This window comes from Burkholderia sp. BE12, from assembly GCF_002959955.1.
Classification (GTDB): Bacteria; Pseudomonadota; Gammaproteobacteria; order Burkholderiales; family Burkholderiaceae; genus Burkholderia.
In genome coordinates, this window is the sequence record NZ_PREY01000025.1 from 1 (window position 1) to 57,671 (window position 57,671).

Annotated in this window: 48 protein-coding genes and 1 pseudogene (1 of these 49 running past the window's edge); 14 read left to right on the plus strand and 35 right to left on the minus strand. The window is 66.9% G+C overall.

From position 1 onward, the window contains the following. Nucleotides 1-168: 168 nt before the first annotated feature. Entirely contained in the window at nt 169-1,053 is an 885-nt protein-coding gene (gene purU / locus C4B30_RS24800) for a formyltetrahydrofolate deformylase (protein ID WP_089502204.1), read from the plus strand. A 33-nt stretch (nt 1,054-1,086) separates the two neighbouring features. Here purU and C4B30_RS24805 read toward each other — a convergent pair whose 3' ends face one another. The 6 genes from C4B30_RS24805 to C4B30_RS24830 all read right to left on the minus strand — a co-directional run bounded on the left by C4B30_RS24805 (nt 1,087) and on the right by C4B30_RS24830 (nt 7,399). Next, nucleotides 1,087-1,800, minus strand: a complete 714-nt coding sequence (locus C4B30_RS24805) for an EamA family transporter (RefSeq protein ID WP_179235132.1) — start codon at nt 1,798-1,800, stop codon at nt 1,087-1,089. 3 nt (nt 1,801-1,803) lie between these two features. Then, complete coding sequence (locus C4B30_RS24810) at nt 1,804-2,697, minus strand: sugar phosphate isomerase/epimerase family protein (protein WP_089502418.1); 894 nt, start codon at nt 2,695-2,697, stop codon at nt 1,804-1,806. Next, on the minus strand, nt 2,694-3,752 hold the full coding sequence (locus tag C4B30_RS24815) for an ABC transporter permease (RefSeq protein WP_105133124.1): 1,059 nt from the start codon (nt 3,750-3,752) through the stop codon (nt 2,694-2,696). Before C4B30_RS24815 ends, C4B30_RS24810 begins: the two co-directional genes overlap by 4 nt. A gap of 2 nt (nt 3,753-3,754) precedes the next feature. Beyond that, nucleotides 3,755-4,762, minus strand: coding sequence for an ABC transporter permease (locus C4B30_RS24820; protein WP_027781309.1), 1,008 nt, complete (start codon nt 4,760-4,762; stop codon nt 3,755-3,757). Next, the gene (locus C4B30_RS24825) at nt 4,755-6,314 is read right to left on the minus strand and encodes a sugar ABC transporter ATP-binding protein (protein WP_089502205.1); all 1,560 of its coding nucleotides are present in this window, start codon (nt 6,312-6,314) and stop codon (nt 4,755-4,757) included. The genes C4B30_RS24820 and C4B30_RS24825 overlap by 8 nt, the downstream gene beginning before the upstream one ends. 92 nt (nt 6,315-6,406) lie before the next feature. Beyond that, a complete protein-coding gene (locus tag C4B30_RS24830; RefSeq protein WP_089502206.1) occupies nt 6,407-7,399 on the minus strand; it encodes a substrate-binding domain-containing protein in 993 nt (330 codons plus the stop codon). Between the two features lie 212 nt (nt 7,400-7,611). On the opposite strand from C4B30_RS24830, the gene C4B30_RS24835 reads away from it, so the two are divergent. Beyond that, a complete protein-coding gene (locus C4B30_RS24835) occupies nt 7,612-8,685 on the plus strand; it encodes a substrate-binding domain-containing protein (RefSeq protein WP_089502207.1) in 1,074 nt (357 codons plus the stop codon). 131 nt (nt 8,686-8,816) lie between these two features. Here the strand turns inward: C4B30_RS24835 and C4B30_RS24840 are convergent, their stop codons facing one another. The 11 genes from C4B30_RS24840 to C4B30_RS24890 form a co-directional block, all read right to left on the minus strand. Continuing rightward, on the minus strand, nt 8,817-10,472 hold the full coding sequence (locus C4B30_RS24840; protein WP_089502208.1) for an APC family permease: 1,656 nt from the start codon (nt 10,470-10,472) through the stop codon (nt 8,817-8,819). Nucleotides 10,473-10,700: 228 nt separating this feature from the next. Then, nucleotides 10,701-11,564 carry a glycine betaine ABC transporter substrate-binding protein gene (locus C4B30_RS24845; protein WP_089502209.1) on the minus strand — a complete coding sequence of 288 codons (864 nt, stop codon included), beginning with the start codon at nt 11,562-11,564 and terminating at the stop codon, nt 10,701-10,703. A gap of 135 nt (nt 11,565-11,699) precedes the next feature. Next, entirely contained in the window at nt 11,700-12,848 is a 1,149-nt protein-coding gene (locus C4B30_RS24850) for a hybrid-cluster NAD(P)-dependent oxidoreductase (protein WP_027781315.1), read from the minus strand. A 112-nt stretch (nt 12,849-12,960) separates the two neighbouring features. Next, entirely contained in the window at nt 12,961-14,202 is a 1,242-nt protein-coding gene (locus C4B30_RS24855) for an aromatic ring-hydroxylating oxygenase subunit alpha (RefSeq protein ID WP_089502210.1), read from the minus strand. Nucleotides 14,203-14,255: 53 nt separating this feature from the next. Next, nucleotides 14,256-15,041, minus strand: a complete 786-nt coding sequence (locus C4B30_RS24860) for a drug:proton antiporter (RefSeq protein WP_089502211.1) — start codon at nt 15,039-15,041, stop codon at nt 14,256-14,258. Continuing rightward, nucleotides 15,038-16,207: an electron transfer flavoprotein subunit alpha/FixB family protein gene (locus tag C4B30_RS24865; RefSeq protein WP_089502212.1), complete on the minus strand. Its 1,170-nt coding sequence runs from the start codon at nt 16,205-16,207 to the stop codon at nt 15,038-15,040. Before C4B30_RS24865 ends, C4B30_RS24860 begins: the two co-directional genes overlap by 4 nt. A 4-nt stretch (nt 16,208-16,211) precedes the next feature. Further along, nucleotides 16,212-18,137 (minus strand): (Fe-S)-binding protein, encoded by a 1,926-nt coding sequence (locus C4B30_RS24870; RefSeq protein WP_027781319.1) that lies wholly within the window; start codon nt 18,135-18,137, stop codon nt 16,212-16,214. 3 nt (nt 18,138-18,140) lie between these two features. After that, nucleotides 18,141-20,204 (minus strand): NADH:flavin oxidoreductase, encoded by a 2,064-nt coding sequence (locus C4B30_RS24875; RefSeq protein WP_027781320.1) that lies wholly within the window; start codon nt 20,202-20,204, stop codon nt 18,141-18,143. A 68-nt stretch (nt 20,205-20,272) separates the two neighbouring features. Beyond that, nucleotides 20,273-20,806, minus strand: a complete 534-nt coding sequence (locus C4B30_RS24880) for a DUF5943 domain-containing protein (protein WP_089502213.1) — start codon at nt 20,804-20,806, stop codon at nt 20,273-20,275. A 138-nt stretch (nt 20,807-20,944) separates the two neighbouring features. Beyond that, entirely contained in the window at nt 20,945-21,916 is a 972-nt protein-coding gene (locus C4B30_RS24885) for a dipeptidase (RefSeq protein ID WP_027781322.1), read from the minus strand. A 37-nt stretch (nt 21,917-21,953) separates the two neighbouring features. Beyond that, nucleotides 21,954-23,228, minus strand: a complete 1,275-nt coding sequence (locus tag C4B30_RS24890) for a serine hydroxymethyltransferase (protein WP_089502214.1) — start codon at nt 23,226-23,228, stop codon at nt 21,954-21,956. 355 nt (nt 23,229-23,583) lie between these two features. On the opposite strand from C4B30_RS24890, the gene C4B30_RS24900 reads away from it, so the two are divergent. Beyond that, entirely contained in the window at nt 23,584-24,699 is a 1,116-nt protein-coding gene (locus C4B30_RS24900; protein ID WP_089502216.1) for a GlxA family transcriptional regulator, read from the plus strand. A 58-nt stretch (nt 24,700-24,757) separates the two neighbouring features. On the opposite strand, the gene C4B30_RS24905 is transcribed toward C4B30_RS24900, so the two are convergent. Continuing rightward, nucleotides 24,758-26,170: a galactose-binding domain-containing protein gene (locus C4B30_RS24905; protein ID WP_089502217.1), complete on the minus strand. Its 1,413-nt coding sequence runs from the start codon at nt 26,168-26,170 to the stop codon at nt 24,758-24,760. Nucleotides 26,171-26,438: 268 nt separating this feature from the next. Here C4B30_RS24905 and C4B30_RS24910 point away from each other — a divergent pair, with 268 nt between their 5' ends. After that, on the plus strand, nt 26,439-27,860 hold the full coding sequence (locus C4B30_RS24910; protein WP_089502218.1) for an aminotransferase-like domain-containing protein: 1,422 nt from the start codon (nt 26,439-26,441) through the stop codon (nt 27,858-27,860). 140 nt (nt 27,861-28,000) lie between these two features. Here C4B30_RS24910 and C4B30_RS24915 read toward each other — a convergent pair. Continuing rightward, a pseudogene (locus tag C4B30_RS24915) lies at nt 28,001-28,598 on the minus strand (RNA-guided endonuclease InsQ/TnpB family protein); the annotation flags it as partial. A gap of 132 nt (nt 28,599-28,730) precedes the next feature. Here C4B30_RS24915 and C4B30_RS24920 point away from each other — a divergent pair. Further along, nucleotides 28,731-29,489 carry a hypothetical protein gene (locus C4B30_RS24920; RefSeq protein WP_089502219.1) on the plus strand — a complete coding sequence of 253 codons (759 nt, stop codon included), beginning with the start codon at nt 28,731-28,733 and terminating at the stop codon, nt 29,487-29,489. A gap of 164 nt (nt 29,490-29,653) precedes the next feature. Continuing rightward, a complete protein-coding gene (locus C4B30_RS24925) occupies nt 29,654-30,541 on the plus strand; it encodes a DMT family transporter (RefSeq protein WP_027781329.1) in 888 nt (295 codons plus the stop codon). Here the strand turns inward: C4B30_RS24925 and C4B30_RS24930 are convergent. From C4B30_RS24930 to C4B30_RS24975, 9 genes are all read right to left on the minus strand, one after another. Continuing rightward, nucleotides 30,530-31,444 carry a LysR substrate-binding domain-containing protein gene (locus tag C4B30_RS24930; protein ID WP_089502220.1) on the minus strand — a complete coding sequence of 305 codons (915 nt, stop codon included), beginning with the start codon at nt 31,442-31,444 and terminating at the stop codon, nt 30,530-30,532. The two genes, C4B30_RS24925 and C4B30_RS24930, sit on opposite strands and share 12 nt — an antisense overlap. Before the next feature lie 183 nt (nt 31,445-31,627). After that, entirely contained in the window at nt 31,628-32,824 is a 1,197-nt protein-coding gene (gene fdhA, locus C4B30_RS24935) for a formaldehyde dehydrogenase, glutathione-independent (RefSeq protein ID WP_027781331.1), read from the minus strand. Nucleotides 32,825-33,074: 250 nt separating this feature from the next. Next, nucleotides 33,075-34,265 (minus strand): HlyD family secretion protein, encoded by a 1,191-nt coding sequence (locus C4B30_RS24945; protein WP_089502222.1) that lies wholly within the window; start codon nt 34,263-34,265, stop codon nt 33,075-33,077. Continuing rightward, nucleotides 34,265-36,103, minus strand: coding sequence for an efflux transporter outer membrane subunit (locus tag C4B30_RS24950; RefSeq protein WP_089502419.1), 1,839 nt, complete (start codon nt 36,101-36,103; stop codon nt 34,265-34,267). Before C4B30_RS24950 ends, C4B30_RS24945 begins: the two co-directional genes overlap by 1 nt. 11 nt (nt 36,104-36,114) lie before the next feature. Beyond that, nucleotides 36,115-37,053, minus strand: a complete 939-nt coding sequence (locus tag C4B30_RS24955; RefSeq protein ID WP_089502223.1) for a glycosyltransferase family 2 protein — start codon at nt 37,051-37,053, stop codon at nt 36,115-36,117. A gap of 10 nt (nt 37,054-37,063) precedes the next feature. Further along, the gene (locus C4B30_RS24960; protein ID WP_089502224.1) at nt 37,064-38,659 is read right to left on the minus strand and encodes a DHA2 family efflux MFS transporter permease subunit; all 1,596 of its coding nucleotides are present in this window, start codon (nt 38,657-38,659) and stop codon (nt 37,064-37,066) included. Next, complete coding sequence (locus tag C4B30_RS24965; RefSeq protein ID WP_089502225.1) at nt 38,656-39,939, minus strand: glycosyltransferase; 1,284 nt, start codon at nt 39,937-39,939, stop codon at nt 38,656-38,658. The genes C4B30_RS24960 and C4B30_RS24965 overlap by 4 nt, the downstream gene beginning before the upstream one ends. Nucleotides 39,940-39,956: 17 nt before the next feature. Beyond that, nucleotides 39,957-40,526: a methyltransferase family protein gene (locus C4B30_RS24970; RefSeq protein WP_027781337.1), complete on the minus strand. Its 570-nt coding sequence runs from the start codon at nt 40,524-40,526 to the stop codon at nt 39,957-39,959. A gap of 67 nt (nt 40,527-40,593) precedes the next feature. Further along, nucleotides 40,594-41,496, minus strand: coding sequence for an alpha/beta fold hydrolase (locus C4B30_RS24975; protein ID WP_089502226.1), 903 nt, complete (start codon nt 41,494-41,496; stop codon nt 40,594-40,596). Between the two features lie 721 nt (nt 41,497-42,217). Between C4B30_RS24975 and betI the strand changes: the two genes are divergently transcribed. From betI to betA, 3 genes are read left to right on the plus strand one after another with little or no spacing between them, the layout of a single operon-like run. Continuing rightward, complete coding sequence (gene betI, locus C4B30_RS24985; protein WP_089502228.1) at nt 42,218-42,802, plus strand: transcriptional regulator BetI; 585 nt, start codon at nt 42,218-42,220, stop codon at nt 42,800-42,802. Between the two features lie 32 nt (nt 42,803-42,834). Next, a complete protein-coding gene (gene betB, locus C4B30_RS24990; RefSeq protein WP_089500524.1) occupies nt 42,835-44,304 on the plus strand; it encodes a betaine-aldehyde dehydrogenase in 1,470 nt (489 codons plus the stop codon). Nucleotides 44,305-44,318: 14 nt separating this feature from the next. Then, complete coding sequence (gene betA, locus C4B30_RS24995) at nt 44,319-46,019, plus strand: choline dehydrogenase (protein WP_089500525.1); 1,701 nt, start codon at nt 44,319-44,321, stop codon at nt 46,017-46,019. A 74-nt stretch (nt 46,020-46,093) separates the two neighbouring features. On the opposite strand, the gene C4B30_RS25000 is transcribed toward betA, so the two are convergent. From C4B30_RS25000 to C4B30_RS25025, 6 genes are all read right to left on the minus strand, one after another. Further along, nucleotides 46,094-47,215, minus strand: a complete 1,122-nt coding sequence (locus C4B30_RS25000; RefSeq protein ID WP_089500526.1) for a hypothetical protein — start codon at nt 47,213-47,215, stop codon at nt 46,094-46,096. 234 nt (nt 47,216-47,449) lie between these two features. After that, on the minus strand, nt 47,450-47,953 hold the full coding sequence (locus C4B30_RS25005) for a hypothetical protein (RefSeq protein ID WP_027781343.1): 504 nt from the start codon (nt 47,951-47,953) through the stop codon (nt 47,450-47,452). Nucleotides 47,954-48,073: 120 nt separating this feature from the next. Then, on the minus strand, nt 48,074-48,898 hold the full coding sequence (locus C4B30_RS25010; protein ID WP_027781344.1) for an OmpW/AlkL family protein: 825 nt from the start codon (nt 48,896-48,898) through the stop codon (nt 48,074-48,076). A 73-nt stretch (nt 48,899-48,971) separates the two neighbouring features. Beyond that, nucleotides 48,972-50,225, minus strand: a complete 1,254-nt coding sequence (locus C4B30_RS25015; RefSeq protein WP_089500527.1) for a DUF2957 domain-containing protein — start codon at nt 50,223-50,225, stop codon at nt 48,972-48,974. A 71-nt stretch (nt 50,226-50,296) separates the two neighbouring features. After that, nucleotides 50,297-51,913: a DUF2957 domain-containing protein gene (locus tag C4B30_RS25020; RefSeq protein WP_089500528.1), complete on the minus strand. Its 1,617-nt coding sequence runs from the start codon at nt 51,911-51,913 to the stop codon at nt 50,297-50,299. A 643-nt stretch (nt 51,914-52,556) separates the two neighbouring features. Beyond that, nucleotides 52,557-52,853 (minus strand): cupin domain-containing protein, encoded by a 297-nt coding sequence (locus tag C4B30_RS25025; RefSeq protein ID WP_089500529.1) that lies wholly within the window; start codon nt 52,851-52,853, stop codon nt 52,557-52,559. A gap of 424 nt (nt 52,854-53,277) precedes the next feature. Between C4B30_RS25025 and C4B30_RS25035 the strand changes: the two genes are divergently transcribed. The 4 genes from C4B30_RS25035 to C4B30_RS36100 all read left to right on the plus strand — a co-directional run bounded on the left by C4B30_RS25035 (nt 53,278) and on the right by C4B30_RS36100 (nt 56,859). Further along, on the plus strand, nt 53,278-54,222 hold the full coding sequence (locus C4B30_RS25035; RefSeq protein WP_027781348.1) for an ABC transporter ATP-binding protein: 945 nt from the start codon (nt 53,278-53,280) through the stop codon (nt 54,220-54,222). A gap of 3 nt (nt 54,223-54,225) precedes the next feature. Further along, nucleotides 54,226-54,987, plus strand: coding sequence for an ABC transporter permease (locus C4B30_RS25040; RefSeq protein ID WP_027781349.1), 762 nt, complete (start codon nt 54,226-54,228; stop codon nt 54,985-54,987). A gap of 161 nt (nt 54,988-55,148) precedes the next feature. Beyond that, nucleotides 55,149-56,573, plus strand: coding sequence for an MFS transporter (locus C4B30_RS25045; protein WP_089500530.1), 1,425 nt, complete (start codon nt 55,149-55,151; stop codon nt 56,571-56,573). Between the two features lie 151 nt (nt 56,574-56,724). Beyond that, the gene (locus C4B30_RS36100) at nt 56,725-56,859 is read left to right on the plus strand and encodes a hypothetical protein (protein WP_256980665.1); all 135 of its coding nucleotides are present in this window, start codon (nt 56,725-56,727) and stop codon (nt 56,857-56,859) included. Between the two features lie 51 nt (nt 56,860-56,910). On the opposite strand, the gene C4B30_RS25055 is transcribed toward C4B30_RS36100, so the two are convergent. Further along, entirely contained in the window at nt 56,911-57,141 is a 231-nt protein-coding gene (locus tag C4B30_RS25055; RefSeq protein WP_011547073.1) for a hypothetical protein, read from the minus strand. A gap of 155 nt (nt 57,142-57,296) precedes the next feature. On the opposite strand from C4B30_RS25055, the gene C4B30_RS25060 reads away from it, so the two are divergent. Further along, nucleotides 57,297-57,671: the 5' portion of an ATP-binding protein gene (locus tag C4B30_RS25060; protein ID WP_089500531.1), read on the plus strand. Its footprint extends 1,392 nt past the window's final position; the window shows 375 of its 1,767 coding nt (coding positions 1-375); its start codon is at nt 57,297-57,299; the stop codon falls past the right edge of the window.

Below are 57,671 nucleotides of genomic sequence, written 5' to 3' on the forward strand. Positions count from 1 at the left end.
GCCCCAGCCCCGCCCCGGTCCGCTGGCGCGCCGATACCAGCCACACGGCGCGTTGGTTCTATCCGCGCCGAAATCGGCCTGATTTACTTGAGCTTCCCGCCACCCGCGCGGCGCGGCGCTGTCATGCGCCGCCGCGCGGCCGTGCGCCCCTGCCATCCGAGGAGTCTCATGACCGCCGAGCACCGCCCCGATCAATTCGTCCTGACACTGTCGTGCCCGAGCGCGGCCGGTCAGGTCGCCGCCGTCGTCGGCTTTCTCGATCGCCATCGCTGCTACGTCGATGCGCTGAACGTGTTCGACGACGATCTCAGCAACCGCTTCTTCGTGCGCTGCGTCTTTCATCCGACGAATGAAACGCTGCAGATCGACGCGCTGCGTCAGGAATTCGCGCCGATCGCGGCCGGACTCGGCGGCCACGCTGGCGACATCCAATGGGCGATCCACGACGTCAACGCGCGGCCGAAGGTGCTGATCATGGTGTCGAAGCTCGAACACTGCCTCGCGGATCTGCTGTTCCGCTGGCGGATGGGCGAGCTGAAGATGGACATCGTCGGCATCGTGTCGAACCACCCCGACTTCGAGCCGCTCGCCGCGCAGCACGGGCTGCCGTTCCGGCACTTCCCGATCACGGCCGACACCAAGGCGCAGCAGGAAGCGCAATGGCTCGACTTCTTCGAATCGAGCGGCGCCGAACTCGTGATCCTCGCACGCTACATGCAGGTGCTGTCGCAGGAGACGAGCGCGAAGCTCGCGAACCGCGCGATCAACATCCATCACTCGTTCCTGCCCGGCTTCAAGGGCGCGAAGCCGTATCACCAGGCACATGCGCGCGGCGTGAAGCTGATCGGCGCGACCGCGCACTTCGTGACCGACGATCTCGACGAAGGCCCGATCATCGAGCAGGTCGTCGAGCGCGTCGATCATGCGCTGCGGCCCGAGCAATTGCTCGCGGTGGGACGTGATGTCGAAAGCCTCACGCTCGCGCGTGCGGTGAAGGCGTTCATCGAGCGGCGGGTGTTCTTGAACGGGGATCGGACGGTGGTGTTTCCGTAAGCGCGTTGCGTCCGCGAACACCGTCGTCCTCCATCACGCGGACGCCGACGGCACGCGCGCAAGCGTCGCACCGATGCGTCGTGCCCGACGCCGCAAGTACAGATTGTTGAGGATCAGCGCCACGCCCGTCAGCGCGGCGCCAGCTATCTGCGCGCGATTGGGCACCACGCCCGTGATCGCGGACACGACGAACGCGGTGATCGGCACGATGTCCATGAACAGCACGCCGTTCATCGGCCCCAGGTTGCGGTTGCCGGTCATCCACAACAGGATCGCGCCGAAGCCGGCCACCGGCCCCATGTAAGCGAGATGCGGCAGCACCGCGTGCACGGCGGCCCATGACGGCGCCGCGACCCGCTGCGTCGCGACCAGTACCACGTTCACCGTGACGATCGCGGTCAGCCCCAGCCACGTCGTGAACGTCGTGTATTTCAGTGCCGACCAGCCGGTGAAACGCGCTGCACCGAACGTATAGACGACCCAGCACAACGCGCCGACGACGATCAACGCGTTGGCCGCGTAGTGCTGCGGTTGGTGCAGCGCGGCAATCACGTCGCCGCGCGTGATGACGAGCGCCACGCCGGTAAAGGACAGCACGACGAACAGCACCGACACCGGTGCGGGTGCGACGCGCCGCACCAGGGCGCGCCATCGCGCGGTCAACCGCTGGACGAGCATCGCGCCCGGCGCACCGGCGATCGCGACCACGCGCCGCGCGGTCGATCCGTTGCGCGCCCATGGCCGCATCGCTCACGCCAGCCGGCTCCGTTCAGCCTGCTTCAGCGCCTCGCGCGCAGACTTGAGCTGCACGCGCGTAAAGGCGAGCGCGTGCGCCGCGAGGTCGTGACTGTCTTCCCACAGGTTGCGCCAGATCGCCAGAATGCCTTCGAGCGGCTGACCGACGACGCGCGACGAGAAACTCTCGAACGTGATCGGCCCCGTATAACCGCTGAACACCAGCGCACGAAACACCGCTGTGAAATCGACGTTGCCCGATCCCAGATACCCTCGATGCGAATCGCCGATGTGCACGTAACCGAGCTGCTCGCCGGTGTCGCGAATCGCCGACATCACGTCCGACTCCTCGATATGCATGTGATACGTGTCGAGATGCACCTTCACGTTCGGCCGGCCGATGCGCCGGCACAGCTCGACACCCTGAGACGCGGTGTTGAGCACATTCGACTCGTAGCGGTTCACGACTTCAAGCCCGAGCGTGATGCCGCTTTGCGCGGCCGTGTCCGCCACCTGCGCGAGGATGTCGGCGGACATCGCGACACCGGCGGCCGTCGTCGGCGTGAAATTCTTCTGAAACGCCGAGTACAGGATCCCGCATACGTGGGTCGCGCCGCAGTCGCGTGCGACACGCAGCGCGGCCTCGAGTTTTTGCTTGCCGCGCGCGGCCTTCCGCGCATCGCCGCTTGAAATGTCGGATTCCGCATCGAGCCCGAGCGAGAACGTGATGCCAAGGCCATACCGTTCGAGTTCGCGCCGCGTGAACGCTGCGTCGATCGAATCCGGATCGAGTGCGGGCACCTCGATGAAATCGAAGCCCGTCTCGGCCGTATTCGCGATCGCGCGCGCGCATGCGTCGCGGCTCCAGCCGGCCTCCCAGACCAGCGCATGTACGCCAAGCTTGTTCATTTCGTCTCCTTCCGTTGAGAGGGTTCGAGGCCGCCGAGCGCCGGCGTCGCGATTCGATTGCGATTGCGCGGCCGCGACGCATGCCGGGCCCATGCCCAGCGCACCAGCATCACCGCGAGCAGGAACGCACCCCACAGCGCGGTCGCCAGGTGCTGGCTCGCACCCAGCAGGTTGAGGCCCGATGCGATCACCTGCAGGATCACGAGCGCGATCACGACCGGCGCGACGCGACCGAAGCCGCCGAACGGATCGACGCGCCCGAGAAAGCAGGCGAGCACCGAGATCAGCAGGAACGCCTCGCCGTGGCCGACACGCACCGAGTTGAAGCGCGACAGCATCACGACGCCGGCCACGCCGCACATCAGCCCCGACAGCATGTAGATGCGCGTGATCGCCCGCGTGGTCGAGATGCCCGAGTAGCGCGTCGCTTCCGCATTCGAGCCGATCATCCGCGTGACGAAGCCGAGCCGCGAATACGTCATCACGACGTGCCACAGCAGCGCACAGCCCGTGAAGATCCACAGCGGCGCCGGCACGCCGAGCCACAGCCCGTTGCCCATCGCGCGGACCGCCGGCGGAAACCCGGAAATGTCGCCGCCCCGCGTGAGGAATTCGCCGAGACCGCGCAGGAAGATCATCGCCGACAGCGACACGAGGATCGGGCTCGCGCCCGTATGTGCGATCACCGCGCCGATCAGCCAGCCGGCCGCCGCGCCCGTCGCGAGCGCCGCCGCGATGCCGAGCGCGACCGCCGCGAAGCCGGCCTCCGGGCCGCCGTGCGACTGGATCACCCACGCCATCGCGAGCCCCGCGATGTTCGCGGTAAACGTGACGGCGAGATTGAAGCCGCCGGACACGAGCGGCATCAGCATCGCCAGCGTGAACAGGCCGAGCTCGGGCAGCTGGAATGCGATCGACGCGAACGTGCCGCCCGTCAGGAAGCGATCGGACGCGACGCTCATCGCCGCGACGACACACGCGAGAAAACCCAGCAGGCCGGCCACGTCGGCCGGAACGGACAGCGACGGAAAGCGCCGGGATTCGGCGTGCTTCATGATCATGTCCTCGCGCGTGGCGACAGGAAGCGCGAGCCGACCAGCCGCGCGACGCCGTCGCTCGACACGGTGATCGCGACCAGGATGACCGCACCGACGATCATCTTGAAAGCGTACGGCGACACGCCGAGCAGATTGAGCCCGTTCGCGGTGATCGACACGAGCAGGATGCCGAGGATCGCGCCGAGCACCGTGCCACGCCCGCCGCCGAGCCGCGCGCCGCCGAGCACGACGGCCGCGAGCACGTCCAGTTCGCGGCCGTACAGCGCGTTCGGCACGACTTCCTGCACGTAATGCGCCTGCATCAGGCCCGCGATGCCCGCCATCATCCCGAGCCAGCCGTATGCGACGTAATGCATCGTCGCGAGATCGATGCCGACGCGCCGCGCGGCTTCCGGGTTGTCGCCGGTCGCATAGAGCTGGCGGCCGAGCGTCGTGCGCCGCAGCAGGAACCACGTCGCGACGACGGCCGCGGCCATCACCGCGACCGGCAGCGCAAGCGATGCGACGCCGCCTGGCGTATCGGCCTGCAAGAGCGTGACGCGGTTCGTCCACCAGTCGGGCAAGTCGTAGATCGATACGCCGCCCGTCACGAACATCAGCCCGCCGAAGAAGATGTTGAAGGTCGCGATCGTCGCGACGATCGACACGACGCGAAACCGGTAGATGATCGTCGCGTTCACCGCACCGAGCAGGATGCCGAAGCCGGCCGATACCGCGAAGCCGAGCACCCAGTTTCCGCCGCCGAGCCGCATCAGCGTGAGCGCCGCGAGGTACTGCACCACCGACGCGCCGACCGCGAACGAAATGTCGATGCCGCCTGCGATCAGCACGATCAGCAGCCCCACCGCGAAGATGATGTTGACCGCACTCTGGTTGAGCAGGTCGAACAGGTTGGACAGCGTCAGGAAGGTCGGCGTCGCGATGCCGAGGCCGATCGCCATCGCGACGATCACCGCGAGCAGCCACGCTTCGGTCGAGCCGATGCCGAATGTGCGGAGGTTACGCATGGACGTCTCGCTCGATGTGATCGATCGGCGTGCCACCCGGCACGTACTCGGCGACGATACGGCCGTCGCGCATGTGCAGGATGCGGTCCGCGTTGAAGTACACCTCGGGAATCTCGTCGGAAATCAGTACGATGGCCATGCCTTGCGCCGCGAGCCGGTGAATGATCGCGAAGATGCCGGCGCGTGCACCCACGTCGACACCGACCGTCGGCGAATCGAGGATCAGCAGCTTCGGCTTCGTCGCGAGCCATTTCGCGAGCACGATGCGCTGCTGGTTGCCGCCCGACAGCGTCGACACCGCGTCGTCGGGGCTGCCGATCTTCACCGCGAGCCGCGCGACCCAGTCGCGGATCAACGCATCGCGCCGCCGCGGCGAAATCAGTCGGGCCGCACCGAGCAGATCGTCGAGCACCGCGATCGCCGTGTTGTCGCCGATCGATTGCGGCTGCACGAGGCCCAGTTGCAGGCGGTCTTCCGACACGTACGCGATGCCCGCGCGAATCGCGTCCCGATTGGAGCGCAGCGACAGCGGCAGACCATCGAGCGCGATCGTGCCGGCGTCCGGTCGCGTCATCCCGAACAGCGACAGCGCAAGCTCGGTGCGCCCCGCGCCGAGACGCCCCGTCAGGCCGAGGATCTCGCCGCGCCGCACCTGGAACGACACGGCCGCGTACTCGCCGCGCCGCGACAGGCCGTCGACGCGCAGCATCGTGGTCGCGGCCGACAGGTCGGTCGTGCGCACCGCGTAATCGAAGGTGCGCCCCGTCATCAGCTCGGTGAGCCGCGTCTGCGTCATTCCGCTCGTCGGAAACGTGCCGACATGACGACCGTCGCGCAGCACCGTCACGCGCGCGCACACGTCGAGCACTTCCGCGAGCCGATGGCTGACGAACACCACCGCGATGCCGTCGGCCGACAGGCGGCGCACGATCGCGAGCAGTGCCTGCGTCTCGGCATGGCTGAGGGACGCGGTCGGCTCGTCCATGAACACGAGACGTGCCCGGGCGACGAGCGCACGCGCGATCGCGACGACCTGCCGCTGCGCGATCGTGAGCGTACGCACCGGCCTGCCGAGATCGAGCTCGACGCCGAGCCGCGCGAGAATTTGCCGAGCGGCGACCTTCATCCGCCCGTAGTCGACCAGCCGTGGACGCGCGCCGAGGTTCTGCTCGAACGCGATGTTCTCGGCGACCGTCATCTCGGGGAACAGCGCGAGGTCCTGCCAGATCACCTGGATGCCGAGCGCGCGCGCCCGCGCCGGATCGAGATCGCCGGCCGGCTTGCCGTCGAAGCGCATCACCGCGCCGGACTCCGGGCGATGGACGCCGCTCACGATCTTGATCAACGTGCTTTTGCCGCAGCCGTTCTCGCCGGCCAGGCACAGTACTTCGCCCGGCATCACGTCGAACCGCACCTGTTGCAGCGCGTGCACGCCACCGAACGTCTTCGATACATTGTCGAGTTCGAGCAACGGCGCATCGGCCGCGAACGCGGCCGGCGGCGGGCTCGCCCGGCCGGACGCCGCGGATTCACGGGAATGGGCAGACATCATCGCTACGCTCCGGTGCGACCTGCTATGAAACGACGGGAAAGGCGAACGACTTCATCGCACGGCGCGGTGCACCGCGCCCGCGTGCATGCCGCTCACAGCCCCTGCTTCGCGAGATCGTCGACGGTTTTCGCGTTCAGCTCGACGAGCTGGTTCACGATCAGGTTGTGGCCTTCCGGATGCACGACGCCGAGCCCCGGAATCGTCATGCCGTCCTTGATCGGCTGCCCCTTCGCGAGCATCGTGCCGAGCGTGACGAACACCTCGCCGGCCTGCTCGGGGTTCCACATGTAGCCGCCGTTCAGCACGCCGTCGTGCACGAGCCGGCGGCCCTGCCCCGGCGAGAACGGCCCGAGCACCACGACCTTGCCCTTCGCCTGCTTCTCGGCGACCGCGCGCGCGGCGCCGATCGGCCCCTGGCTGCCGAACGCCAGGATCGCCTTCAGGTTCGGATGCGCGCGCATCAGATCGAGCGCGGTCTTGCGCGACGCGTCCACGTCTTCGGCCACGCCGTAGCGATCGCCGACGAGCTTCATGTCCGGAAAGTTGGCCTTCAGATACGCGATCGCGGCATCGGCCCACGCGTTATGCAGCGGCACCGTCAGCGAGCCGACGAACACCGCGTATTCGCCCTTGCCGCCCACCGCCGCGGCGAGGTTCTTCGCGTACGCCTCGCCGAAACCCTTCGCGGACGCCAGTTCGAAATTCCAGTCGGTGTTCTTCTGCTTCGGCGATTCGTGCGTGATCACCTTGATACCGGCGGCCCGCGCGCGCTGCAGCACCGGCTCGAGCACCTCGGCATCGTTCGGCACCACGCCGATCACATCGACCTTCTGCGCGATCAGGTCCTCGATCGCACGCACTTGCAGTGCCGGGTCCGCGCTGGTCGGCCCAACCATGAACGCCTTCACGCCGAGTTGCTCGGCGCGCTTCCTGATGCCCGCGTCCATCGCGTTGAACCATGGAATGCCGCCGATCTTCACGACGACCCCGATTACGGGCTTGTCCGGCGATGCCGACGCGATGCCCGTCGCGAGCGCGAACGCAGCCACGCCCGCGCATACCTTGCGCAAGAAATTCACCGACATGTCTCCTCCATCCGAAGGCGACCGTCGCCGGGCTTCCGGGCCCCGGCATGGCGGTCAGTTGCTAAATCCATTCAGCAAACCGGTTCGTGTATGCTGAATCCATTTAGCGGCGACGGAAAGCATGGGAAAACCCTGATAGGGCATCGCGCCCCGAAACGCATACCGTCGGCATCATCGGCACAAGAACGCACACGAGGGGAGCGACGACGCAGATGGCCCGCACGACTACCGGACGCAAGTCCACGATCTACGACATCGCGAAAGCAACCGGCTCGTCCACGTCCACGGTCAGCATGGTGCTGAACGGCAACTGGGCCCGCTACCGGATCAGCGAGGAAACGGCCACGCGCATTCTCGACAGCGCCAAGGCGCTCGGCTACAACGTGAACCTGAGCGCGCGCGGCCTGCGCCTGTCGCGCTCGGGGCTGGCGGGCATGGTCATTCCGCACTACCGCAATCGCTTCTTCGCGGGGCTCGCCGAAACCTTCGAGGACGAGGCGCGCCGGCGCGGCCTGTGCCCGATCGTCGTCGGCACGCAGCGCGACCCGGACGTCGAGCTGAACGTCGCGCAGACGCTGCTCGCGCAGCGTGTCGAACTGCTGTTCATTGCCGGCGTGCGCGACCCGGCACCGCTCAATGCGCTGTGCGACGCGGCCGGCATCCCGTCGATCAACGTCGACCTGCCGGGCGCCGGTGCGCCGTCGGTCGTGTCGGACAACCGCGCGGGCGCGCGGGCGCTGACCGACGTGCTGATCGACAAGATGCTCGCGCGCGGCAATGCACCCGACGAACTGATCCTGCTCGGCGGCATCGCCGGCGAATACGCGACCGAGATGCGGATCGCCGGCTTTCGCGACGCGTTCGCCGCGCGTGGCCTGCCGCCGCCGCCGGACGACGCGATCGAGCGCTGCGGCTACGCGCCCGCAGCCGCGCGCGAAGCGCTTGCGCGCCGCTACGACACGCTCGGCCGGTTGCCGGCCGGCATGCTGACGAACTCGATCACGTCGTTCGAAGGGCTGGTGCGTTTCGCGTCGGAGCTGCCGTGGGACATCTGGCACCGCACGGCCGTCGGCTGCTTCGACTGGGACCCGTTCGCCGCGCGCCTGCCGTTCGACGTCACGATGCTGCGGCAGGACGTGCAGCGGCTGATCGCGGAAGCGTTCGCGCTGCTCGATGCGAGCGACGCCGGAGACGCCACGCCGCATCCGGTCGTGATGGTGCCGACACGCTTCATGCGAACCCTCGACGACGACATGCGCGCCAGCGACGCAGAGCCGGCCGGCTGAGCGCGCGGACGCGAAATGAAGAAAGCCCGGTCGGTCCTGCGACCGGTCGGGCTTTCTTCATGCTGCGCATCGTATCGAGCTGGCCGGGACCGTGTGCGGTGTCCGCTCCCGGCGCGTGACGTATCAGATGTTCACTTCATCCACGCGAAGTAATACGACAACCAGATCGTCAGCCCCGCCCCGATCAGCGCCGCATACGGCATCAGGCTCACCCACGGCGCGCGCTTCGGCACTTCCAGCTCCATGTCGCGCTGCATCTGCGCAGGGAAGCGGCCGCGATCCTGCCAGTAGTGACGGAACAGGAACACCGGCACGATCAGCAGCATCGCGATCAGCCCGTTGCGCAGCGTGCCCTCGCCCTGCAGGTTCGCGCCCGCGCCGACGTAGACGAGGTTCGCATAGCCGCAGATCGCGCCGCCGACGAGCAGCCACGTCGGGCAGCGGAACGGACGATCCCAGTTGCCGCGATCCATCCGGTGGATCCAGCCCGACTGAAGATTCAGGAATACGAAAAGCATGTAGCAGACGTTCGAGATCGACAGCACCGTCATGTAGTCCGACATCATCAGCAACACGAGGTTGAAGCCGAGGTCGGTCCACATCGCGCGGGTGGGCGAGCCGTGCTCGTTCACGTGCGACAGATACTTCGGCAGCCAGCCATCGACCGACGCCTGGTACAGCGTGCGCGACGAGCCCATCATCGACGTCATCACGATCAGCAGGATCGACAGCATCAGCATCACGACGACCGCATTCGCGACCCACGCGCCGCCGCCGACGATCTTCGCCATCGCGGCCGCGACGCCGGTGCCGTCGCCGATCGACGGATCGAGCATCGCCTGGGTGCCGAGCGCACCCTGGAACGCCATCGGCACGAGCGTCATCACGACCAGACACAGCGCACCCGACCAGAAGATCGCCTTGGCGGTGTCGCGCCGCGGATCGCGGAATTCGCGCGTATAGCAGACGGCCGTCTCGAAACCGTACGAGGCCCAGCCCGCCATGAACATCGCGCCGAGCGCCATCGTCACGCCCTGCCCGTTCCACGAGCCGAAGGTCGCGGCCGTGAGGTTGCCCTGCGCGTCGTGGCCGAGCGGAAGCAGCGGCAGCAGGTTCGACATCGGTACGTCGCCGGTGACGAACGGCACGATGCCGACGATCAACAACGGCGTGAGCGATGCAATACCGAGAATGCGCTGCGTACGTGCAGCCTTCGACGCGCCGCTGTGCTGAAGCTTGAACGTGATGAGAAGCAGAATCGTCGCGATGATGAACGTCGCGTTGATCCGCAGGGAAAGACCCGGCTTGATGAACCCGAGATCCGCAACCTTGAGCTGCCAGTGCAGCACCGCCGCGTCGGCGGGAAAGAGACTCGTGAGCGCATAGCTCGCCGCGAGACCGCAGCCGAGTGCAAGCATCGGCGACCACGCGAGCCAGTTGCACCACACGGAAACCGGGGCAATCAGCTTGCTGTAACGGACCCAGCCGATCGCGCCATACACGGACGCGCCGCCCGATTTATGAGGAAATAGCCCCGATATTTCCGCATAAGTCGCGCTTTGAATCAGCCCCATCGTGATCGCGGCGATCCAGATCGCCCACGCGGGCTGGCCGATCGTCGCGCATACGCCGCCGATCGTGAACAGCACGCCTGCCGGCACGCCGCTCGTTACCCAAAAAGCGTCTTTCCAGGTCAGGCCACGATGCAGCGTGTGGCCCGTCGAATCATGTGAGATGGTTGCCTCAACATCACTGGTGCGATTCGCACGCAGTCCTGCTTGACTCATCCAATTCCTCCTGTCGATCAGTGTTAGCGCTTTAGCGCTTACTCTGGTCCCATGCAAAGCTGTGATGACTCCGCACAAGGGCGCTAGTGTAACAACTTACGCACTTTTTTGCAGAATCCGCAAAAAAATTCCGGGATATGGCTGCATTGCATCCGGATTATTTCGGATTCCTGCATGCCATTCCCGGCGTGTCTTTTATGATGATTCGTACGACGTATGTCGAGATACTTACTGCGCGCCTTCGGTCCACGAATTCACGCGGTCGGCATGCGCCGCGATCCACGCATCCGCGGCCGCTTCCGGCTTCGAGCCGCTCTGGATCGCCAGCATCACGCTGTCGATTTCACCCGGCTTCCACTGGAACTTCTTCAGGAACGCGACGACCGGCTTCGCCTTGGTTTCGAGTCCCGGATTCACGACACTGTCGACGTGCTCGGCGCCGCCGAACACCTTCTTCGGATCCTCGAGGAAGCGCAGCTTCCACTTCGCGAACATCCAGTGCGGCGCCCAGCCCGTCACGATGACCGGCTTGTTCGCATTGACCGAACGCGACAGCTCTGCCGTCATCGCGCTGCCCGAACTCGGCATCAGCGTGTAGTTCAGCCCGTAGCTCTTGATCGCGTCGTCGGTCTTGCGCATCACGCCGGCGCCCGCATCGATGCCGACGATCCGGCCGCCGAAGCTGGCCTTCTCCGCATTGAGGTCGTCGATGCTCTTCGCCTTCACGTACGCGGGCACGATCAGGCCGATCTTCGCATCGGGAAAATTCGCGCCGAGGTCGACGACCTTGGCCTTGTACTCGTCCCAGTACGAGCCGTGCGTGACCGGCAGCCACGCGGACAGCGTCGCATCGAGATCGCCGCGCGCGACGCCCTGCCACATGATCCCGGCAGCGACCGGCACGAGCTTCACCTCGTAGCCGAGCTTCTTCTCGATGACGCGGGCCGCGACGTTCGACGTCGCGACGCTGTCGTCCCAGCCTTCGACGTAGCCGATTTTCAGCGTCGGCTTCGTATCGGCGAGCGCCGATGCGCTCAACGCCACCATCGCCGACAGGGCGCCGGTCCACAATAGTTTTCCGAACAGTTTCATGGTCGATCTCCTTGGTCTGCGCACCGTGCGCGTTGTCTCTCTAGGTTCTTCAACCACAAATCCGCGGTATCGTTGTTTTCCGACGGATGCTTGTCCGGATGCGACGCACCCGGACAGCCGATGGCGAGTTTCGGATTACTTGTCGATCACGAGATCCGACAGCGGCTTGCTGCAGCACAGCAGCACCATCCCCTGATCGATCTCGCGCTGACGGATGCCGCCGTTGTGTTTCATGTCGACCTGCCCCGACACGAGCTTCACCTTGCAGGTGCCGCACATGCCCTGCGTGCACGATGCCGGCAGCCGCACGCCCGACTGGCGGGCCGCATCGAGCACGTGCTGCTCCGAGCCGCACGAGATCTCCCGGTTGCTCTTCGCGAAGCTGACCGTGTACTGCTTCGTGTCGGCATCGCCGCCCTCGGCCGGCGGCACGAGATCGGCGAGCAGCTCGTCGCTCGCGGTCTGCGCGAGCGTCTCGAACGAGAAGCTTTCCTCGTGATACTGCTTGCGATCGAAACCGGCTTCGTCGAGCAGGTCGCGCACGGCCTTCATGTACGGCGCGGGGCCGCACGTGAAGATCTCGCGTTCCATGAAATCCGGCGCGATCAGCTTCAGCAGCGGCAGCGTCAGGAAGCCCGTGACGCCCGGCCAGTTGGTGCGTGCGCCGACGCGCTCGACGACGAACGACGTGCGGAAATTCGTGTGGTTCGACGCGATCAGGTCGAGCTCGCGCGCGAAGATGATGTCGTCCGGCGTGCGTGCGCTGTGCACGAACAGGATGTCGCGATCCTCGGCGAGATCATGATGCGCACGGCTCATCGACATCAGCGGCGTGACGCCCGAGCCGGCCGACAGGAACAGGTACTTGCGCGCCGGATGCCGTGCGCACGTGAATTCCCCGGCCGGGCCGAGCACGCGCACCGGTGCGCCCGGCTGCAGGTTGTCGTGCAGCCAGTTCGACACCTTGCCGCCCGGCACGCGCTTCACCGTGATCGAGATCGTGTGCGGCCGCGCCGGCGACGACGAGATCGTGTAGCACCGGTTGATCGTTTCGCCGTCGATGTCGAGCTCGAGCGTGATGAACTGCCCGGGCTCGAACGAGAACGTGCGGCCCTGCGGCGAACGGAAGAAGAAGCTCTTCACGTCGTGGGTTTCCTGCCGCACGTGGCAGCACACCAGCGTTTCCTCGACGTCGCTCGTCCAGCGCTCGGGCAGCGCGTTCCAGAAGGCCGGGTGCGTAACCCGGCTGTCCGCCGGTTCGAAATTGGCCGCATCTCGCATCATGTCAGCCTCCGCAGGGCCGCCCCAAGGAGGCTGACCGCCCCCGTGGGGGGCAGGGAACGCAGTGAGCGTGGGGGTCGTTTCATCGGTTGCTCCGCTTATACGCTGCTGGGTACTATTCGCCGATTTTTTCGGCGAGCCGGCCGATGTACCAGGCCGAGAATTTTTCGACGAGACCTTCCGTGTACGGCGAATACGGGCCCGGCTCGTACGCGCTGCTGTTCGCGCCGCGCTGCGAGAATTCGACGAGCGCGCGATCCTGGTCGTTGGTCGCATTCCACACGGCCGTGAGGTTCTTCACGTCGTAGTCGATGCCTTCCTTCGCGTCCTTGTGCACGAGCCACTTCGTGCGCACGAGCGTCTTGCCGGCCGACAGCGGGATCACCGAGAACGTCACGATGTGATCGCTCATGAAGTGATGCCACGAGTTCGGCTGCGTCCAGAACGACAGCCCGCCGAGATCGGCCTTGTCGAAGCCGCCGAGCAGCTTCTTCGACGCGACCTTCGCGTCGAGTGTCTGCGATTCGCCGTGACGGTCCAGCGGCAGGCGCTGCGTGCGGAAACCCGTCACGTCGAGCAGCTTTTCGATTTCGGCGGACGGCAGGCCCATCTCGGCCCACTCCTTGCCGCGTCGCACGCAGGTTTCGGCGAATGCGTCCATGCCTTCGGCGTTCGCGTCGGAGCGCTGGTAGCCGAAGCCGTATTCGTACAGCGAGATCGTCAGCTCCGGATGGTTCGCGACGCAGTGATAGCACTCGCGGTTGTTCTCCATCGTGAGCTTCCAGTTGCCTTCCTCGATGATGTCGATCTGCGCGGCGATCTTCGTGCTCGGCAGGTCGTGCGGCAGCAGGTAGGGCTCCATCTCGGCGCGCATCTGCGCGAAATCGACCGGCGGCTCGTCGGCGATGCAGATGAAGATCAGGCCCGCGAGGTTCTCGACGTGCACCGACTTCAGGCTGTGCTTGCAACGGTCGAACTTCTCGCCCATGTGCTCGGCGAACATCAGCTGGCCCGTCAGGTTGTAGGTCCAGCTGTGGTACGGGCACACGATGTTGCCGACCGAGCCTTTATCTTCGTTGCACAGGCGCGCGCCGCGGTGACGACACACGTTGTGGAACGCACGGATCGCCATGTCGTCGTCGCGCACGATCAGGACCGAATCGCCACCCAACTGCACGGTCACGTAATCGCCCGGCTCGGGAATGTCCGGTTCGATCGCCACCTGGATCCAGTGCTGGCGGAAAATCGCCTCCATGTCGAGCGCGAAGATGTCCTCGCTCGTGTAGAACGGTGCGTCGAGGCTGTGCCCTTCCTTGCGCCGCTCGATCAATGCACGAATGTCTGCCGTTACTTTCATCGTTTGCTCCGGATTCCTTGCATCCCTGGGTGTCTTGCCGACAGGCATCAAAATCAGTAGTCGATGAGCTGATGCTCGCGCAAATACGCGAGGATCACTTGTGCTTTTTCGACCGAACTCCCTTCATTTACGACGTTGCCGCCACGGCTTTCGGTCGTCGTCGCGGACAGCATCCGGGCATGCCCGGAGCGCTTCTCGGCGGCAACCAGTTTTACGGGTTTACGCTCGACCGGGCCGATCGTCCACGCGGCCGCGTCGGCGTCCGCACCGGGCGCCGCGAGCGCCGGCCGGATCGCGCCGGCGCGCAGCCGCGCATACGCATAGCGCGGCTCGACACCCGCGAGCGGATGGACGGCGACGACGGCCGGCAGCGCCGCGGCGACACGCCGCCGCAGCCCTTTCGGCAAAAATTGCCGGACCGCCGCGCGACCGTCTTCGACCGTCACGTCGACGGCCGAGCCGACGAGCGGATAGCCGAGCGCCGCGGCGACGCGGTACGGCAGCATCCCGGTGTCGTACGCGCCCTCGGCGCGCGTGCCGGTCAGCACGAGGTCGTAGCCGTCGAGACGCGCGGCGAGCGCGTGCACGGCATCGTCGCCGTCGCGGCAGGCCAGCACCTCGACCTCCCGCGCGCCGAGCGCGAGATAGTCGGCAAGCGCCGCATTCGCGGGGTCGCCTGCATGGATCACGTCGAGCGTCGCGCGATGCTTGTCCGCGAGCTGGCGGCCGGTTTCGAGCGCGGCCGCATCGTTGCGGCTGTAACGCGCGACGCCGCTGACCGGATGCCGGCCGACGGACACGAGCACCGCGATGCGTTGCAAGGGGCGAGGGGCGTTCATGCGGCAACTCCTTCGGGTTCACGGGTGCCGACCGCGGCCGGCGATTCGCCGCGCGCGGCCCGCGCGGCCTGGACCTGTTCGATCAGCGCGGCGATCGTCGCCTGCGCGTCGCCGACCACCGTCAGGTTCGCGCGCTTCGCGATCGGCGCGCTGCCGTCGAGATTCACCGCGATCACGTGGCGGCAGTCCTTGATGCCCTGCAGGTGCTGCACCGCGCCCGAGATGCCGAACGCGATGTACACGCTCGCCTCGACCGTCTTGCCGGTCGCGCCGACCTGCTTGTCGCGCGTGAAGTAGCCGTTGTCGACCGCGACGCGGCTCGCGCCGATCGCCGCACCGAACACGCCGGCCAGCCGCTCGAACGCGCCGATGTCGGACACGCCGTTGCCGGCCGACACGATGAAATCGGCTTCCTCGAGCGCGACCTGGGCCGCGTCGATTTCGTCGAGACCGAGATCGCGGTACGGCTGCGCGGCGTCATGCGCCGGGCGGATGAAATCGGCGGCGACGCGTTCGCCCGCGCCGACGAACGGCAGCTTCGCTTCGACCGCGTTCTGCGCGAGCAGGATCACGTCGGGCAGCGCTCGGGTGGCGAACGCCCGTCCCGCCTGTGCATACGCGCCCACATGCTTCGCGTCGATTTCGACGACGTGAGTCGCGACGCTCGCGCCAGCGGCCGCCGCGTAACGCCGGCCGAGATCGCCGTCGCCGGTCGCGTTGTCGGGCACGAACACGTGTTTCGGTGCGAGCGCGGCCACGCAGGCCTGCAATGCTTGCAGTTCGCTTTCGGGATCGAACGCGCGGCGCTCGAAACCGGTCAGCTCGAGCAGCTTGTCGACGCCGAGTTCGGCCACGTCGTCCTTCAGTTCGCCGAACGCGAGCAGCGCGACCTCGGTCTGCGCATCGGCGAGCACGGCCGCGGCGGCGATCGCCTGCCGCGAATGGTCGTCGAGCGCGCCGCGTTCGCCATGGGCGACCACCAGCATCACGTGCTTCGGGTCCTTCAACTCGCGGCGCGGCTTCGCGGCCGCGGCGCCATGGCCGTGCGCGGACCACTGCGCGGCGTTCGCATCGGCGCTGCCTTCCTCGCCGAGCGTGATGCGCTTCAGGCCGGCGGCCGTGATGATGAACGGCCGGCGCGGATCGATTCGTTTGATCGTATTCATCGATTCACTCCAGCGAGGCGGCGACGAGTTCGGCGACATCGAGCACGTCGGGGCGCGGGCCCACGACGCCTTCGAGCATGGCCGTGCAGTTCGGGCACGCAACCGCGACCACGTCCGCGCCGATCGTGCGCGCGTCGGCGATGCGGATGTCCGGGATGCGCTGCTTGCCCGGGATGTCGGTCAGCGGCGCACCGCCGCCACCGCCGCAGCAGCGGCCGCGCATGCCGTTGCGCTCCATCTCGACGACCTGGATGCCGATCGTCTTCAGCAGCTTGCGCGGCGCTTCCGTCTCGCCGTTGTAGCGGCCGAGGTAGCACGGATCGTGATAGGTCGTGCGTTTCTCCTGCAGCGCCTCGACGGCCTTCGGCACGATCTTGCCGCTGTCGGCCAGTTCGGCCAGATAGGTCGTGTGATGCTTGACCGTCACGCGCAACCCGAGCGCACGGTATTCGTTGCGCAGGCTGTGCATCACGTGCGGGTCGGCCGTCACGATCTGCTTGTACGACAGCGTGCCGAGCGTGCCGATCAGGCGCTTCGCCATCTGCTGGAACGTCGCTTCGTCGCCGAGCCGGCGGGCGACGTCGCCCGTGTCGGTCTCGGTCGAGCCGAGCACGGCGTAGTCGACGCCCGCCTTGTTCAGCACCTTCACGAAGGCGCGCAGCGTGCGCTGATAGCGCATGTCGAACGCGCCTTCGCCCGCGACGAACAGCACGTCGACCGGCTTGCCCGGTTGCGCGACGGGGGCGCTCAGGTCCACCGACCAGTCGTAACGTGCGGCCGTGTCGTAGCCGCCCATCGTGCCCGTCTCACGCAGGTTCGCGAGCACTTCCTGGCCCTTGCCGGGCACCGTGCCATGCACGAGGGTCTGGTTGCGGCGCATGTCGACGATCGCGTCCACATGCTCGATCAGCATCGGGCATTCCTGCACGCACGCGCGGCAGGTCGTGCAGGACCACAGCGTCTGCGCTTCGATCAGGCCCGACACGATCGGGCCGTTCGGCTCGCCGCGATGCTGGCCGACCGCGATGCCCGGCGACGGGCTGCCCGCGTACGCCGCATCGGTGCCGCCGGCCATCCCGACCACGAGATCCTGGATCAGCTTCTTCGGGTTCAGCGGCTGACCCGACGCGAACGCGGGGCACGCGGCTTCGCACTTGCCGCACTGCACGCAGGCGTCGAAGCTCAGCAGCTGGTTCCAGCGGAATTCGACCGGCTTCGCGACGCCGTACTCCTGATGCTCGATGTCCGGCAGCTTCAGCGCGGTCGGCGGCGTGGCCGTGCCGTTGCCGGTGAACGATTCGCGCGTCGCGGCGAAACGCTCCTGGCGCGGGTGGAACGCGAGGTGCAGCAGGCCGGCGATCGCATGCTTCATCGGGCCGCCCTTCGCGGCGCCGACCGTCATCGTGAACGCGCCGATGCCGATCAGCAGCGCGCAGAGCACCGCGAACGCACCCGACATCGCGCCGGTGGGCACCAGCATGAACAGCACGAGGCCGAGCGCGAACGAACCGAGCAGCCAGGGCAGCGTATTCCACGGGCCGCGCGACAGGCGCGCCGGCACGTCCTTCGCCGCGCGTCGGCGCCACACGAACACCGCGCCGACCAGCATCGCGAGCGCCGCGAGGAAGATCAGCTTGTCGAGCCACGGCGAGTAGATCGCGAGGCCGTAGTTGACGAACACCAGCGCGAGCGCGCCGATCGCGCCGCCGGCGGTCGCGACGTGGGTCTTCGCGATGTACGGATCGCGGGCGACCACGTGGTGCAGGTCGACGAAATAACGCTTCGGAATCGCGAACAGGTTCGCGACGCCGAACGAGCCCGGTGCCGTGGCGCGGCCCAGACGCCAGTACGACGAGCGCTTCGCGACCGCGAACGCGAGCCCCGCCACCGACAGCCACAACAGGACGGTAATGAGGAAGGACGGGTTCATCTTTTAGAAATCCTTCACGAGACGCAGCGAGTCGTAGATGGCCCCGTGGACGTTGTGCATCGAAATGCAGTCGCCGACACGGAACAGCAGGAAACGGCCGTTGCCGAGTTCTTCCGACAGGCACGGCTGCGGCTCGGCCGCGAACAGCGTGTGCGGATCGATCTGGCCGCGGTTCACCGATTCCGGCTTGAGCTTCCAGTACAGTTCGTCGTTCGGCGACGAACCGTTCTCGATCACCACCTGGTCGACGGCGCGCTCTTCCAGTTCTTCCGTGTACTCGTTGCGCAGCACGGCGATCATCTTGCCGTTCTCTTCGTAGACGCGATCGAGCATCGTGTTCGGCGTCGGAATCACGCCGAGTGCGTACAGGCGGCGATAGAAGATCGGGAACGTCGTGCCGCCGCAGTCGTCGGCCACCTTCACGTCCGGCGTGACGACCTCGACCTTCGAGCCGCGGCTCGCCATGAAGTCGGCCACGCCCGCGCCCGCGTGGGTGCTCACGCCGTCGAACAGCAGCACGTTCTGCTTCGGCTCGACCTTGCCGGTCAGGATGTCCCACGAGCTGACGGCGAGGCCTTCGGCCACGCCCCACGCCGGCACCTGCCACGTGAAGCTCGAGCCGCCCGTCGCGAGCACGACGATGTCCGGCTTCTCGGCCATGATCATCTTCTCGTCGGCGGCCACGCCGAGGCGCCGGTCGACGCCCAGACGCTTCGTTTCCATGTCGAACCAGCGGATGATCCCCGACATCTGCTCGCGCTGCGGCGCCTTCGCGGCGATCATCACCTGGCCGCCCACTTCCGCGTTCTTCTCGAACAGCACGACGTCGTGGCCGCGCAGCTTCGCGACGCGAGCGGCCTCGAGGCCCGCGGGGCCGGCGCCGACCACCACGACCTTGCGCTTCGGGCCGCGCGACTTCTCGATGATGTGCGGCATCGTCGCTTCGCGCGACGTCGCCGCGTTCTGGATGCACAGCACGTCGAGGCCGTTGTACTGGCGGTCGATACAGTAGTTCGCGCCGACGCACTGCTTGATTTCGTCCTCGCGGCCGTCGCGGATCTTGATCACCATGTGCGGATCGGCGATCTGCGCGCGCGTCATGCCGACCAGGTCGATCATGCCGTTCGCGAGCAGGCGCTCGGCCTGGCCCGCATCGCGGATGCTCTGCGCGTGCATCACCGGAATCTTCACGACCGACTTGATGCCCGCCGCGAGGTGCACGAACGGCTCCGGCGGCAATGCCATCGGCGGCATGCAGTTGGCGATCGTGTTGTGCGTATCGCCGCCCGACCCGACCACGCTCAGGTAGTCGATCAGGCCCGTCTCCGACATCGCCTGCGCGATTTCCTTCAGCGCTTCGTGATCGAGGCCGTCCTCGTGGAATTCGTCGCCGCACATGCGCAGGCCGACGCAGAAGTCCTTGCCGACCGCCTCGCGCACGGCCGTCAGCACTTCGATGCCGAAGCGCAGGCGGTTTTCGAGGCTGCCGCCCCATTCGTCGGTGCGATGGTTCGAACGCTTGCTCCAGAACTGGTCGATCAGGTGCTGGTGCGCGGCGGAGATTTCGATGCCGTCCATGCCGGCCGCCTTCACGCGCTTCGCGGCCGCCGCGAAATCGCCGATGATGCGGCGGATTTCCTCGATCTCGATGATCTTCGCGTTGCCGCGGTGCACCGGCTCGCGCACGCCCGACGGCGACATCAGATGCGGCCAGTGCTCACCGTGGAACGACGAGCGGCGACCCATGTGCGTCGCCTGGATCATGATCTTCGCGCCGTGCTTGTGCATCGTGTCGGCCAGCCGCGTAAGCGGATCGATGATCTTGTCGGTCGACAGGTTCACCGATTTCCACCAGCCCTGAGGGCTGTCGATCGATACCGGGCTCGAGCCGCCGCAGATGGCCAGGCCGACGCCACCCTTCGCCTTTTCTTCGTAGTAGCGGATATAGCGGTCGCCCGGCAGGCCGCCCGGCTCGGCATACACCTCCGCGTGCGCGGTGCTGACGATCCGGTTGCGCAGCGTCAGCTGGTTCAGCTGCATGGGTTTGAACAGGTGGGGATAACGCATCGCAGGCGACCTCTGGCGTTCGAATGTCTCGTGTTGCGGGTGTTGTTGTGTTTCAGTGAATCAATGCGTCAGTGCGCGATCGGCGACACTTCGAAGACGCAGTGATCGTGATGCTCGGCCGCACACTGCACTTCCTTCGATTGCGCGCGCGGCGCGTTCTTGCCTTCCGGCGTCGTGTCGTTGACCCAGTCCATCGCGCCCGCGAACCAGCCCGCGAACATGTAGCAGAGCTTGCCTTCCTTGCCCGGCTGCTGGAGCACGAACGACGAGTGGCGCAGTTCGATCTTCGCGCGGGCGCTGGCCGGATCGGCCTCGATGATCGAGAACAGGCCCCAGCCGCGTTGCGACAGGCGCTTCAGGTAGTGCTCGAACACGGCCATGCCGGTCAGGCCGTGCAGCTTCGCTTCCTTGTCGCACCAGTGGTAAGCGGACTTGTAGCCGGCCTTGTAGAGGATCTCGGCATACGCTTCGACGCCGAGCGCTTCCTCGACGGCGACGTGGTTGTTCGTGAAGAAGTGGCGCGGCACGTACAGCATCGGCAGCGCGTCGGTGGTCCAGACGCCGGTATCGGGATCGACGTTGATCGGCAGTTGCGGTTGCATCGTGGTGACTCCGTGAGGAAATTGGCCGCGCGGCTCAGTGCGCTGGCGCGACATCGTCCGCGCGCCCGCGCGGCGAGCGCGGGCACGTCCCGATTTTTTTATGTTGAAACGCGGGCGGCGGTTCTGCGGGCGCGGCGCTTACGCGCCCCACACGTCCTTGAACACGCGCACCCAGTTCTCGCCCATGATCTTGCGGATGCGCGACTCCTTCCAGCCGTGGCGTTCCATCGCGGCGGTCAGATTCGGGAATTCGCCGATCGTGCGGATACCTTCCGGGTTGATCACCTTGCCGAAGTTCGTCAGCTGGCGATAGCGGCCCTTGTCATGCGTGAGCATGTCGAAGAATTCCTTCGCGAAATCCTGCGTGAAGTCCGTGCCGATGCCGACCGCGTCTTCGCCGATCAGGTTCACGACGTAGTCGATCGCCTCGATGTAGTCGTCGATGTTCGCTTCGATCCCGCGCTTCAGGAACGGCGCGAACATCGTCACGCCGACGAAGCCGCCCGCATCGGCGATCTCCTTCAGCTGCGCGTCGCTCTTGTTGCGCGGATGCTCCTTCAGGCCCGACGGCAGGCAATGCGAGTAGCACACCGGCTTCTTCGAGAACGCGATCGCTTCCGACGACGTGTTGCCGCCCACATGCGACAGGTCGACCATGATGCCGACGCGGTTCATCTCGGTGATCACTTCGCGGCCGAAGTCCGACAGCCCGCCGTCGCGCTCGTAGCAGCCGGTGCCGACCAGGTTTTGCGTGTTGTAGCAAAGCTGCACGACGCGCACGCCCATGTCGTGGAACGCCTCGATGTAGCCGAGGTTGTCCTCGAACGCATGCGCGTTCTGGAAGCCGAGGATGATCCCGGTCTTGCCTTCCTTCTTCGCGCGGAAGATGTCGTCCGTCGTGCGCACGAGCGTCAGCAGCTCGCCGTTGTCGCGGATCTTCTTCTTCATCACGCCGATGTTGTCGACGGTCTTGGCGAAGTTCTCCCACACCGACACCGTGCAGTTCGCGGCCGTGATGCCGCCCTTGCGCATGTCCTCGAACACCGGCTTCTCGAACTTCGAGATGTTCAGTCCGTCGATGATGATGCTGTCCTGATGCAGCGTGCTCATATCTGCTCCCGCTCGTGTGGCTGTTCTGTGGGGTCGATCAGTAGATCGGGAAGCGCTCGCAGAGCGCGAAGATCTCGCGGCGCACGCGCTGTTCGGTTGCGGGATCGCCTTCCGGATTCGCACGCAGCGCGTCGAACACTTCGAGGATCAGGCGGCCGATCTCGCGGAACTCCGCGACGCCGAAGCCGCGCGTCGTGCCAGCCGGCGTGCCGAGACGAATGCCCGACGTGACGGTCGGCTTCTCGGTGTCGAACGGGATGCCGTTCTTGTTGCAGGTGATGCCCGCGCGTTCCAGCGCCTGCTCGACCGGCGCGCCCTTCAGGCCCTTCGGGCGCAGGTCGACCAGCAGCAGGTGGTTGTCGGTGCCGCCCGTGACGAGATCGACGCCGCCGGCCTTCAGCACTTCGCCGAGCGCCTGCGCGTTCGCGAGCACGTTGTCGATGTAGGTCTTGAAGTCCGCATGCAGCACTTCGCCGAACGCGACGGCCTTGCCGGCGATCACGTGCATCAGCGGGCCGCCCTGCAGGCCGGGGAACACGGCCGAGTTGATCTTCTTCGCGATGTCCTCGTCGTTGGTCAGCACGAAGCCGCCGCGCGGGCCGCGCAGCGTCTTGTGCGTGGTCGACGTGACGACGTGCGCGTGCTCGACAGGGTTCGCGTGGCGGCCCGCGGCGATTACGCCCGCGATGTGCGCCATGTCGACCATCAGCTTCGCGCCGACGCTGTCGGCGATCGCGCGAAAGCGTGCGAAGTCGAGCGCGCGCGGGTACGCCGAGAAGCCGGCGATGATGAGGTTCGGCTTGTGTTCGTGGGCAAGCGCCTCGACCTGGTCGTAATCGATCAGCAGCGTGTCGCGGTTCACGCCGTACTGGACGGCGTTGAACCACTTGCCCGACAGCGCCGGCTTCGCGCCGTGCGTCAGATGGCCGCCCGCGTCGAGCGACATGCCGAGCACCGTGTCGCCCGGCTTGGCCAGCGCGAGCATCACCGACCCGTTCGCCTGCGCACCCGAGTGCGGCTGCACGTTCGCGTAGCCGGCGTTGAAGATCTGCTTCACGCGTTCGATCGCGAGCGCCTCGACTTCATCGGCGAATTCGCAGCCGCCGTAGTAGCGCTTGCCGGGATAGCCTTCCGCGTACTTGTTGGTCAGTACCGAGCCCTGCGCCTCGAGCACGGCGCGCGACACGATGTTTTCCGACGCGATCAGCTCGACCTGCGACTGCTGACGCTCGAGTTCCTTGAGGATGGCGCTGCGCACCGGCGCGTCGCGCTCGGCAAGGGGCTGCGAGAAGAAAGGCTGGGTATTCGACATAGTGCGTCCGTGACGAAGAATAAAGGGCTGCAACCGAAGCTCGAGGCCCGCCGTGCCTGGGTTTCCTGCTCGTCCAGTGCGAGGCTGCCGACGGCTCTATTCTTGTCGTTCGGATTTTCGGCGGATTGATGAATTTAGACGCGTTCTTTGCCTTTTCCGCCATGCACGTCCGTTTTGTACAAGTGACCGGTCGTGCTTTTCGGGATGACCGCCCGAAACGGTGTCGATGGTTCACCTATGGACACGCACATCGCCAGTGCGTTTGCCGCACGTTCGAGTGCGACTTCTCCCGGATACGGTGCAGTGCAGCAACGGCCCGATGTCCAGACAACGTATGGAGCTAGGGTTTAGCCGTATGGCACGCTTGTTGCACTCGCTCACACAATATCGCAGCCCGATTCGTGCCCCGGGCCAAAAGCTATTAGAGATTCAAGGAACGCTCCCCATGTCGCCCGACCGCACAGCGTCGCTGTCCCACTTCGCGTTCATGCCTTTACCGAACTTCACGATGATCGCGTTCACCAATGCGATCGAGGTGCTTCGGATGGCGAACTATCTGAGCGGCCAGCCGCTCTACCGCTGGTCGGTGATCAGTCCGGACGGCGGCCCGGTCACGGCGAGCAACGGCCTCACGGTCGACACGGGGCCGGCCGAATGCGTGGGGCAGCCCGACATCGTGTTCGTATGCGGCGGCGTCGACGTGCAGCGCGCGACCACGCCCGCCCATCTGTCGACACTGCGCCGCTTCGCGCGCCTGGGGCTGCCGCTCGGCAGCCTGTGCACGGGCACCTATGCACTCGCGAAGTCGGGGCTGCTCGCGGGCTACGCGTGCGCGATCCACTGGGAGAACATGTCGGCGCTGAAGGAAGAGTTTCCGGACACGCGCTTCCTGAAGGAACTGTTCGTGATCGACCGCGATCGCATCACGTGCACGGGCGGCGTCGCGCCGCTCGACATGATGCTGAACCTGATCGCCGCGCGCGTCGGCACCGCGCGCGTCACGCAGATCGCCGAGCAGTTCATCGTCGAGCACGTGCGCGACACGAGCGCGCAGCAGCGCATGCCGCTCGTCGCACGCCTCGGCTCGGCGAACAAGTCGCTGTTCGAAGTGATCTCGCTGATGGAGAACAACATCGAGGAGCCGCTGTCGCGCGAGGAACTCGCGCGGCTCGCGAACATGTCGCAGCGGCAGTTGCAGCGCCTCTTCCGCGAGCATCTCGGGATGACGCCGACGCACTACTACCTGACGCTGCGGCTGCGCCGTGCGCGCGAGCTGCTGCTGCAGACCGACATGTCGATCATGCACATCACGATGGCGTGCGGCTTCCAGTCGGCATGCCACTTCAGCAAGAGCTATCGCGACGCATTCGGCGTCGCGCCGACGCGCGAGCGCCGCAAACAGGTCGCGCCGCTCGCGCAGGGTGCGGCGGCGGCCGGGCCGGCGTTTCCGGCGCATGTGCTGCATGCGTGAGGCTCGGAGTCCTTGAAGCAAAAAAAAGCGGCCTCGACGGCCGCTTTTCTGTTTGCATTTACGATCCCCACACCTGTATCTCGTCGAGCGAGTAACCCCACTGCGTCGCCCGCTTCGTGCCGAGCATCCGCACGTAACGACCCTGCCCCTTCAGGTTCGGCAACGTCACGTGCCCGTACGATACGCCGTTGGTCGTCGAGTAGATCGTCGTCCAGTTCGCGTTGTCGTTCGACGTCTGGATCTGGTAGACCAGCGCGCCCGCATCCCAGTACAGATCGATGCTGCTGATGGTCTTCGTCGCACCGAGATCGACGGAGATCCATTGCGGATCGACGCCCGCGCCTTCCGGCGAATCCCAGCGCGTGCTCGTCGTGTTGCCGTCGAACGCCTTGTCGGCCGTCAGCGACGCGTCGTAGCTCGCCGATGCGGCAGCCGGACGCCCTTGCGACAGCAGCATCAACTGCTTGGCGGCCGGGCCGCCGTAGTAGTTCGCGCCGAGCTTCGCCTTCGTCGCGTCCGCATTCACGCCGAACTGCGACAGGCTCCAGCGCTGGCCGGTCGTCACGTCGCCGACGTAAATCTGATAGCCGCCCGCCGTCGTCGACGAGAAAAAGAGGTAATTCGTACCACTGACAGGTGCCGGGTCCGAGTTGTTGCTCATGCAATCGTTGAGCGCCAGCGCGCTCGGCGTCGAGGCCGGATCGGCCGTCTTCGCATAGATCTGGTCCGCCCCGCCGCTGTCCTTCCAGCGTGCGTAGTACACCATGCCGTCCGCACGCACGATCGGGTAGTACGTCTGCAACCCGGCCGGACGATCGAACACGGCGATCGCACCGGTCGCGATCGTGCGCTTCATCAGCCCCATGTTCGAGCCGGTGCCGGTCGCGTAGTACACGGCGCTCGCGTCCGGCGCGAGGAACGGCATCGAGTATTCGGCGCCGGCCGGCGCGTTCGTCAGGCTCACGACCGACGTGAACACCGGGCCCGCGCTGGTGTACGACAGCGTCGCCTGCTTGACGTCGCCGTTCTGCTTGAACACGAGCGTCTTGCCGTCCGTGCTGAACTTCGGGTCTTCGTTGCGCGTGGCGCCCGTGCTGTTGGTCATGTTGACGGGCGGCGTGCCGGCGCCGAGCTGCAGCATGAACACGTTCCATGCGCCGTTGCTGATGCCCATGAACGCGAGCCACTTCCCGTCGGGGCTGAACACGCCGTTCATCGGATCGGTGATGCCCCACCCGCTCTTGCTGAGTTGCGTCAGCGTATGGGCCGAAAAATCGTACAGGAACAGCTGGCTCGTGCCGTCGCCGTACTTGACGTAGCTGTGATAGACGAGCTTGCCGGTCAGCGCGGCGGGGAACGTCGCGTTCGGCTGGGCGGCGGGATTGTTGACGCAGGCTGCGGCTGCCGCGCCGCTGAACAGGTTGAGGGCGATGCCGGCCACGAGGCCCGCGACGGTGGTCTTCAGTTTCACGCTGGATGCTTCCGGGTAGGGTAAGGACGCCGCTGACAAGGACCCGCGCGGCACGCGCGGGCGTCACGGATCCGCCGTCGGGCAGCGTGAATTCCGTATCGGTCGGACATCGGGAACAAAGCTTGCGGGAGCATGCCCGTTCGTCAGACGAAAGAACAGGATCAGAGCGCTCATAAAACATACGGATCAGCGATTTGGGGGCGCGCTTGAACGTGACGGCTGCCGTACTACTCTTTGTCATCTAGGTTCAACGGCCGGGAGGACACGCATGAAGCGTTATGCGGTGCTGGCCCAGACGATTGCCGACGCCATTCGGCGCGGCGATCTGGGGCCCGACGCGCGCATCCCCACCGTGCGCGCGGCATGCCGCGCGTATCGCGTGAGTCCGTCCACGGTATTTCGTGCGTACTACGCGCTCGAGAACGAGGGTCTGATCGTCGCACGGGCGCGCTCCGGTTATTTCGTTGCGAACCTCGCGGACAAGCACGTGCGGTTCGCCCGCGATCCGCCGCGCAAGCCCGACGCCGCGCAAACCGGCGGCGAAGATACGCTGTTCCGCCTGCTCGATTCGCTCAAATGCGACGACATCGTGCCGCTCGGCTCGGCATTCGCGAACTATTCGCTGTTCCCGATGAGCAGCCTGTGGCGTTACGTGGCGTCGGCCTCCCGCAACATGGACCGCACGAAACTGATCGCGGGCTTGCCGCCCGGTAACGAAGCGCTGCGCCGCCAGATCGCGTTGCGCTACCTGAACGCGGGCGCGTCGCTGCCGCTGGAGGAAATCGTCATCACGACGGGGGCGACCGAAGCGCTGACGCTCAGCCTGCAGGCGCTGACGCGCCCGGGCGACATCGTCGCGATCGAACGGCCGGCATTCCATGCGGTGCTGCAGGCCGTCCAGTGCCTGCACCTGAAGGCCGTCGAGATCCCGGTCGATCCGCGCACGGGCCTCGACCTCGACGCGCTCGCCGAGGCGCTCGACACGCATCCGGTGCGCGCGTGCTGGTTCATGACGTCGTTACACAACCCGACCGGCGCGACCCTGACCGACGAGCGCAAACGCGCGCTGATCGACCTGCTCACGTCCCGCGGCGTGCCGCTGATCGAGGACGACGTGTATGGCGAACTGCAGTTCGGCACGGCGCCCACGCGCCCGGCGAAACTGTACGACGACAGCGGGCTCGTCCTGCATTGCGGGTCGTTTTCGAAATGTCTCGCGCCCGGATTCCGGATCGGCTGGGTCGCGGCCGGCCGCTTCGTGCGGCAGATCTGCCAGGCCAAGGGCATGAGCGCGCCGGCCGCCGACGTACCGGCGCAGATGGCGATCTCGAGCTATCTGCGCGACGGCGCGTACGACCGTTTCCTGCGCAAGCTGCGACGCAATCTCGCCGCGCACCAGGCACAGATGCTCTCGGCCGTGCGCGCGTACTTTCCGGCCGACACCGAAGTGTTCGCGCCGCGCGGCGGGTATTTTCTGTGGATTGAACTTCCGCCGCACATGGATGCGATGCACCTGTTCGACGAGGCGATTGAAAACGGCGTCAGCATCGCGCCCGGGCCGATCTTCTCCGCGACCGGCGGCTTCCGCCGCTATTTGCGGCTCAACTACGGGCGGCCATGGACACCGGCCGTCGAACGCGCGCTGGAGACGCTCGGCACGCTCGCGGCCCGGCAGCGACACGGCGGGTAGTACGAAATGTGCGGAACACAACGCGCGACATGTACTTGCGTTTCGCGCGCGAACGACCAAAAATTAAGCGGCAGGCCGTTGCGGACGAACGGATTCCACGCGTCCGATGTTATGGAGAATCACTTGACGTCCTCCTCTCCCTAAAAGGAGAGGATTCCCACACCTGGCGATGCACGTCCGCATCGGAGAATGTTCAACGCAGCGTTGGTATCTCGATCATGCTCGACACCACAGTCACTGCAGGCCCATTCTCTTACTCGCAGTCCCGCGATACCTTTCGGCCGCGCCGTGCTGTCTTGCGACCCGCACGCCGAACAGGACTGGGTCGAACCCCTTTCGTCGACTTCCTCGAACGTGGCCCCGTGCGCCATCGCCTTGTAACGGAGCTTGTTTCGGAAGGACGACCACGATGCGTCGTAGACGCTCTTCGCCATTCTGGTTCTGGCGAGCTTCGCGGCCGACACGTTGCCGACCGCGATGTAATCGAAACGCCGCACCAGATCGAGCGCGACCTTGTGTTGGAAATCGGCACGGGCATTGGCCACCTTGGCGTGCAGCTTCGCGATATGCCGCTTGTGCTTTCGCGCTCGCTGCGCGTTCGCCAGCTTTTCCGCCGCTCGTCGACCGAACCGATCGTTAGGCAGCTTCTCGCCGGTCGAAAGTGTCGCGAAGTCTTTCAGGCCGAGATCGATGCCGACGCCGGAACGAATCGGGGCGGGCCTGCACATCGGGCATCTCGCGAAGCTGCCTGTCAACTGCACGCCTTTCCTTCCCGCCATCAATGGCGGGGCCTCTCGGAGCAAATGATGAACACCGCATGCGAACGACCGCCGATGTATAGCCCGACGATGCCGCCCGCCGGTCGCTGACATGCGCGTCCTGCCCAATCGAAGCGTCCGCGCGCGCGATGCCTGGCGCGCCGTGCTGAATGCGCGCGCCGAATCGCGACACGCCACGTGCTGCCGCTGCAGGGAATGCGGCTTCGTGGCGTTCCGCGCGCTCGAGCACTGCCCCGTCTGCGGTCAGTGGAACTGGCCGTTCGAGCCGATCAGCCACACGCCGGCCGACGCGCACGCCACGCGCGCGCCGCGATCGTTCCACACATGGTCGTCGCGCGTCGCCCGCGCGCTGCGCAACGCGGCTTTCCAGCGGCCTCGCGCGTCGAGCGCACCGATTCTCAGCATCCTCACGCTCGTGCTGCTGGTCGGCGGCTACGTGACGGTCGACCAGACCTGCAAGGCCGACCCCGTTTGTCGCGGCTCCGGTGCACCGGCTGCTGTCGCGACAGAAGCCGCACTGCCCGCGTCGAATGATCCATTCCTGCCGGTCGTGCCGACGCCCCTCTACCCATTTCATTCGCCTGATGAAACGCAAGTGGCGGCCAATCCGCAACAGGACACCCCAGTCGCCGCCAAACCCGCGCGCAGGATGGCGGTGGCGCAAGCCGCGCCGTCGGTGCGCGCGCCCGACCGCACGCGCAACGGCTCAGTCCGCGTGGCCGACTGGAAAGGCGGCCGCGACACCGCCTATCGCACGCGCGCAATCCGCCGCGTCAGCCTGCACACCGGGCGCGCCCGCCGCGCCGCGGCCAGCAACGCCGAACTCGCGAAGCTCTATCGCGGCCACTGAGCGCGCGGTCCAGGCCCGCGCGCCCGTCGATTCAATTTTCTAAACCGCCCGTCACAAAACCTCGTTTGTGTCGCGACGCACGTATGACGTTCAATGGATCATTCCCCCGCGCCGGCGCGTCTCGCCCGCCGGCCGCTCGCCGATCCACCGAACGGAGTCTGTCGATGAATGCACTGCAGCTCGTGACCCTGGCTGCCATCTGGGGCGCGTCCTTCCTGTTCATGCGCATGGGTGCGCCGGAATTCGGCGTCATCCCGCTGATCGCGCTGCGTGTCGCGATCGCGGCGGTGCTGTTGTCGCCGGTGCTGCGCAACGCGCAGGCGCGGCAGGAATTCCGCGCGCATGTCGTACCGCTGTTCGTCGTCGGCATCGCGAACTCGGCGCTGCCGTTCTGCCTGCTGACGTACGCGGCCCTGTTCGTGACGGCCGGCACCGATTCGATCCTGAATGCGACGACGCCGCTATGGACCGCGATCGTCGCGTACGTGTGGCTGCGCACGCCGCTGACGAAACCGCAGGCAGTCGGCCTCGCGCTGGGCTTCGCCGGCGTCGTCGTGCTCGCCGGCTCGGCGCTCGGCGCCGGCACGCCCGGCGCGCCGGGCGCCATCGCCGCCGCGATGCTCGCGACACTGTCGTACGGGTTCGCCGCGCACTACTCGAAGCGCAAGCTCGCGAACGTGCGGCCGTTCGTATCGGCGTTCGGCAGCCAGTTGTTCGCGGCCGTCGCACTCGTGCCGCTCGCGCTGCCGATGTGGCCGCAGGGCCCCGTGCACGCGTCCGCGTGGATCGCGGTGGTGCTGCTCGGCGCGATCTGCACGGCAGTGGCCTACCTGCTGTATTTCGGGCTGCTCCGCAGCGCGGGCGCGCAATACGCGGCGTCGGTCACGTTCCTGATTCCGGTGTTCGGCGTGGTGTGGGGCGCGATCTTCCTGCACGAGACGATCACCGTGCAGACGCTCGCCGGGTGCGCGATCATCCTGCTCGGCACCGCGCTCGCGACCGGCAAGCTCAAGGGTTTCGCCACGGCCGCGGTGCGCGGGTCACGCCAGTAGATCGGGCGAATCGCGAGCCTCACCGCCGATCTCCCGGGCCAGCCAGTCGCGGAACGCGGCGATCTTCCACTCGTGCCGGCGCGCTTCGCTGCACACGACGTAATAAGACAGTTCGGTCGGCCAGGGCCGCGCGAGCACGCGAACCAGCCGCCCGGCCGCGACTTCGTCGCGCGCGTAGATGTCGCGCACCAGCGCGATGCCCTGGCCGGCGGCCGCGGCCTTGATCAGCAACGCATCCTCGCTGAAGCTCGCGCCGCGCGGCGCACGCGCATCCTCGATGTCCTGCGCGCGCAGCCACAGCACCCAGTCGGCGCGGTCGGCGTCCTGCAGCAGCGGGTACGACAGGCAGTCGGCGGGCGCGTCGATCGGGCGCGCGGGATCGAGCAGCCGCGGGCTGCACACGGGCCACAGTTCCGGCGTCCAGATGCGGAACGACGCGTGCCCGGGATAGCGGCCGAGGCCGTGCCGGATCGCGACGTCGACGTAGTCGCGGCGCAGATCGACCAGTTGCGCGCGCGTCTCGACGGTGATTTCGATTTCGGGGTACGCGGCGTTGAACGAGCCGAGCCGCTGCACGAGCCACGTGTTCGCGAACGACGCGGTGGTCGTCACCGCGAGGCGGACGATGCGCCGGTTCGCGCCGTGCACGTTCGACCACGCGGCCTCGATCTCGTTGAAGCCGCCGGCGAGCTGGTCGAACAGCGCGCGGCCGGTGCCGGTCAGCTCGAGTTCACGGCCGGTGCGCTCGAACAGCCGCACGGCGAGGCGATCCTCGAGATTGCGGACGTGCTGGCTGACGGCGCCCGGCGAAATGCAGAGCAGGTCGGCCGCCTGCTTCATGCTGCCGCAACGCGCCACTTCGACGAACGTGTGCAACGCGGCGAGGGGAAGTGACTTGGCCATCCGGGATCGCCGCCTCACGGCGGTGGAGGGTTCGGGAACGGGCGATGATTATCGCAGCAATCGCGCGCGGCCGGGATCGGGGTTCGCCGCGTTGCCCTGCCCCGCCGTCGCTCCCGCAACGAAAACGGGCGGCCCGTTTCCGGAACCGCCCGCTTCGTGCCGCGCGTGTCGAACGCTAGCGCATCACGCCGCCAGCAACCCGTGCGGGTCGATGACGAATTTGCGCGGCGCGCCGCCGTCGAACTTCTTGTAGCCTTCCGGCGCCTGGTCGAGCGAGATCACTTCGACGTTGACGATCTTCGCGATCGGCAGCCGGTCGAACAGGATCGCCTGCATCAGGTTGCGGTTGTACTTCAGCACCGGCGTCTGGCCCGTGAAGAACGAATGCGACTTCGCCCAGCCGAGGCCGAAGCGGATGCTCAGGCTGCCGTGCTGCGCGGCCTTGTCCTTCGCGCCCGGATCGTCCGTCACGTACAGGCCCGGGATGCCGATCGCGCCGGCCGGGCGCGTGATTTCCATCAGCGAGTTCAGCACCGTCGCGGGTGCTTCCTCCGAATGGCCCGACGAGCCGTGGCCGTGCGCCTCGAAGCCGACGCAGTCGACCGCGCAGTCGATCTCCGGCACGCCGAGAATCTGCTCGATCTGCTCGCCGAGCGACGCGTCCTTCGACAGGTCGACCGTCTCGAATCCCATCGCCCGTGCGTGCGCGAGGCGCTCCGCGTTCATGTCGCCGACGATCGTCACGGCCGCGCCGAGCAGGCGCGCCGATGCGGCCGCCGCCATCCCGACCGGGCCCGCGCCCGCGATGTAGACCGTCGAACCGGGCTTCACGCCGGCGCTGACCGCGCCGTGATAACCGGTCGGCAGAATGTCGGACAGGCAGGTCAGATCGCGGATCTTCGCCATCGCCTGGTCGCGATCCGGGAATTTCAGCAGGTTGAAATCGGCATACGGCACGAGCACGTACTCGGCCTGGCCGCCGATCCAGCCGCCCATGTCGACGTAGCCGTACGCGCCGCCGGCACGCGACGGGTTCACGTTCAGGCATACGCCCGTATGCGTGTCCTTGCACATCGCGCAGCGGCCGCACGCGACGTTGAACGGCACCGACACGAGATCGCCGATCTTCAGCGTCTCGACGTCGCGGCCCACTTCGACCACTTCGCCGGTGATCTCGTGACCGAGCACGAGGCCGACCGGCGCGGTCGTACGGCCGCGCACCATGTGCTGGTCGGAGCCGCAGATGTTCGTGCTGACCACTTTCAGGATCACGCCGTGGCCGATCGCGCGGCCGCTCGGGTCGACCATCTTCGGATAATCGATTTTCTGGACTTCGACCTGGCCCGGTCCAAGATAGACGACACCTCGATTGCTGCTCATCGTATTGTCTCCATGTCTCGTTGGATGGCGCCGCGGCGCGCCGACTCTTGCGGCGCACGCGCAACGTGCTGTTCGAGAGTAGTCCCGGAGGCAGGGGCGCCGATGTCTCAAACGCGACATACGTTTGATCGGCGCCGACATCGATGGCGGAAATACGAAGGTCGGACGAGAAACGACGGGACGCCCCGCAGGCGAGATGCACCGGGGTCGGACCGCCCTTGGCGGCCGGCCCTTGGCGCGACGGCAGGCGCTACCCGCCCTGATTTTCGCGGATGATCGCGGCGGCAGCCGCTTCCGCATCGCTCGCGACGCCGTCGTGCACGCGCGTACCGACGGCCGGCGTCGGCGGCTCGCTGTCGAGTGCGTGGCCATTGCGGTCATGCGTGTCGACCGTCGCGCGCATCGACAGCCCGACGCGCAGCGGATGCGCGGCGAGATCGCGCGGATCGATCGCGATCACGACCGGCACGCGCTGCACGACCTTGATCCAGTTGCCGGCCGCGTTCTGCGACGGCAACATCGAGAACGCGCTGCCCGTGCCCGCCGAGAAGCCCTGCACGCGGCCGCGATAGGCGATGCGCGAGCCGTAGAGATCCGACACGACCTCGACCGGCTGCCCGACGCGCATGTGGCGAATCTGCCCTTCCTTGAAATTCGCCTCGACCCACAGCCGGTCGAGCTGCACGATCGACATCAGCGGCACGCCGGGCCCGACCTGCTGGCCGACCTGCACCGAGCGCTGCCCGATGGTGCCGTCGACGGGCGCGACGATCGTCGTGCGCTTCAGGTTCCGGTACGCGAGCTTGAACTGCGCGGCCGCCTGCACGACGGCCGGGCTTTCGTCGATGGGCAGCTTGCCGCCGAGCGCGCGCGCCGCATCGAGTTGCGCCTGCGCGGCCGCGAGGTTCGCCTGCGCGCCGGCCACGGCCGCACGGGCCCGCGCCAGTTCTTCCGGCGCGACGATCTCGACCGACGCGCCCGAACGCGCGGCGAGCGCGCGCTGCGCCAGCGACAGGTCGGCGCGCCGCGCATTCACGGCCTCGACGTACATCGTGTTCGAAATCCTCGCGTTCGCGACCTGGCGCACGGCCTGTGCGAGCTGCGCCTTCGCCTGCGCGAACGCGACCGACGCCTCGGTGTCGTCGAGCCGCACGAGCGTCTGTCCGGCGCGCACGGCCTGCGTATCGGCGACCACCACGTCGGTCACGGCGCCCGGGATCTGCGCGGCGACCTGCACGATGCTGCCCGCGACGTACGCGTCGTCGGTGTCTTCGTCATAGCGGTCGCTCAACAACCAATATGCGGTCCACGCGATCGCGGCCAGCAGCACGATCGCGAAGAACACGGTGAAGCGCTTGCGGCGCGTCGCGCGGCGTGCATCGATTGCCGGGTCTTTCAGTGCGGCCGGCGGTGCGGCGGAATGAAGGTTGTCGTGGTGCATCAGTCGCTTTGCGTAACGATCAGACGATCGTGCTGGAAGACGGGAATCGCGGGCATCGGCGACGCGCCCCGCGTCGGGATCGCCGAGGCCGTGTGCGCGAGAACGGGCGTGCCGCGAGGCGACGCGTCGGGTTGGGTCGCGCCGATCGTCGACGGGCGCGCCGTGTCGTCGCGCCGTGCGGATTCACGCGCGGGCGCGATCGTCGTGGCGGCCGCCGGCGACATTGCAGTGCTTTCCGCAGGCGAGCCGTTCGACGGGCCGGCCACCGCCGCGCGATTCGCGGCCACGGCAGCCGCCGCCCCGCGCCTGGCCGCCCCGCCGCGCGCTCGATGCACGGGTGGCGTCTGCGCCTGCGCCATCGTTGCGCCCGCATCGAACCCGCCGCCCAGCGCGCCGATCAGCCCCACGCGCAACGTCCGCTGCTTGCCGAGCAACGCGATCATCTGCGCGCGCTCGTCGATCAGCGTGAGATCCGCGACATCGACGTCCTTCTGCATCAGCACGCCGCGTCGATGCCGATCCGCCGCGATCTGCACGATCTTCTGCGCGGCCGCGACCGCGTCCTGCTGCTGTGCGACGAGCGTCTGCGACGTCTGCAGCGACGTGACGAGTTGCGCGACCTGCCCGAGCGCATCGTCGACGGTCTTGTTGTACAGCCCGATCGCGACGTCGGCCTGCGCCACATCGGCGCCGAGCTTCGCCTTCAGCCGGCCGCGATCGAAGATCGGCAGCGAAATCGCCGGGCCGACGGAGCCGGCGAGCGAATCGCGAGAGAACAGCGACGCGGGCGTCAACGCGAACACGCCGCCGAGCGCGACGAGGTTCACGTCCGGGTAGAACTGCGCGCGCGTCGAGTCGGCATTCGCGAACGCGGCTTCGACCCGCAGCCGCGCGGCGACGATGTCGGGCCGACGGCCAAGAAGATCGGCCGGCAGCCGGGCGGGCACCGCGCCGCCCGCGAACGCGCCGACGCGCGGCCGCTGCAGCGCGAGCCCGCGCTCCGGGCCGCGGCCCGACAGCACGCCGAGTTGCAGTTGCGCGAGCTTGATCTGCTCGTCGTTCAGCGCGATCTGTTCGAGCAGGCGGCTGCGCTTGATCGACGCATCGCTCGCGTCGTACGCGTTGTCGAGGCCGCGCGCGGTGCGCTCGCGCAGCACGGCCGTCACGCGCTGGCTGATCTTCAGTTTCTGCTGCAACAGGTCGCGTACCGCGTACGCCTGGTCGAGCTGGCAATACACGGTGACGATCGCGACGGCGAGCGTCAGCCGGACCTGCTCGGCCTCCACGCCGGCCGCGTCGCGCAACGACATCAGGCTCTTGGTCGCGGCGCGGTTCTTGCCCCACAGGTCGAGCTGGTAGTTCAGACCGACGAAGATCGACGACGGCGACACGTTCGGATCGCCGAAAATCTGCACCGGCACGCGATAGCCGCCGGCCGTGACGTCGGCGATGTCGCCGGGCTTCGGCATCCGTGCGCGGCTGATCGTCGCGCCGGCCGTGCCCGTCAGACCGGTCAGCGAATCGAACTGTTGAAGCTGCGCCTGCACGATCCGCAGGCGCGCCTGCGCGACCTGCACATCGGGGCTGTTCCGCGACGCCTCGGCGACCAGGTCGTCGAGTTGCGGATCCTGGAGCTGCTTCACCCAGTCGGGCGCCGGCCACGCGCCGTTCGCGCCCGGGCCGACGGTATGCGCGAGCGCATCGTCGGCCGGCGCGCGCAGCGACAGCTCCGGCAGGAAACCCGACGGCACGCATCCGCCCAGTGCGAGCATTGCCGCGGCCGCCGCGATCAACCAGCCGCCCTTGACGCCACGCGCTGAACCCGCCGCTTGTTTCATCCGCCGCATCGTCACCCCTGTCGAATGCTCTGCGTGCGCGCGGCCAGACGCGGCCGCGTGCGCTCGAGCGGGCCGAGCCGGCCGAACAGGCCATCCGCGACGCCGAACAGGATGCCGGCCAGCTTCGCGCGCTTGTCGCGCTCGACGAGCGCGATCTGCACGATCTGCCACACGGTCAGCAGGTTCGGCACGAGCGCCACCGGAAAGCGCAGCCCGTACTGCATGCCGAGCTGCACCGCATTGCGCGCGCTGTAGTAGCGCCGCTGCCACGAATGATTCATCGAGGTCATTTCAAAAGGGCCGATCGCATGCCGCCGTTTCGCGCCGATCCGGTGCGGCAGCACCAGCGACGGCACGACATAGAGCGGCACGTTGCGCGACAGTGCGCGGAAACTGTATTCGGTGTCGACGTGATCGATGAACAGCGTCTCGTCGAAACGGCCGAGCACGTCGAACGCTTCGCGCGACACGACGCAGCCCGACGAGATCAGGAAGGCGCAGCGCTGCATCGGCGTGCCCGGTTCGATGCGCAGGCGGCGCAAGCCGATGCCGTTCGTCGCGAGTTCGGGCAGGAAGGTGCGCGCGTTCTCGTCGAAGATGCGCGGGCCTGCGAGGAACGCGTGCCCCGCGCGTCCCGCGCAGACCTCGCGCATCGTCGGGAAATACGCGGCCGGCACCGACGAATCCTGGTCGAACAGCGCGACCGCGTCGACGCGGTCGCGAAACAGCGCCGCGAGCCCCGCGTTGTACGCGCCCGCGATACCGCCGCGATTGCCGTGATGCAGCAACACGATGCCTTCGCGCGCGCACAGCGCGCGGGCCCGCTCATCGGGCTGCGGCGTGTTGTCGACGACGAGCAGCGCGTCGCACGCGTGCCGCCATCCGCGCAGCGCGTCGAGCTGCGCGTCGCTCGGGTGATACAGGATCACGAGTGCGCCGAGTGTCGTCATGGTCCGCTCCTCAATGCCCGAACGATGCTGCCGCGCCGCGCCTGGGCCGCGTCAGCCACATCATCGCCGCGAGCGCGAGACACGTCATGCTCGCCATCCAGAACATGTCGTTGGTCGCCATCATGTAGGCCTGCTGCATCACGACCTGATGCAGCGTCGTCAGTTCGCGCACGCCGTCCACGCCCATCGCGTTCAGCGCGTGCACGAAGCGTTGCGTGTTCGTCGATGCATGCGTGACCGATTGCGACACGACGTCGTAGTGATAGGTTGCGCGGTTATCCCACAGCGTCACGCTCATCGCGGTGCCGAATGCGGCCGACAGCGTGCGCAGGAAATTCGACAGGCTCGACGCGGCAGCGAGCCGGTCGTCCGGAATGCGCGACAGCGTCGCGGCAGTCAGCGGAATGAAGAAGCACGGCAGCCCGATCCCCTGGATCAGCCCCGGCGCGGCGATCTGCGCGAACGTCATCTTCAGCGTGAAATGCGCGTCCCATGCGAGCACGGCCGCGAAGACGAGGAAGCCGAACGTCGCGAGCACGCGCGCGTCGAAGCGGTGCGCATGCAGCCCGACGAGGATCGAGAACACGAGCGCGAGCACGCCGAGCGACGCGGTCGCGAGCCCCGCATGAAACGCGTTGTAGCCCATCACGGCCTGCATCCACAGCGGAAACACGACGCCGACCACGGAGAAGCTCATCATCCCGAGCGAGATGATCAGCACGCAGAACGAGAACGTGCGGTCGCGAAACAGGCTCAGATCGACCACGGGATGCGCTTCGCCCGCTTCCCAGATCAGCAGCGACACGATCGCGAGTGCCGCGACCACCGCGAGCGTGACGATCAGCGGCGAATCGAACCAGCCGCGGTCGTGGCCGAGATCGAGCATCGCCTGGAGCGAGCCGACGCCAATCACGAGCAGCACGATGCCCGGCACGTCGATCGGGCCGGCCGCGCCGCGCTGCGCGTCGGGGCGCAGCATCGCGGTGCACACCGCGAACGAGAACAGCCCGATCGGCAAATTGATCAGGAAGATCCACGGCCACGAGAAGTTGTCGACGATCCAGCCGCCGACCACCGGCCCGAAGATCGGCGCGAGCAGCACCGTCATCGCCCACAGCGCGAGTGCGATCGTGCGTTTGTCGGGCGGAAAGGTGCGCAGCAGGATCGTCTGCGACAGCGGCACCATCGGCCCCGAACACAATCCCTGCAGCGCACGGCAGATCACGAGCACGTGCAGGTCGCGCGCGAGCCCGCACAGCAGCGACGTCAGCGTAAACAGCAGCACCGCGCCGACGAACAGCCGCAGCTCGCCGACGCGCCGTGCGAGCCAGCCGGTCAGCGGCACCGCGATCGCGGCCGCGACCGAATAGGAACTGATCACCCACGTGCCCTGGCTGTTCGATACGCCGAGGCTGCCGGAGATCGCCGGCACCGCGACGTTCGTCACGGTCGAGTCCAGCACTTCGATGAAGGTCGCGAGCGACAGCGCGAACGTCAGCAGCGCGAGCCGGATGCCGCGTACCGGCTGCGCGGCCGGCACGGGCGCCGGCACGTCGAACGCGGACGGCGCGACGGGCCCGTCGTGAAGCGGCGATGCGGTGCTCATGCGCCGGCCACCGCGACATCGGCCCGCGCGGCCGTCCGCCCGCGCCTGGGCATGAATCGTTCGATGAAATCGGCGGCCGCGCCGCAGCCGTCCGGCGCGGCCGCGAGCAGCGCGCGCGTACGCTGCGCATGTAGCGCGAACGCGGGTTCGTCGAGCGCGCGCGCGAGCGCCGCCCCGAGCCGCACGCCGTCGAGCGGGCCGTCGACCCGCACGCCGCAGCCGTTCGCGACGACGCGTTGCGCGTTGTCGAACTGGTCGTGCGCGAACGGCGTGACGACCTGCACGATGCCGGCTTCGCACGCGAGCGCCGCCGTGCCGATTCCGCCGTGATGCACGAGCGCACGGCAACGCGGCAGCAGCGTGCGCATCGGCACGAAACGGCGCATGAGCAGCCGGTCGCCGTCCTGCGCCGCGTCGTGCGGCGTCAGCAGGATCCCGCGCGCGCCGGTCGCGCGCAGCGCGTCCGCCGCCGCGCGCGCATAGGCCGCGTGATCGATGAGCGTCGAACCGGCCGTGAACACGACCGGGGGCTCGCCGGCCGCGAGAAACGCATCGAGTGCCACATCGTCGTCGGGTGTCGCGATATCGTTGAACAACGGAAAACCGCTTTGCAGATGGTTCGACGGCCAGTCGGGCTGCGGCGGCGCGAACCAGCGGGGAAACAGGCACAGCACGCCGTCGGTCGAATGCAGCCAGCGGCCGAGCACGCGCCGCGCGGGCGCGAGCCCGAGCTCGCGGCGCACCGCGTCGAGCGCCGGACCGCACACGCGGTCGAGCACCTGCCGCTCGATCAGCGTCATCAGCGCCGACTTCACCGGCAACGGCCAGCGGGCGGGAATCGTCAGGCGCGGGTGGGTCGGCGGCGCATGCGCGGACAGCAGCGTCGACGGCGACACCTGCACCGACACGTACGGCGTGCCGTGCAGTTCCTGCATGAAGCGCGCGGAAAATGCCCACAGCGTGCCGACCAGCACCGTGTCGGCATCGGCCAGCGCGCGCAGCGCGTCGTAATGCGGGCGCAGCGTCGGCGCGATCACCTGCCACAGCGTGCGGAACGACGTGCGCGGATCCCACAGCGCCGGATTCGCCATCGCCGCGTCGTAGTCGGCCGCGGTGCCGACCGGCACGAACGCGAACCCGCAGCGGCGCACGGCCGCCTCGAACGGCGCGTGCGTGCAGAACACGACCTCGTGACCGCGCGCCGCGAGCGTGCGCGCGATACCGAGCATCGGATGCACGTCGCCCGCCGAACCGATCGCGGTCACGATCATCTTCGCCATCGCGCGCCTCGCGGAGGTCAGTAAAAGCCGGGGATCAGCGCCGCCACTTCGCGGCGATACTGCGCATAGGCCGGCCCGAAGTATCCGGTCAGCCAGTTCTCCTCGACGCGCACCTTGTACGCGAGCGACGCGAACACGAGCAGCACGCCGATCGCGCCGCGCCATTCGCCGCCGATCAGTGCGGCGCCGACCAGCGCGATCAGGCAGCCGGTGTAGATCGGGTGACGCACGAGCGCATACGGCCCCGTGCGCACGAGTTCGTGATCTTCCTTCAGCGTGACCGATACGCTCCAGTTCGTGCCCAGATGCAGCCGCGCCCACACCGAGAACAGCAGGCCGGCCACCAGCACCGCGAGCCCGCACTGTGCCTGCAGCCCGAAGCGCTGCCAGTCGGGCGCGAGCGCCTGCCACGACGGATCGGGCAGGATGATCAGCGCGCCGCCGACGATCAGCGGAATCGACTGCAGCGTGCGCGAGCGCGACGCTTCCTTGCGCACGGTCGTCTTGACGCCCTGCGACGTGGCGATCCAGTACGCGAGCCACGCGGCCCACGGAACGACGATGGCGATGGTCTGAACGATATTCACGGCTGGCCTGCCTCGTTGGGATGGGAATTCGGATGCGCGGGACGAGCCCGATGCACGACGGACGACGTCACGACGACAACGCGTGTATCGGCGCGGGCATGCACGCGTGCGCGGCGGCACGTGCGATGCCGCTCGCGCCGGACGCTTCGCCGCAGAAAAAATCGAGCAGCGCGGTACGGGTGTATTCGCGCTGCGCACGGCCTTCGATGTCGAGGAAATGGCCGGCGTCCGGCACCGTCGCGAATCGCGCACGCGCCACGTGCGCGCCGAGCTGACGCACGTCGGCCGGCGTCGTGTATTCGTCGCGCTCGCCGTTCAGGAACAGCAGCTCGCAGCCGATGTTCGAGAACTCGCTGAAGTAGCGCTCGGGCTGCAACGACAGGATCTGGTCGACGTGGAACGCGACCTGGTCCTGCTCGTCGCGCGGCAGGCGCGTGAGATACCGGTAGTTGTACAGCTTCATGATGCGCGGCAGATAGCGGCCGACGGTGTCGTTCAGCAACTGCGCGGCCTTCAGGTTCTCGCCGGCCGCGATGTGGTCGCGGGCGCGCGTCACGTAGTCGACCATTGCATCGTTCAGGAACGGCGAGAACGAACAGATCGCCGCGCGCCGCACGCTCGGGCAACCGCGCGCGAGCGCGAACAGCGACGCGACGCCGCCCCACGACACCGACACGAGGAACGCCGGCGCGAAGCGCTCGACCAGGTACTGGAGGATCGCGGCTTCGTCGTCCTTGGTCAGGATGAAGCAGCCGGGGTTGTGCTGGCGCGACTGCCCCGCATACGGCAGGTCGAAGCAGATCGTGTTCATCCGCTCGCCGAGATACTGGACGGTCTGGCCGAACGACGCGGTCGTCGCGAGCGCGCCGTTGACGAGCATCGCCGTGTCGAAGGCCGGATCGAACACGTTCCGTTCGACGTAGACCTTCAGACCATTCGGCAGCGGGACCACGTGTTTTTCGGTCGGCATCGTCGTTCTCCGGTGGATGCGGCGTCTCGACGTCGCGGCATGCTGCAAGTGCGCAATGGCTGGCGCCGACCCGGTGCGCTGTCGGTCGACGCGCGCATTGCCGACGCACCGCGGCAATGGCCGGCGGTGCCATTCATTCCTCGTGGTGCGGCGCCATACTAATACGGTCGATATTACTTACTCAAGTCATTCCAAAAATCCCTCTACTCGAGCCGGAAATACGCCAAATTCAAATTTATTTATTGATTTCTATGGTATGCGGAATCTCGAAAAAGAGCGTGGCAATCGTTTGCGAGCAACCTGATTCAGTGTTGAAAAATCACACATTCTTATTTATATTCAATGGTTTATATGGTTTAAATCGGCTGATTGAAACGGTTTTTACAAAACTATCCATCTTCACGATCCGGCTTAACAATTTCACATCGTGAATAATATTGCAGATTTCGACACTCTTTCGATTTGTAATGAAATCAGTTATAGAAACAGCCCTCCTCATTGCGTCGGATTTCCACGAACCGTTTTAAACAGATTTAAACTTATTTAACCTTCTTTCAATTCGTTTTTCCGCACTTGCACATGGGCTCCAGGGTGTGATGAACGCTTCCGTTTGGAACGCAGCCTATTGTCCGACCCCGATTTTTTGTTGATTGATCGTTCAATAAAAAACCGCTAAGCTCTCGACTTCCATGGACGGCCCGACCGGGCGAAGGGAGTCACGATGCCGAAAGTCGGAATGCGGGAGATACGCCGCGCGCAGTTGATCGACGCCACGTTGCGCTCGATCGACGAAGCGGGCCTGCCCGGCACGACGCTCGCATCGGTCGCGCAACGCGCGAACATCTCGACGGGCATCGTCAGCCATTACTTCGGCGACAAGGACGGCCTGCTCGAAGCGACGATGCGGCACGTGCTGCGCGACCTGTGGGCGGCCACCACGCGCCGCCGCGTCGCCGCACGCAAGGATCCGCGTTCGCGGCTGCGCGCGGTCGTCGCCGCGAACTTCGACGTCACGCAGGTCAGCGCGCCCGTGATGAAGACGTGGCTCGCGTTCTGGTCGCAGAGCATGCACGACCCGATGCTCAAGCGCCTGCAGCACGTCAATACGCGGCGCCTCCATTCGAACCTGTGCGCCGAGTTCGCGAAGGCATTGCCGCGCACCCAGGCGCGCGAAGCCGCCAGCGGCCTCGCCGCGCTGATCGACGGCCTGTGGCTGCGCGGCGCGCTCGCCGGCGGCCCGATCGACACCCGAGCCGCGTTGAAGCTCGCCCACGATTACATCGACCTGCTGCTCGCGTCCGACTGACGCGTCACGCAGTCGCCCTCAAGGAGATCCTCATGTCCGTATTCGGTTTGCAGCGCCTCTACATCGGCGGCGGTTACGTCGACGCCACGAGCGGCAAGACTTTCGACACCTTCGATCCGGCCACCGGCGAACTGCTCGCGCAGGTGCAGCAGGCGAGCGCGGCCGACGTCGACCGCGCGGTTGCGTCCGCGCGGGAAGGCCAGCGCGAATGGGCGGCGATGACCGCGATGCAGCGCTCGCGCATCCTGCGCCGCGCGGTCGACCTGCTGCGCGAGCGCAACGACGAACTCGCGGCCATCGAGACGCGCGACACCGGCAAGCCGATCGGCGAGACGCTCGCGGTCGACATCGTCACCGGCGCGGACGTGATCGAGTACTACGCGGGCCTCGCGACCGCGATCGAAGGGCTGCAGGTACCGCTGCGCGCCGAGTCGTTCGTGTACACACGCCGTGAGCCGCTCGGCGTGTGCGCGGGCATCGGCGCATGGAATTATCCAATCCAGATCGCCTGCTGGAAAACGGCACCCGCGCTCGCGGCCGGCAACGCGATGGTGTTCAAGCCGAGCGAAGTCACGCCGCTCACCGCGCTGAAGCTCGCGGAAATCTATACGGAAGCCGGCGTGCCGGCCGGCGTGTTCAACGTCGTGCAGGGCGACGGCTCGGTCGGCGCGCTGCTCACCGGCCACCCGGACATCGCGAAGGTGTCGTTCACCGGCGGCGTCGAAACCGGCAAGAAGGTGATGTCGCTGGCCGGCGCATCGTCGCTGAAGGAAGTGACGATGGAACTCGGCGGCAAGTCGCCGCTGATCGTGTTCGACGATGCAGACCTCGACCGCGCGGCCGACATCGCGGTGACCGCCAACTTCTTCAGCTCGGGCCAGGTCTGCACCAACGGGACGCGCGTGTTCGTCCACCGCTCGATCAAGGACGCGTTCACGACGAAGGTGCTCGAACGCGTGAAGCGCATTCGCGTGGGCAAACCGACCGATGCCGACACCAACTTCGGCCCGCTCGTGTCGGCCGCGCAGCTCGACAAGGTGCTCGGCTTCATCGAAAGCGGCAAGGCCGAGGGCGCGAAGCTGCTCGCGGGCGGCACGCGCCTGACCGACGGCCACTTCGGCAGCGGCCAGTACGTCGCGCCGACCGTGTTCGGCGATTGCCGCGACGACATGAAGATCGTGCGCGAGGAAATCTTCGGGCCGGTGATGAGCATCCTCGATTTCGAATCGGAGGACGAAGTGATCGCCCGCGCGAACGACACGCACTACGGGCTCGCGGCCGGCGTCGTGACCGAGAACCTGTCGCGCGCGCACCGCACGATCCATCGCCTCGAAGCCGGCATCTGCTGGATCAACACGTGGGGCGAATCGCCGGCCGAAATGCCGGTTGGCGGATACAAGCAATCCGGTGTCGGGCGCGAGAACGGCATCACGACGCTCGAGCACTACACTCGAATCAAGTCGGTGCAGGTCGAGCTCGGCCGCTACAACCCGGTGTTTTAAGGAGATTGACCGTCATGACGACACGCGAATACGACTACATCATCTGCGGCGCGGGTTCCGCGGGCAACGTGCTCGCCACGCGGCTGACGGAAGATCCGGACGTCACGGTGCTGCTGCTCGAGGCGGGCGGCCCCGACTACCGCTTCGACTTCCGCACGCAGATGCCTGCCGCCCTCGCCTATCCGCTGCAGGGCCGCCGTTACAACTGGGCGTACGAGACCGACCCCGAGCCGCACATGGACAACCGCCGGATGGAGTGCGGCCGCGGCAAGGGGCTCGGCGGCTCGTCGCTGATCAACGGGATGTGCTACATCCGCGGCAACGCGCTCGACTACGACAACTGGTCGACGCACAAGGGCCTCGAGAACTGGACGTATCTCGACTGCCTGCCGTACTTCAAGAAAGCCGAGACGCGCGACGTCGGCCCGAACGACTATCACGGCGGTAGCGGCCCCGTGTCGGTCACCACCAGCAAGCCGGGCGTGAACCCGCTGTTCGAGGCGATGGTCGATGCGGGCGTGCAGGCCGGCTATCCGCGCACGGACGACCTGAACGGTTATCAGCAGGAAGGCTTCGGCCCGATGGACCGTACCGTCACGCCGAAGGGCCGCCGCGCGAGCACCGCGCGTGGCTATCTCGACCAGGCGAAGGTGCGGTCGAACCTCGAGATCGTCACGCACGCGCTCGCCGACCGCATCCTGTTCGACGGCAAGCGCGCGTCGGGCGTCACCTACCTGCGCGGCAGCGAGCGCGCGACCGCGCACGCACGCCGCGAAGTGCTCGTGTGCAGCGGCGCGATCGCGTCGCCGCAACTGCTGCAGCGCTCGGGCGTCGGCCCCGGCGCGTGGCTGAAGGAACTCGACATTCCCGTCGTGCTCGACCTGCCCGGCGTCGGCCAGAATCTTCAGGATCACCTGGAGATGTACATCCAGTACGAGTGCAAGGAGCCGGTCTCGCTGTATCCGGCGCTCAAGTGGTGGAACCAGCCGAAGATCGGCCTCGAATGGGTGCTGAACGGCACCGGCCTCGGCGCAAGCAATCACTTCGAGGCGGGCGGCTTCATCCGCACGCGCGACGACGACCTGTGGCCGAACATCCAGTATCACTTCCTGCCGGTGGCGATCAACTACAACGGCTCGAACGCGATCGAGATGCACGGCTTCCAGGCGCACGTCGGCTCGATGCGTTCGCCGAGCCGCGGCCGCGTGAAGCTGCGCTCGCGCGACCCGAACGACCATCCGAGCATCCTGTTCAACTACATGGCCGAAGCGCTCGACTGGCGCGAGTTCCGCGACGCGATCCGTGCGACGCGCGAAATCATGCGGCAGCCGGCGCTCGATCGCTATCGCGGCCGCGAGCTGAATCCGGGCGCCGACTGCAAGAGCGACAAGGAGCTCGACGCGTTCGTGCGTGCTCGCGCGGAAACGGCGTTCCATCCGTCGTGCTCGTGCAAGATGGGTTACGACGACATGGCGGTGGTCGATGAAGAAGGCCGCGTGCACGGGCTCGACGGGCTGCGCGTCGTCGATGCGTCGATCATGCCGATCATCACGACCGGCAACCTGAACGCGCCGACGATCATGATCGCCGAGAAGATCGCCGACAAGATCCGCGGCCGCACGCCGCTCGCACGTGTCGACGTGCCGTACTTCGTCGCGAACGGCGCATTGGCGCGCAATGTCGCGAAGGCCGCGCGGCAACCCGAGACGGTCTGATCGATCCGGCGCCCGCGACGGGCGCCGCGATACTCCCCTCGCGGCTCGCGGCGTTCTCGCCACGAGCCGCGTTTTCATTGCGCCTTCCCGCCTGCGCTGCGTGGCCGGGTTGCCGAAACGCCGCGCGTCCGCATCCGCTTGGCGCGAACGATCGGGTTCCACCGCGACGTCAGGCTCATCGCATCGCGCAGGCGGTCGAATGCGACATCCTCTTCCGGCCCGAAACGGCTGACCGCCGGCCGTGCGAGCACGTCGCCGAGCCACGTCTGCCATGTATCGCCATGAAAGCGACGGGCGATTTCCTGCACCACATCCGGTGCTGCAATCACGATGCCCGCCAGAAGGTAATACGCCCAGAAGCTGCCTGCACCGACGAGTTGATCGAGCCGGCAAACGGCGAGTGAAGCAAGCAGCCCGTCCACCGACGCGAGATCGGCGCGATGCTTTCGGATCGCCCGCGCGACGAGGTTGTGCTGGCCGCCGTATGCGTGAACGGAAGCACCGTTGCCGGCCGCGAGCTCGGCCGAGAACATCGCGAGCGCGGCCATCTCGTCGATCCGTGATGCGTCGTCACGCGGGCCGCACACGCGCAGCACGACCGCGTCGATGATGGCGCCGGGACGGGCCGGCGTTTCCCCACTCGTTGCCGTGACGGCGGTCAGTCTTTCTCTCAGGTTCTTCGCAGGCGGCGTCTCGCGCTGCCCGTCATGTTCGTTCGCGATGCGTGTGCCCGCGTCGCCGCCGCTGCATTCGACACCGCCGGCAATCCGCCCGAGCGCGGCCAAGCCGACATCGGGATCATCGAATGCGCACGCATCGATCACGCCGTGTGCGGCGTCGAACACCGCGCGCGAGCCAGGGCAGCAACGTTCGGCTTCGGTAAGCTGCCGCGCGGAAGGCACATGCGAGCATGCGCCGCGCGGATCGACCGGGTCGCATGCGCAGCCGCCGCCGTCCGTTGCGATCCACGGTGCGAGCCGGTGAAGGGCCGCTGCCGCTTCGCGGGACAGGCGTGCGCCCGCACGCACGCGTATCGAATGTGAAGCGGCGATTGTCGTGTCGCCGGCATCTACCGCCGCCGTCGCACAGACGGCAGCGTCGAGATGTTCGATCAGGTACTGCAGCCACGCGGCCGTGCGCAGCCGATCAGGCGTCGCGCCGCTGGCATCGCCATACTTTTCTGGATCGGTAAGCATGGGTCGTCCGCGAGTATTCTGGCCAATCGGAATGGCGTTGTTTCAGTCGAATCGGGTGGCGCGGTATGCCGCGCCGGCCCTGCAAGGCCACGCACGTCGGATCGCGACATGTGCGGCCAGCCCGCCGTCGCGCCGATACGCGCGACAAAACGAATGCATCGAGGAAGCGAACGCCCGCCGCACATACCGCACGGCCCTCGCACACGGCGGGCGCCCCGCTTCGATCCGCGACGCTTACTGCACGTGGAACTTCGGCGACGTGCCGATCGTGCCGCTGACCGTACAGTCCGGCGTCAGCACCGCGTTGTTGAACGTCAGCGATGAGTTGGGATCGCTCCACGTCGTCACGACCTTGCTCGGCCCGCAGGTGCCGAGCAGCGAAACGGTGACCTTCGCGTTGTTGATCGACAGTTGCGTCGTGCTGTCGGCCTGGCCCGTCCACGGCGACCCGCTGCTCGCGCTACCGCTGATCAGGCCGCACGTGGCGCCGCCCGCGAACGTCGTCGACGTGATGTTGACGATGCCGGTCGCGGTGATCGTGCCGTTGAACGTCGCGGTACAACTCGCGTTGATCGACCCCTTGGCCAGGACCGTGATCCCCGTCGCGGAGAACGGCTCCCCGCTCGGGTTCATCGGCTGCCCGTCGGCGCGCGAAACGGTGACTGCGAAAGCAGGCGCGGCCGAAACCGCGGTGAAAGCCACTGCAGCAACAAGCGATACGATTTTGCGAATGCTCATTTGAACTGCCCCTCTCTTCACAAATGGCGGCACGCCGCCAGGAACGCGACCGTCCGGCCGGAACGATCCGGCCAGTCGGTCGCAGGAAGCCGCCGGCACACGTCATGCGCGCCGGTCGGCTCAGAACTTGTAGGAGATCCCGACGAACGTGATCAGCGGGTCGGCCTTCAGCCGCGTGCGCGTGGTCGCGAGCGTCGACCCGTCGGCTGCCTTGATCACCAGCGACGAGTAGGTCTTCAGCGGCATGTATGTCAGCGTCGCCGTCAGCCCCCAGTGCTTGTTGATCGCGTAGCTCGCGCCGACGTTGTAGACCGGCGTAAACGACGACGACGCCTTGCCCTCCACCGACGTCGCCCCCGGCTTGCCGGCGCCGGCGGCGAGCACGCTGCCGAGGTTCTCGTTGATGTCCTTCGCGAAGTTGCCGTTCAGCTCGATGTTGCTGAACCAGCTGTAAGCCACGCCGATCCCGACGAACGGGCGAAACCGCGCGGTCGACGAGTTGAAGTAGTACTGCAGAATGATCGTCGGACTCCACTGCCGCGCGTTCTTCACGGCCGGCTGGTTCGCCGACTTGTCCATGTTGACGTCGCCGAGCGCACCGGCCGGCCCGGGCGGCCGGATCACGCCGTGGCCCGTCAGCGTGAACTCGGGCGGAATCCCGAGCACCGACGTGACCGCGATGTGGTCGGTGAAGAAGTGCGTAAGCGTGAGGCCGACCGTATCGGCATTGTTGACCGTCAGGCTCGTGCCCGGCGACGTGAACGACCCGGGCAGGCGCAGCGGCCCGTTGATCGGCATGCCTGCGAGATTCGTCGTCAGCCCGTTGGTCGAATCCTGCGGCATGATGTGCAGCCATCCGAGCGTCGCGACGTTGTCGCCCGCCTGCTGGGCCGATGCGAGCGTCGACACGCCTGCGACGACACCCGCGATGATCAGCTTCTTCATGAAGTCTCCCCCTCATTCTGTCCGGGCGCCGCGCATCTGCGCGCGGCGCCGCCGTGTCTCCATCCACGCGCGGTCACTGCACGAACGCACCGACCGTGAAGTACGGATTGCTCGTATCGGTCATGTCGAGGAACCCGAACACGCCGCCGGTGAACACGAACTTGCCGGTCGCCGGCCCCGACGCCGCATCCGCATGCACGGTCGTGACGACGCCCGGCACCTTTTGCGTGTAGTCGAGGTTCAGCGCGCGCGCGAGCGCGGCCTGCGACGCGTTGAACGGATCGAGCAGCGTGGCCTGCGCGCCGATCAGCGCGGTCGCGCGGTAGTTGAACGCGCTGTCGACGCCCGTGTACTCGCCGTTCTGCGAGCCCTGCGCGATCGCTGCTTGCGGACTCAGGATCGAAATACCCGATTCGTCGTCCGCGCTCGGCGGCCCTTGCGTGAGGTCCGCGTTCGCGGCGCCGGTGCGGATGAAGATCGGCACGAGCTGGTTGCGCAGCTTGCCGACGATCAGGATTCCCTTGCCGGCCTTCGCCGGATCGAGCGCGGCGAGCGTCGGCGGAATCTGCGGCTGGTAGTTGAGCGACTGGAATGCCGGCGCATCCGGGCGCAGCGTGAACGGCTGGTTCACGGTTGCGCTCGATGCAAGCGGCTGCCCGCCGTTCTTCTTGCCGAAGTTGTCGGTCTCGACGTAGCTGCCGTCCGCGTTGATCGTCACCTTCTGGTCGAGCGCCACCGGCTGGAAGTTCTGCGACGGCACCTGGTGATAGCCGAGCTGGTTGTACGTGCCGGCGATTTTCGTCAGGTCGGTTTCCAGCGACGAGAAGCTGATGAACGGGTAGTACGGGAACGTCGTCTTCGGGATCTTGCCGACGCCGATCACGCCGTCGAACTGGATCGTCGCTCCGGGAATCGCGCCGCCCAGCACGCCTTCGCCGAGGAACAGCCGCGCGGGCCGGCTCGGGTCGAGGCTCGCGTTCTGCATCCGGAACGTGCACTGGTTCAGCTTCACCGTCGGCAGCCCCGTTTCGTCCGCCAGCGTGCCGTCGACCACGTTCGCGGGAGCTGTGTCGCGGGTCGGCTGCACGGTACCCGTGGCGGTCGGCACCGGCGACGCGAGGTAGGTCATCCGGTACGTCATCTTCGTCGTGTCGAGCTGCACTTTCACGAGCTCGCCCGACCCGGAGCCGCCGATGAACACCGTGTTGTAGTCGATCGTCTGCGGGCACAGCCGGGCCACCGGCGCGGGCGGCGGGTCGCCGTCGCCGCCGCATGCGGCGAGCACGGGCGCGAGCGACGCCGCGGCCATCCATTTCTTCACATTCATAGGAATCCTCTTGAATATCGATTCGCCGGCGGCGACGCATGCGCCGCCGGTGTTCCGTGTTCAGTACGTCGTTACTGGACGAACGCGCCGACCGTGAAGAACGGGTTGACCTTGTTGTTGTTGACGACCATCGCGTAGACGTTGCCGGCCGTCACGAGCCAGCCCGTGTCGCCTTTGCTGAAGATCGCCACGTTGCCGGTCGCGCCCTTCGCGTTGAAGTCCTGCGTGGCGGACACCTTGATCTTGCCGGGCGTGGCCTGCGTATAGTCGAGCGCAAACTGCGAGGTCACCGACGACGTCTGTGGGTCGATGAATGCCGCGGTATTGCCCTGGAACAGCGTCGACGTGTAGTTGGCGGCGAGCGTCGATACCGCGGTGCCGTCGTTGCAGCTGCCTGCCTGCGCCAGGAAGAAGGTGCCGTCGAAGCTGCCGGGCAGATCCGGATGCGGCACGTTGTTGTTGAAGCTCGGGCCCGAAGTCGCGATCGCGAACGTCGCGGTGCTGGGTGCCACGACACCGCACGCGGATGCGCTCGTTGCGCCGATGAAGCCGCCTTTCAGAGAATTTGCCGCGACGGCGGCGGTCCGGGAAAGCATCGAGATCCCCACTTCGGCATCGGCAACCGACGCGAGCAGGTCACTCGCATCGATATGCGTGTAGCCCACACGAATCACGACCGGGACCAGCACGCCGTTCAGCTTGCCGACGATCATGATGCCCTTCGCCTGGCTGGGCGCCGCAATCACGATCGCCGAGCCCTGCCCCGCGAACGGATACACGACCGTGCCGAACTGGTTCGCCACCGCGTTGCTCACGAACACGTTGTCGGCCGACCCATCCGCATTCTTGCGCAACGCCCACGGCGCCCCGGTTGTCTGGCACGAGTAGTCGCTGCCTGCCGTGATGGTGCACGAGCCGTCGGCATTGAACGTCTGGTTCCAGTTGACGACATCGGGTTGCCACCCGACCGCCCCCGTGCTGCTCTGCGCGTTGCCGCCGACGGGCGACAGATGGATACCGAGTTCGTTGTAGTTGCCCGCGACCTTCGTGAAGTCGGTTTCCGTGTCGGTAAAGCCAATGAACGGATAGAAATCGAAGGTACGCGACGGCACCACGCCGAGCACGACGCCCGGGAACGGCTCGAGGCCGGCGAACGCAATCGTCGCCCCCGGAATCCCGCCGCCGACAACCCCGTTGCCGACGAACAGCATCGGCGGATCGGTGCGCTTGATCGTCACCGAATACGCGCCGTCGCTCGTCGCGCCGCTGTCGAGCACGAACGCGCAGCGGTTCTGCTCGGCGGTCGGAAGATTGGTCGGATGATGGAACGCGCCGCTGATCGTCAGGCCCGCGCGCGTATTGTTGACTTGCCCCGCCGAGGTCGGCACCGACGATTCGATGAACTGCATTTGATAGGTAAGCTTCGTCGTGTCGAATTTCACCTTCACGTATTCGCCGCTACCCGCACCGCCGGTGTAGGTTGTCGTGTAGTCGAGCGAATCCGGACACAGCTTCGTCACCACCGGCGGCGTCGTTTCCGCGCCGCTCGGCCCGCATGCGCTGCCCGAGCACTGCGGCACGTTGATCGGCCCCGGATCGTCGCCGCCGCCGCAACCGGCGACGAGCAACGGCAGCGCCAGCACCGCGCACGACAGGATCGCTTTCCGCCATTCAGGAATGCAAATCATCAACCCCTCCTTTTCAGGTACGACAAGTCTCGTCCGGCCAGGCTGCATGGCCCGCCGGTTGGTATCGCGCCGGCGCACGAAGGCGCGGCGCATGACGATGCACGCAAGACGGCCGCGATGCCGATCGGGCACATGCGGCACACGCCGCGGCGGCAGACGAGCGCGCTCCCGCGGCGCCGTCATGCGGCACGGCGCCGGCGGAACGATCGAAACGGAAAGTGGCTTGCCGCTACGGCTCGCCGCTACGGCTTGCCGCTACACGGCGAGGTGACGATGCAGCCACGCGACCTGCGTCGCGCCTGCATTCAGCGAAAAATCGGAAAACGGCAGTCCCGCTGGCCCCGCGGATAGGCGTCTCATGGTGTGGTCTCCATACGTACGCTTGATTCGTTATCGTGATGCGTCGTTTGTCGAGACTATGATCGGACCATTCCCACAAGTAAATGGATGCAGAGTTCCAAACGAATGAACCCGCGCGATCCTAGCGTTTGCACGGTATTTGACAGTTTTTCAAACAGCCTTCATTTTATTTGCTCAGACAAATACCCCGGCCGTGGAACACGCGTTTGAACGTCGACCGCCAATCCGCGCCGAGCCAAGCCGGCCGGCCTTCAGCGGCCCCCACGCATGTTGCGCCGCAACCTTACACGTCGATGATCGCGAGCGTGCCGTGGCTGCCGGGCAGCACCGCGTGGCGCGTGCCGGCGCGCGCGAGGTACATCTGCCCGGCCCCGACCACGACCGTTTCCGCGTCGACCTCGAGCATCAGCGTGCCGTCGAGCACCAGCAGCCCCTCGTCGTAGTCGTGCACTTCCGCTTCGTAAGGCTGCGCATCCATGCGCAGCACCTTGATCCGGGCCGGCCCCACTTCGCCGACGATCGTGGATTTCCATGCGCTAGCCTGCGCGTCCGCCACGGATTTGAAATCGATCAAGGACATGCGCTCCGCTCCGTATCATCGTGAAAGGAACGCATTATCGCGAGCGCCACGCGTGCCGTCCCGGTACGGCGCGACGGCCGGCGGACAGCACAGTCGGCCGGCCCGTCGGGCGGCCACGCGGCCGCTGCCCGGTTCGCGCAAAACAAGCCGGATTATTCGCGTCACTTAAACAAAACACCGAGTCATTGAGCGATATCACGGCAATTCACGCAAATCCGGCACCGACACTGCCCGGCCTTTCCACCAGAATGCATTTCGATCTGCCGATTGCTAATATGGCGGTCCCGCGATCCCGCACCACAATACCGTTCGACATGACGCCCGTTCGCCATGCCGTCCCCGGTCCCGGCCGCTTCGCAGCGGCGGCGGCGCCGGGCACGCGCGGCGCCCGCCGTCGCGCCGGGCGGCCGTGCCATCCGTGAGCATGCAACCGATCCTTTCCGTCTCCGACCTCTCCAAGACTTACGCGTCCGGCTTCCAGGCGCTGAAGCACGTGACCCTCGACATCCGCCCCGGCGAGATCTTCGCGCTGCTCGGGCCGAACGGCGCCGGCAAGACGACGCTGATCGGCTCGATCTGCGGCATCGTCACGCCGACCGAAGGCCGCGTGACGGTCGGCGGCCACGACATCCGCGATCAATACCGCGCGGCCCGCGAAATGATCGGCCTCGTGCCGCAGGAGCTGACCACCGACGCATTCGAAACCGTCTGGGCCACCGTGTCGTTCAGCCGCGGCCTGTTCGGCAAGGCGCCCGATCCCGCGTACATCGAGAAGACGCTGAAGGCGCTGTCGCTGTGGGACAAGCGCGACAACAAGCTGATGACACTGTCGGGCGGCATGAAGCGCCGCGTGATGATCGCGAAGGCGCTGTCGCACGAGCCGCGCATCCTGTTCCTCGACGAACCGACGGCCGGCGTCGACGTCGAGCTGCGCCGCGACATGTGGAAGCTCGTCGATTCGCTGCGCGAAAGCGGCGTGACGATCCTGCTGACCACGCACTACATCGAGGAAGCCGAGGAGATGGCCGACCGGATCGGCATCATCCTCGGCGGCGAGCTCGTGCTCGTCGAGGAAAAGCGCGAACTGATGCGCAAGCTCGGCAAGAAACAGCTCACCGTGCAGCTCGAACAGCCGCTCGCGGACGTGCCGCCCGCGCTCGCGCCGTTCGGGCTCGAACGCGCGGAAGACGGCGCCGCGCTCGTCTATACGTACGACTCGCAGCGCGACGACGCGAGCATCGCGAAGCTCATCAATGCGCTCGGCTCGGCCGGCATCGGCTTTCGCGACCTGCACACGACGCAGAGCTCGCTGGAAGACATTTTCGTCAGCCTGATCGACAACCGCCGCAACGGCGTGCAAGGAGCCTGACGCATGAACTGGCATGGAATCCGCGCGATCTACCGCGCAGAAATGGCCCGCACGCGCCGCACGCTGATGCAGAGCATCATCGCGCCGGTGATCTCGACGTCGCTGTATTTCGTCGTGTTCGGCTCGGCGATCGGCTCGCGCATCAGCGACGTGAACGGCATCGGCTACGGGTCGTTCATCGTGCCGGGCCTCGTGATGCTGTCGCTGCTGTCGCAGAGCATCTCGAACGCGTCGTTCGGCATCTACTTCCCGCGCTTCACGGGTACGATCTACGAGATCCTGTCCGCGCCCGTGTCTTACTGGGAAATCGTGATCGCGTACGTCGGCGCGGCCGCGTCGAAGTCGATCCTGCTCGGCGTGATCATCCTCGCCACGGCCGGCCTGTTCGTGCCGCTGCACATCCTGCATCCGTTCTGGATGGTGCTGTTCCTCGTGCTGACGGCCATCACGTTCAGCCTGTTCGGCTTCGTGATCGGCATCTGGGCCGACAGCTTCGAGAAACTGCAGCTCGTACCGCTGTTGATCATCACGCCGCTCACGTTCCTCGGCGGCAGTTTCTACTCGGTCGACATGCTGCCGCCCGCGTGGCGCGTGATCACGCTGTTCAATCCGATCGTCTACCTGATCAGCGGCTTTCGCTGGTCGTTCTACGGGATCGCCGACGTGCACGTGTGGATCAGCCTCGCCGCGACCGCGCTGTTCCTCGTGATCCTGCTCGCGATCGTCGCGTGGATGTTCCGCACCGGCTACAAACTGAAGAATTGACGCCGGCCGGCGTCACGCGCGCCGCCCGCCGATGACGCATTTGGGCAAGCAGGCGGCGTTTTTCCTCTGATGCGGCAGTTTGTGGTCGCGTCTACTGAATACGAAGCATCGGGGCCCTGGAGCATGCGCTGCGCGGCCCCTTTTTCATTTCAGAGGACGCCATGCCCGCCGCCACCGCTCCCGCCTCCGCCGCCGCCCGGCTCGAACGCCTGCCGTTCTCCGGCTATCACAAGCGGATCTTCTTCATCATCGCGATCGCGTTCTTCTTCGATTCGGTCGATCTCGGCACGATGACGTTCGTGCTCGGCTCGATCCGCAAGGAGTTCGGGCTGTCGACCGCGGCCGCCGGCCTCGTCGCGAGCGCGAGCTTCTTCGGGATGGTGCTCGGCGCGGCCGTCGCCGGCCTGCTCGCCGACCGCTTCGGCCGCCGGCCCGTATTCCAGTGGAGCATGGTGCTGTGGGGCGCCGCGTCGTACCTGTGCTCGACCGCGCAGAGCGTCGACGCGCTGATCGTCTACCGCGTGCTGCTCGGCATCGGGATGGGAATGGAGTTTCCGGTCGCGCAGACGCTGCTGTCCGAATTCGTGCCGGCCGAGAAGCGCGGCCGCCTGATCGCGCTGATGGACGGCTTCTGGCCGCTCGGCTTCATCACGGCCGGCATCGTCGCGTATTTCGTGCTGCCGCAATTCGGCTGGCGCACCGTGTTCGCGCTGCTCGCGATTCCGGCCGTGTTCGTGCTCGTCGTGCGGCGTATCGTGCCGGAATCGCCGCGCTGGCTCGAACATGCGGGCCGGCACGCGGAAGCCGACACGGTGATGCACGCGATCGAGGCAAAGGTGATGCGCTCGGCCGGCGTCGCGACGCTGCCGCCGCCGTCGCGGCTCGCCGAGCCGGCCGCCGCCCGTGGTCGCGGCGCGCTGCGCGAGATCTGGAGCGGCGTGTACCGCCGCCGCACGGTGATGGTGTGGCTGCTGTGGTTCTTCGCGCTGCTCGGCTTCTACGGCCTCACGTCGTGGCTCGGCGCGCTGCTGCAGCAGGCCGGCTTCGAAGTCACGAAATCGGTGTTCTACACGGTGCTGATCTCGCTCGGCGGCGTGCCGGGCTTCCTGTGCGCCGCGTGGCTCGTCGAACGCTGGGGTCGCAAGCCGACCTGCATCGCGTCGCTGATCGGCGGCGGCGCGATGGCGTACGCATACGGCCAGAGCGCGCTGTACGGCGGCAGCACGACGCTGCTGATCGTCACGGGCCTCGCGATGCAGTTCTTCCTGTTCGGGATGTGGGCGGCGCTGTACACGTACACGCCCGAGCTGTACGGCACCGGCGCACGCGCGACCGGTTCGGGCTTCGCGTCGGCGATCGGTCGCGTCGGCTCGCTGATCGGGCCTTACGTGGTCGGCGTCGTGTTGCCGGTGTTCGGCCAGGGCGGCGTGTTCACGCTCGGCGCGCTGTCGTTCGTCGCGGCGGCCATCGCCGTGTGGACCCTCGGGATCGAGACGAAAGGGCTCGCGCTGGAGCAACTGGCGGCAGGCGACGACGCGGGCGGCAGCGGACGGTATCCGGCGGCGGCGGCGGACGAGGCGTCCTGATCGCCGGGCGGGCTTCGAGCCCGTTTCGGGCCTGGTGGGCGTTCAGCGCCGTGCCCGGCCCGTTGCATGAACCGACCGGCTTCGCATCCGGTGGACGCTGCTAGTCTGGATCGACGGTTCGCGCGCGGACTACCTGCCGTCGCTCGCGCACATGGCGAGCGCGCTGCGCCGGATCCAGGCGCTCGATCTCGACATCATCCTGCCGATGCACGGCCCGGCGATCGCGCACGACATTCCGCGCGTGCTCGCCGGTGCGATCGCCCATTGCGAAGCCGCCGCCGCGTAAGCCGCGGCGGCGGTCATCCGGCAGCGTGCGGCAGCGTGCGGCCTCGGCCGGTCAGGCGTCGGCGACGACGAACTCTTCGGCCGCCTTGCGCTGGACCGCGGCCATTACGGCCAGTTCGCGCTTGCTGCGCGCGTCGCCGGACACGACGCCCGTCGCGTGCTTGGCCTTCGCACCCAGCGGGAAAAACACGAACGACGCGCCGGCCGGAGCCGCCGGCTCCGCACGCAGGCGTTTGTTCAGGATTTTCAGGTACTTCTTCTTCGAGACTTCCTTAGCAGCCATGGCGCCCTCCGCGTACACGTGACGCGGATCAGCATACCAGCTTTGCCGACGCGCTCCGTGACAGCGGTCGCGCGAATCGATCTGCTCTAAAATGGAACCCGCTTACGCGACCTGCCGCACCGCCCGCGGCCGCATGTCCTCATCGGAGCGCTTCCATGCATGTCGAGTTGTTCGCGCAGCATCACGCTTGCCCCGGCTGGCAGGGCGACATGGCCCGCCGCATTACCGCATTCGACTGGTCGGCCACCGGGCTGGGCCCGATCGACGGCTGGTCCGCCAGCCTCGTCGCGGCAGTCCGCACCGTGCTCGCCTCGCCGCTGCCGCTGGTGATGCTGTGGGGCCGCCCCGGCTACATGATCTACAACGACGCGTATGCCGGGTTCGCCGGCGGCCGCCATCCGTATCTGCTCGGTCAGCCGGTCGAACTCGGCTGGCCCGAAGTCGCCGATTTCAACCGCAACGTGATGAATACCTGCCTCGCCGGCGGCACACTGTCCTATCGCGACAAGGCCCTCGTGCTGCTGCGCAGC

Bases quoted from the DNA above. Each gene is read 5' to 3' on its own strand.
- purU (WP_089502204.1), top strand. From the start codon at position 169: ATGACCGCCGAGCACCGCCCCGATCAATTCGTCCTGACACTGTCGTGC.
- C4B30_RS24805 (WP_179235132.1), bottom strand. From the start codon at position 1,800: ATGCGGCCATGGGCGCGCAACGGATCGACCGCGCGGCGCGTGGTCGCG.
- C4B30_RS24810 (WP_089502418.1), bottom strand. From the start codon at position 2,697: ATGAACAAGCTTGGCGTACATGCGCTGGTCTGGGAGGCCGGCTGGAGC.
- C4B30_RS24815 (WP_105133124.1), bottom strand. From the start codon at position 3,752: ATGAAGCACGCCGAATCCCGGCGCTTTCCGTCGCTGTCCGTTCCGGCC.
- C4B30_RS24820 (WP_027781309.1), bottom strand. From the start codon at position 4,762: ATGCGTAACCTCCGCACATTCGGCATCGGCTCGACCGAAGCGTGGCTG.
- C4B30_RS24825 (WP_089502205.1), bottom strand. From the start codon at position 6,314: ATGATGTCTGCCCATTCCCGTGAATCCGCGGCGTCCGGCCGGGCGAGC.
- C4B30_RS24830 (WP_089502206.1), bottom strand. From the start codon at position 7,399: ATGTCGGTGAATTTCTTGCGCAAGGTATGCGCGGGCGTGGCTGCGTTC.
- C4B30_RS24835 (WP_089502207.1), top strand. From the start codon at position 7,612: ATGGCCCGCACGACTACCGGACGCAAGTCCACGATCTACGACATCGCG.
- C4B30_RS24840 (WP_089502208.1), bottom strand. From the start codon at position 10,472: ATGAGTCAAGCAGGACTGCGTGCGAATCGCACCAGTGATGTTGAGGCA.
- C4B30_RS24845 (WP_089502209.1), bottom strand. From the start codon at position 11,564: ATGAAACTGTTCGGAAAACTATTGTGGACCGGCGCCCTGTCGGCGATG.
- C4B30_RS24850 (WP_027781315.1), bottom strand. From the start codon at position 12,848: ATGATGCGAGATGCGGCCAATTTCGAACCGGCGGACAGCCGGGTTACG.
- C4B30_RS24855 (WP_089502210.1), bottom strand. From the start codon at position 14,202: ATGAAAGTAACGGCAGACATTCGTGCATTGATCGAGCGGCGCAAGGAA.
- C4B30_RS24860 (WP_089502211.1), bottom strand. From the start codon at position 15,041: ATGAACGCCCCTCGCCCCTTGCAACGCATCGCGGTGCTCGTGTCCGTC.
- C4B30_RS24865 (WP_089502212.1), bottom strand. From the start codon at position 16,207: ATGAATACGATCAAACGAATCGATCCGCGCCGGCCGTTCATCATCACG.
- C4B30_RS24870 (WP_027781319.1), bottom strand. From the start codon at position 18,137: ATGAACCCGTCCTTCCTCATTACCGTCCTGTTGTGGCTGTCGGTGGCG.
- C4B30_RS24875 (WP_027781320.1), bottom strand. From the start codon at position 20,204: ATGCGTTATCCCCACCTGTTCAAACCCATGCAGCTGAACCAGCTGACG.
- C4B30_RS24880 (WP_089502213.1), bottom strand. From the start codon at position 20,806: ATGCAACCGCAACTGCCGATCAACGTCGATCCCGATACCGGCGTCTGG.
- C4B30_RS24885 (WP_027781322.1), bottom strand. From the start codon at position 21,916: ATGAGCACGCTGCATCAGGACAGCATCATCATCGACGGACTGAACATC.
- C4B30_RS24890 (WP_089502214.1), bottom strand. From the start codon at position 23,228: ATGTCGAATACCCAGCCTTTCTTCTCGCAGCCCCTTGCCGAGCGCGAC.
- C4B30_RS24900 (WP_089502216.1), top strand. From the start codon at position 23,584: ATGGCACGCTTGTTGCACTCGCTCACACAATATCGCAGCCCGATTCGT.
- C4B30_RS24910 (WP_089502218.1), top strand. From the start codon at position 26,439: ATGAAGCGTTATGCGGTGCTGGCCCAGACGATTGCCGACGCCATTCGG.
- C4B30_RS24920 (WP_089502219.1), top strand. From the start codon at position 28,731: ATGCGCGTCCTGCCCAATCGAAGCGTCCGCGCGCGCGATGCCTGGCGC.
- C4B30_RS24925 (WP_027781329.1), top strand. From the start codon at position 29,654: ATGAATGCACTGCAGCTCGTGACCCTGGCTGCCATCTGGGGCGCGTCC.
- C4B30_RS24930 (WP_089502220.1), bottom strand. From the start codon at position 31,444: ATGGCCAAGTCACTTCCCCTCGCCGCGTTGCACACGTTCGTCGAAGTG.
- fdhA (WP_027781331.1), bottom strand. From the start codon at position 32,824: ATGAGCAGCAATCGAGGTGTCGTCTATCTTGGACCGGGCCAGGTCGAA.
- C4B30_RS24945 (WP_089502222.1), bottom strand. From the start codon at position 34,265: ATGCACCACGACAACCTTCATTCCGCCGCACCGCCGGCCGCACTGAAA.
- C4B30_RS24950 (WP_089502419.1), bottom strand. From the start codon at position 36,103: ATGAAACAAGCGGCGGGTTCAGCGCGTGGCGTCAAGGGCGGCTGGTTG.
- C4B30_RS24955 (WP_089502223.1), bottom strand. From the start codon at position 37,053: ATGACGACACTCGGCGCACTCGTGATCCTGTATCACCCGAGCGACGCG.
- C4B30_RS24960 (WP_089502224.1), bottom strand. From the start codon at position 38,659: ATGAGCACCGCATCGCCGCTTCACGACGGGCCCGTCGCGCCGTCCGCG.
- C4B30_RS24965 (WP_089502225.1), bottom strand. From the start codon at position 39,939: ATGGCGAAGATGATCGTGACCGCGATCGGTTCGGCGGGCGACGTGCAT.
- C4B30_RS24975 (WP_089502226.1), bottom strand. From the start codon at position 41,496: ATGCCGACCGAAAAACACGTGGTCCCGCTGCCGAATGGTCTGAAGGTC.
- betI (WP_089502228.1), top strand. From the start codon at position 42,218: ATGCCGAAAGTCGGAATGCGGGAGATACGCCGCGCGCAGTTGATCGAC.
- betB (WP_089500524.1), top strand. From the start codon at position 42,835: ATGTCCGTATTCGGTTTGCAGCGCCTCTACATCGGCGGCGGTTACGTC.
- betA (WP_089500525.1), top strand. From the start codon at position 44,319: ATGACGACACGCGAATACGACTACATCATCTGCGGCGCGGGTTCCGCG.
- C4B30_RS25000 (WP_089500526.1), bottom strand. From the start codon at position 47,215: ATGCTTACCGATCCAGAAAAGTATGGCGATGCCAGCGGCGCGACGCCT.
- C4B30_RS25005 (WP_027781343.1), bottom strand. From the start codon at position 47,953: ATGAGCATTCGCAAAATCGTATCGCTTGTTGCTGCAGTGGCTTTCACC.
- C4B30_RS25010 (WP_027781344.1), bottom strand. From the start codon at position 48,898: ATGAAGAAGCTGATCATCGCGGGTGTCGTCGCAGGCGTGTCGACGCTC.
- C4B30_RS25015 (WP_089500527.1), bottom strand. From the start codon at position 50,225: ATGAATGTGAAGAAATGGATGGCCGCGGCGTCGCTCGCGCCCGTGCTC.
- C4B30_RS25020 (WP_089500528.1), bottom strand. From the start codon at position 51,913: ATGATTTGCATTCCTGAATGGCGGAAAGCGATCCTGTCGTGCGCGGTG.
- C4B30_RS25025 (WP_089500529.1), bottom strand. From the start codon at position 52,853: ATGTCCTTGATCGATTTCAAATCCGTGGCGGACGCGCAGGCTAGCGCA.
- C4B30_RS25035 (WP_027781348.1), top strand. From the start codon at position 53,278: ATGCAACCGATCCTTTCCGTCTCCGACCTCTCCAAGACTTACGCGTCC.
- C4B30_RS25040 (WP_027781349.1), top strand. From the start codon at position 54,226: ATGAACTGGCATGGAATCCGCGCGATCTACCGCGCAGAAATGGCCCGC.
- C4B30_RS25045 (WP_089500530.1), top strand. From the start codon at position 55,149: ATGCCCGCCGCCACCGCTCCCGCCTCCGCCGCCGCCCGGCTCGAACGC.
- C4B30_RS36100 (WP_256980665.1), top strand. From the start codon at position 56,725: ATGGCGAGCGCGCTGCGCCGGATCCAGGCGCTCGATCTCGACATCATC.
- C4B30_RS25055 (WP_011547073.1), bottom strand. From the start codon at position 57,141: ATGGCTGCTAAGGAAGTCTCGAAGAAGAAGTACCTGAAAATCCTGAAC.